We start from the raw sequence: 57671 nt of genomic DNA on the forward strand, positions 1-57671 counted from the left end.
TAACGATAAATGACTGCAATGCTGAGATCCCGCCGGAGCCTATCGAAACTAATAGCGCCGCCACAACCCCCATCATCACACCCCAGAATACGCGCACCGAACTCTGCGGATGATCTGTACCAGTCATCACCATCGATACGGCATAGGTCATTGAGTCACCGGTGGTCGCAACAAAAATAGTGGTCAACACCAGAAACAGCACCGAGATCATAAAGCCCATGGGTAACTGATCGGTAATTGCCAACAGCGCCGCCGGTAGGTTAAAGCCGGTGAAAGGCTCAGAGATCACCCCAGGATTGGCCAGTTCATAGGCCAGCCCACTGCCACCAACAATGGTGAACCAGAAGCAGGTAATAATCGGTGCCACAACCGAGATCAGTAGGATCATTTCACGAATAGTGCGTCCCTTAGAGATACGCGCGACAAACATCGCCATCAACGGACCGTAACCTAAAAACCAACCCCAGAAGAACACCGTCCACCAATCCAACCAGCCTGTATCAGCGCGGAACGTCGCCATCGGGATAAACTGGTTCAGATAGATTCCGAAGGACTGCAAATAACCGTCGATAATAAAAGCGGTCGGGCCAAACAGGAGAATAAAGGCCATGAGAATCACCGCGAGAATCACATTCGCTCGGCTCAGCATTTGTATCCCCTTCGTGACGCCTGTTACTGCCGAGAGCGTATAGATGCAGATTAAGGCGACCAAGATCATCACCTGAGTGGCATAAGTATCAGGAATGCCGAAGAGTTTTTCTAAACCAAAGCTAACCTGTAACCCTAGAAAGCCGATCGGCCCAACGGTGCCGGCCACCACGGCTAACACACAACTGGAATCAACTATCGCCCCAAAAGGACCGGTCATCACCTTATCGCCAAACACCGGATAGAGCAGTGTGCGCGGCTTTAACGGCAAACCTTTTTCATAATGCAGATACATGTACACAATGCCTGTCAGGCTGCCGAGAATCGCCCATGCAAGGAATCCCCAGTGCATAAAGCTCTGCGCTAATGCATTATAAGCCGCGCCAACCGTACCCGCTTCAGTCGCCGCAAACAGAGGTGGCGGCGAAGTAAAATGAGCCATTGGCTCTGCGGCGGCCCAAAACACACCACCACCCGCTAAGAGCGTACACATAATCACCGAAATCCACTGAAATCGTGGCATTTCTGGGGTTTTAACGCCGCCTAAAACAACCGAGCCCGTCCGCCCTATCGTCAACATCAGGCCGATGACGAAGGTGAGCAGCAACAGCACCTGCCAATAAGCGCCAAAATATTGAGTCGATATCGCAAACCCCGTATTGACCCAACCACTCATCATATCAATGTCGTACAAGGCTAATGCCACAAACAGTACTAACACGCCCCCACTAATCAAAAAAACTGGCAGATCAACACCGGCCAATAATTTCTTACCTGCCATCTCTGGCTCATCATTCAAAACCTGTTGTCCGGTAACAACAGCTTGCGTTGCGTTACTCATAGTCGTCTCCTGACGGATCTTTATATTTATTAATTATCAGGTAAATCTATGATCCAGACAGGACTCTCAGTTGGCTGAATCATAAACAGCATTAAACTATCTATCCTGCCTTGGATTATTGCGGCTTAAGCCCTTCATCCAGAAAGTTAAGCCAGTTCAGCCCCATAATTTTGCCTACTTCCGTGGTGCTAAACCCTCGAGTCAACAGCCCCTGTGTTAGATTCGGGAAGTCTCGACTGTCACGAAACCAGGACAACGGCCGGGGCCAGTCCGCATTGGCTTTTGAGCCTTCGCCATAATCCATCGCTTTTGACCAGCGACCATTTCGCATCCATTCCAGAACAGACAACGGCTGCTCCTGACACAGATCGGTACCGATGCCAATATGATCAATCCCCATCAGATCAGCAGTGCTAGCGACCATGTCGCAGAATTCATTGAGGCTACAATCCGGGCCATTTTTTAGATGGAACGGATAAAGGCTAAAGCCCAATAGTCCTCCCGACTCCGCCAGCGCTTTCAGCACCTGATCGGATTTATTGCGTTTAGCCGCATGAAAGCTCGAAGGGTTAGCATGGGAGATCACGATGGGCCGTTCAGAAATCTCGATTGCATCCAGCGTGCTGCGTTCGCCACTGTGACTCATATCCACAATCATGCCGACCCGGTTCATCTCTTTAATCGCCTGATGACCAAACCGTGTGACGCCACTGTCATGCGCTTCATAGCAACCACAAGCCAGTAAACTCTGATTGTTATAGGTCAGTTGCATAATCATCAGGTTCAGCTCACGCATCACCTCGACCATGCCGATATCATCTTCAATCGGTGAGCAGTTTTGCGCACCAAACATGACGCCAACCTTACCTAACTGTTTCGCTAAGCGGATATCTGCAGCGCTTCTCACCGGCATAATCAGATCGCTGTTCATCTCAAAATGACGATTCCACTCAGCGATTCGCAGCAGGGTTTCACGAATCTGTTCGTGATACACAATGGTCGCATGGACCATCGTCACACCACCGTCACGTAGCTGTTCGAAGATATCGCGGCTCCAGTTTGAATACTGTAAGCCATCAACCACAATCAGATCGTTATGCAACGCCATGTGCGCCGGTTGTTTTTGTAAATCATGCATGATTAGCCTCCGTTAGCCACGGATGTATGTCGTTTTAACGATGGTGTAAAACTCTTTAGCATAGCTACCTTGCTCACGTGGACCGAAGCTGGAATCCTTGCGACCACCAAAGGGCACATGGTAGTCGGTGCCTGCTGTTGGCAAATTCACCATCACACAACCTGTTTTGGCATTGCGTTTGAAGTGAGTCGCGTATTTCAGTGATTCAGTACAGATACCGCCGGTCAAACCGAAGTTCGTATCATTCAGGGTCGCCAAGGCTTCGTCATAATCCTTCACTTTGATAATGCAGCCGATGGGAGCGAACGCTTCTTCACGGTTAATCGTCATCGCGTTAGTCGTGTTCGTGAATAACGCCGGTTGCATATAATAGCCTTCGGTCTCTTCGGTCAGCACCTCACCACCGTAGACCAGCGTGCCACCCTCAGCCTTGGCAATCGCCAGGTAATTCAGGTTTTGCTCCATCTGACGAGCATCAGCGACGGCACCAATATGAACACCCGCTTTCAGCGGATGACCAACCACCAATTGCTTCATCCGCTCCACCATCGCAGCGACAAAGCGATCATGAATACCTTCCGTCACGATTAAACGGGAAGACGCAGTACACTTCTGACCCGTACCACCAAACGCGCCTCCGACGGCACACTCAACCGCGTTATCAAGATCCGCATCATCGAGCACCACCAGCGCATTCTTACTGCCCATCTCGAGTTGACACTTGACCAGATTAACCGCCGTTGCTGCAGCTACTTTACGCCCGGTTTCCAATGATCCGGTAAAGGTAAGTGCGTTAATACCACGGGAGTTAATCAAGGTATCACCGACCTCAGCCCCCGGCCCCATAACGAGGTTAAAAGTGCCAGCCGGAAGCCCCTGACGGGCGATGATCTCGGTCAGTGCCCATGCCGATGCCGGCACCTGATTGGCAGGCTTCCAGACCACCGCATTACCAAAGGCTAAAGCAGGTGCTATCTTCCACGCACCGGTCGCCGTCGGGAAATTCCATGGGGTGATAATACCAACCACACCCACCGGCTCACGTCGGGTTTCAATCTCAATGCCTGGGCGAACAGAATCAGCTGTTTCACCCATCTGGCGTAACACTTCAGCGGCATAGTAATGGAAGAATTGCCCCGAGCGGTAGGTTTCACCGACACCTTCAGCCAGCGTTTTACCCTCTTCTCGGGCCAGCAACTCACCCAGTTCATCTTTACGGGCGATCAACTCATCACCGATCGCCATGAGCACTGAATAACGCTGTTCTAGACCACTCTTTTGCCATTCAAGCTGGCCAACCGCAGCCGCTGCAATAGCCGCGTCTGTCTGAGCCTTATCGGCCTGCGCATACAGACCGATCACATCACGGGTATCCGCTGGGCTGATATTGGCCACATGGCCGCTATTACCCTCAACCCACTCACCTGCAATGTAATTACGAAAAATTGAATCAGACATATTGACCTCCTGAATGTTGATAGATCCATCATAGATTCTGTGATTCAATAAGAATAATTAATAAATAATATTCATTGATAAGGTTTCCTTATTTAGAATCCCTTCCTGATCACATGCCTGGAGTCGACGATGCTACCGGAACTGAAGATTACTCAACTGCGTCATTTTGTCTGGGTGGCCGAACTTAAAGGTTTTCATGCCGCGGCAGAGAAAGCCCACCGTACTCAACCGGCTATCTCGCTATCGATTCGCGATCTCGAAAATAAGCTAAGTGAATCGTTATTTGAAAAGCGCAATGCGAAAACCGCTAAGACTGAACTGACCCCCTTTGGCAAATACTTTCTACCGAAAGCCAAAGAACTGATTGAGCATCACGATCGAATTGCCGAAGACATGACCCTACTCGCCGAGCATAAAACCGGTCACCTGCGGCTTGCATCCGTGCCATCGATTGCCAGTCAGGTCTTGCCTGAACTACTATTCGAATTTATTAAAGATACACCGGACTTGCATATCAGCTTTTTCGATGACAACTCTGCAGCGGTTTATCGTATGGTGGAGAACCAGCAGGTCGATTTCGGCATTGCCCACCTATTTCATGAAGAGGAACACAGTGACAAAAGTTTTATTCCTATCTGGGAAGATCAAATCGGCGTTGTCTGCCCGATCAATCACCCGCTGACTGAATATAAAGAACTGCACTGGCAGGCACTGCGTCATCATCGACTAATCAGTAACGGCACATCTCGCCTGTTTGAAGGCAGTGAAGCTGAGTCCTTGATTCATGACTCACAGATCTACGTCTCGAGTATGATCTCACTCATCGCCATGTTGGAAGCCGGCTTTGGTGTCACCACCCTGCCCCGCTATGCCGTACCCAAAGACAGTCAAACCCTATGCTTCATTCCTCTGAGCGCCCCCGTCGTCGTGCGCCGAATAGGGATCGTCAAACTGACGAATAAATCGCTGACACCATCGGCACAGGCTCTAGTCGACTTTATTCTCGCCAGTAATCATGCGGTGTAAATCAGCAGCGACGGAAAATGTTTACCCTTGAGTGACAAAGAGCGATGGAAATTTATAGGAAAAATAATAGTTTGAAGGGTTTTGATAAGTTTTGCTTATTAAGCGATATAACCTTCTGATTTGTATGTGATCCTCGGTATAGCCCATGATAACCCTCATACGAACAGGATGCTCAAGATGGCTTTCAAATGAAACCATAAGATGAGACAACATCATCGATAGGTTTCGTCTTGCCGTCTAACTCCCTGTTCCGCTACGCGCTGCTACTAAACCCTAGCTTGCTGCTCAGCGAACAGAACAAACCCTGTTTAAGGTTTTGGACACATCGACAGGTTCAATGATAAAAAACGATGTGCGGCTATTTATGAGGAGAATAACAATGACCATGCCCGCTGCTATACAGGCTGCTCTACGAGGGGAAAATGCACTCCCCTTACGTCCAGCAGACCAGGTTATGAACTTAGAAAGGCTCGGCGCGCTACATCAGAGCCGGTTAAGTTTCATGCGCACCTTGGTACGACGTATTATGCGCGAGCGCTGGCAGATCGCCCCCAGCCGCTTTGAGCTCGATGAGCAGGGCTACGGCAGCGTTATCTATAGCATCAAAACACCCCACAAATGCTATAGCTTTGTGCTGTTTTCCGACTACCTCTCTGCCGAAGACCGCAATGACCGGGTGATTGCCACTCAGTGGGATCTAACCATGGCGCTGGTCGAAGGGGAAATAGACGACCTTTATCTGTCCAAACTGCGCCAGAATGTACCTAAACAGGAAGCGGGCCGTGTCGACGCCCGCGTATTTGTTCTCTCCCGCGCCAACCGCAGTGCCCGTAATTTCGACTATGTTGTCGATCAGCTCGCCAAGGGTGAACAGCCGGACATCGCTCAGATTGCCCGGGTAGGCTATCTATATCGCACCACCGCCGTCTACGGTAGTGGCAAACTCGGCATGGCCGATTGGGAAAAGGTCGCCACTCGTCATGCTGATTTTGCCCGTCCATTCGCTGCCGAAATGTTTGTTTGTCTAATGTTGCGCAACTTCAGCCTGCTGCAGGCTGAACATATCGCCCAGCATCGTAGCCCCGACAGTTACACCCCAATGCAGGCCGATATTAAGCGCTTCTTCGGCATCGGCAACTCCACCGGCTTAGGTATGGCTCCCTATCTGATCAACCACCCACAGCTAATCAACCAGTGGATCGAGATGCGTGAGTTGGCATTGGCCAGAATCCGAGTACTGGGCAACATCAACCAGCGTGTTCTGCAACAGTTTCCACAGCTATTGCAACGTTGCACCGTCCATACCGAACAGACCGTCACTGAAGATGCATGGCAAACAGTACATAACCGCCAGGTGTTGGTTGACCTGCAGGCGATTGAGCAACACTGCGCCCAAGGGATCGAAAGCTGGGATGCACTGCTCGACTGGAGCGAGAAAAACTGTTCGCTTCAGGGTCAAGAGATGCTGATATCGGTGATGTTGGAGCTCTATCCAGAACTGGTCGACGACCTCGAAGGCCATTACAGTGTCGAAGAGTTTCTGGATCTTGATCCGGTGATGCCGCTGCAACAACTGAAGCAGGTCATTGAACAGCGTTATCAGTGGGCGTTAAAACTGGATTTTGCCGCAGACGGCGCAAAAGATACGTTCTGGTATCGTTCAGAAGAAAAAATGGAGCCTCGTTTGGGAGACACCCGGGAAGACGAAGGCAAGGATAAACAGATGGCGTTAGGCGTCGGCTATGCAGTGCGCAAATGCTATGACCAACTGTGCGATTATATGCTCGAATATCCACAGCATTCCACCGCCCGATTTATGGTTGCACAACCTAAATTACGTGGCATCGTGCGCCGTATTCAAAGCATGAACCGTTGTCTTTACGGAGATATTCAGGCCAATTTACTGGATCGCGAGATTATGCCCATGCATCTGCTACGCGCTAAGCTCGCCTGCTTTGGCGTCGGTAAATTTGATCCGCGCTCTAAGCTTTGGGTGCGCAATACCATGTTTCAAGGCGCGCCACTGCTGGAAGATATTGGTAAAACATTTAATGACGACTGGTTTATGCCACTGGCCCCCGACGCACAAGGAGCACGCTAATGCATATTTCAATGACTGAGTTGAAAGCGGCGTTGCGACGCTGCTTTGAAGCTACGGGTTACTATGTTGGCAATTATGAAGATGCCGCCAATATGATTCTTTGGTTAGAAAAACATGGTCTAGATGGCCTTAAAGAGTTACAAAGCGCGCTGCCCTATATCGGTGACGATAGCAGCAAACCGCTCAGCACGGTGATCTATGAAGACAGTACGGCTGCCGTTATCGACAGCCATGACCGTAGCGCCTTGAACTGTATCGCCGCCTCCGTTGATCTCGCCCATGCCAAAGCACTGGAAAACGGTATCGCAACCGTTACCGTACATAACTGTCACAACCGTATGTTTATCCTCAAGGCACTGACCGACTGTGGTCGCCGAGGTATCAGCGTCACCGCTTATTGGCAAAACGGCAGTCAAACCATTACCGAACACACCGCCGCTATTAAAGCCGGCGAGCGTTACCCGAGTTACAGTGAAGCGGTGACAAACCTAGCAACACATATCGATGACAAACAAGCGCTTACGATTATTTGTAGTTCACGGGTCAATCTAGCCTCATCACTGCAGCAATCACAGGGTAATTATAAAGCTCGGCATATCAGCGCAGAACAGATTCAGCTGAATAAAGAACAGAGCGTAGATGACGGTATCGCTATCGATACCGAACTCTGGGCTGAGATTAACCGTATTGGCGACGGTGTTTTAGTCGCCAATACCGAACGCTCCCGTCAGGGTGCAGGCGGACGCTAACTCGTTCATTATCGTGCGTATGGCCTGTTGGATACCTCATCCCGCAGGCCACCCCATGACCCGGCAGCTGACTGCACTTCCGTTGCCGGGTCATTTTTTCATCCAACCATACCCGTCCGCCCTATCCACAGGCATACTGTCACCTCACTCGTGAATAGCTGGAAACCATGTTATATACCCTGCCGGAACTACTGGCCGTCTTGATCGTCACCTGTGGCATTGCCCTACAAACTGTCGTAGGCATCGGTTATGGCTTACTGGCTGCACCCTTACTTTATCTGATCAATCCCGCTTATGTACCCGGCCCGGTCTTGCTCGTCGGCTTTGGTTTAGCCTTAATGATGGTCATACGGGAACCTAATGCCCTGCGCTGGCGACGGGTCATGCCCGCTATCATCGCTAGAATCCCCGGTGCTTGGTGCGGTGCAGCGTTGTTAGTCGCGCTACCACAATATGCCCTCAGCCTCTTTTTTGGTTTTTCCGTACTGACCGCCGTGTTGCTCAGCCTATGGCGGTTTAATATTTCGGCCACCCCCGTCAATCTAATCATCGGCGGCTTCTTTTCCGGTGTGGGGGGCACAGCCACCTCCGTAGGCGGGCCACCGATAGCACTGGTTTATCAGCAACAGGATAGGATTACCGCACGTAGCGAGATCGCCGCCTTTCTGTTGATCGGCACACCGATATCCCTGTTAATGCTGATCTATAAAGGCAGCCTCGACTGGCACAGCGCCCAACTGAGTCTAAAAATAGTTCCAGGGCTGTTTCTCGGTTTCTTTTTAGCCCGAAAAATTGATGGCAAGTTATCCACAACCTCAGCAAAACCGATGTTATTAGCCGTTTCCGGCGCCTCTGCGCTGTTAGTCAGCATCAAAGGTCTACTCGGCTGGTTGGCGCTCTAATCCGCATAAATATTAGGGGCCACCGCATTCTTGAAATATAATCCCTACTTTTTAAAGGATAGGACTCTCCTCATGGCTCATATCGGTACACCGTTCTCATCGTCGGCAACTAAAATTTTACTCTGTGGTTCTGGCGAACTGGGCAAAGAGGTGGTGATTGAACTGCAGCGCTATGGTTGTGAAGTCATCGCCTGTGACCGTTATGAAAATGCCCCCGCCATGCAGGTTGCCGATCGTTCTTACACCTTTTCAATGCTCGATGGTGCCGAACTGCGGCGGGTGATTGAACTGGAGAAGCCTGATTATATCGTGCCGGAAATCGAAGCGATCTCAACCGATACCCTGGTTGCCTTGGAACAGGAAGGTTTCAATGTGGTGCCGACAGCCAATGCTGCGCGACTCACTATGAACCGTGAAGGGATTCGTCGTCTTGCCGCAGAAGAACTTGGTATTCCAACCTCAAACTACCAGTTTGTCGATAACCGCACCGATTTTGAAAACGCCGTAACTGAGATCGGTATGCCCTGCGTCGTTAAGCCGATTATGAGTTCTTCTGGCAAAGGCCAGAGCACCATCAAAACAGTGGCCGATATCGACAGCAGTTGGACTTATGCTCAAGAAGGCGGCCGAGCTGGCGCGGGACGGGTGATCGTCGAAGGCTTTGTCAATTTTGATTATGAAATTACCCTGCTGACCATCCGTCATATTCAGGGCACGAGTTTCTGCCTACCGATCGGACACCGTCAAGAAGATGGTGATTATCGCGAATCTTGGCAGCCACAAGCGATGAGTGACAAGGCCCTCGAACGAGCCAAAGAGATCGCCGAAAAAGTCACTGGCGCACTGGGTGGTCGTGGCATTTTCGGTGTCGAACTGTTTATCAAAGGCGATGAGGTTTACTTCAGTGAAGTCTCACCTCGCCCCCATGATACCGGTATGGTAACTATGATCTCTCAGGATCTATCGCAGTTCGCTCTGCACGCACGGGCGATCTTAGGCTTGCCGATTCCGAACATCGTGCAACATGGCCCATCGGCATCGGCTGTCGTCTTAGTCGAGGCCGAATCAAACCAGCTAAGCTTTGCGAACCTCGAAGTCGCACTCGCCGCCCCCGATACTCAGCTACGTTTATTTGGCAAACCTAACATCAACGGCAAACGCCGTATGGGCGTGGCACTCGCTCGGGGAACCGATATCGATAATGCGGTAGAGAAGGCGCTAACCGCCGCCGCGGCAGTGACCGTTAACGTCGAATAAAGTCGCCTCGAAACTACAAGGCAGCTACACCTGGTGTAGTTGCCAACACATCACTTAAACAGCATGTTTACCTCTATAGCCACTCGTAGAGGGTGACTGCCAATCCGCTAAGGCATCATTGGTCGGTTTATAAATTTCAACCAACAGTGGATAACAGGCGGTGCTGTCATCGGAATGGCTGCTGCCGCAATCGCCACCAGGACAGGCGGATAACGCCCCTAATAGGTCGATCTCAGCAAAAAACTCAATGAAGTCGCCCGGGCGCACAGGGCTCGCTTTCATAAAATATTGATGCGTGTCCTTCGTAAATCCAGTACACATAAATACATTCAGCACATCGTGCACATGTGGTTCAGCGATCTCAGGGCTCACCCCTTCAGCATGCGCCAACGCGCGGGTCAGATTTGAATGGCAGCAATGGTTGTAATCGACACCTTTAAGCATATGGTTGGTATAGGGATCACAGCGCGTACCGATCACATCATGCACACCCGCTCCATCTTCATCCCAGCCGTACCAATCCAGAGTATCATGGGTAATGGTTGCCATTGGACGCAGTGTCGAAAGAGTGCTCCATAAACGATCACCAGTGCTTACATGACTGGCATGTAACTGACGTGTTTTACCACTATAAAATCGTTCAGATAGATCATTCGCATTCCATAAATTCAGATCGCCAACCTGAGGGCCTTCGATGCTGACAATACGAAAGAAATGCCCCGCCGGCACCGTAAAAGAAGCGCCGTCTCGGGGAGGCACGACAACCTGAGACACTTTTTCCATACCTTGCCTAGCTTGCTGGTAGAGGCTCGCGTCATAGGCAGGCAAACACTCAACGTCATAACAGATAACCGGTTTAGCTGAATGTTGATGACGGCGCTCAACAGCGGGTTTTTCTTTATTAACTTTCGATGTATTCATGTTCGATTCCTCTTTGCGTTAATGGATTCAATCACATTGATATAAATCTTAGAAATGATATAAATGAAAGACATTGTTTCATTTTCACCATATATCAAGAGATGACTGCCCATGAACCTTGGACTGTTGCGCACTTTCATTGCGGTTGCCGAAGGCGAAAGTTTTACCGCAGCAACCAAGAGCAGACATTTAACTCAATCGACCGTAAGCCATCAGATCAAACGTCTTGAAGAATCTTTAGAGCAGCAGCTATTTCATCGAACAACGCGAAGCTGCCGGCTGACCGATGATGGCGATGTGCTGTATCAATATGCGAAGAAAATTATTCAGTTGTGCGACGAGGTAGAAGCGCGATTCAAAGAAAAACCATTACAGGGGCATATTAACTTTGCCGCCCCGGAAGATTATCTATCACTGCCCTTCTCCCGTGTACTGGCGCGCTTTGCTCGCATTCAAAAAGATGTAGAGATCGAAATCACCGTGGGTTTAAGTAATAACATCCGGCCAGAGGTTGATACCGGCGCGATTGATCTTGCTATCCTTACCCAGATCCCCCCAACAGGCGAGGGCACCCCACTCTATCGAGACCCATTAGTCTGGCTGGCCAGTAAAGACTTTCAAGTACCGACAAATGGCCCGATACCACTGGCACTGGTTCCTTCTCCCTGCCTCTACCGAAAAACAGCGCTAACAGCCTTAGAAGAAGCGGGTATGGCTTGGCAAATAGCACTGAGCTGCCATAGTCACGAGGCCATAAAAGCCGCCGTAGAATCTGGGCTCGCAGTGACCGTGCTGACTCAAAAAGACTTACGACCCGGTATGAGGATACTGGATGAGAAAGAGGGTTTCCCGCGTTTGGGTGAATCTGAGATTTCATTACACCAAGCCCCTAACCTAGCAAATGAGGCTGCCCAACAACTGATTCAACAGATTCTCGAACAGAGAGATACCCCGCTATTTTAAATCCTTTTATACCGTCGACTCACTGCGAAGAACGCTTTTGCCCCGTCTCAGGGGTGACTCACGCCCTCCCCCTTAACAGCGACTTTTAAGCTCTCGCTAATGAGTGCGCCCAACCAGCGGCGCAGACTTAACACAAGAAAACATCGGAACCCTATATGCAAAATAAACATTAATTTATTTCAGTTATATCATTTAAACAATGAAAGCGATTGTGCTTAAATCCATTTAGACAAGCACCTCTGATACAGCCAGTCAGATGAGTCAGGTGAATGTCACCAAGCCGATACTAGGGTTGTTGTCTTGAGCGCTTACCGCCACTTTTCTAATATCGATAGTGTCGTTATTCCATCGTTGAATCTCCAACAGAGAAATCCCCCTTCGACGCGATCACCCGACAATTGGCGCATAATACAGTGCGATAATTAAAAAGAGATGAGATACATAGCGATGACAAAAATGGAAGAAGTTGGCTTTAAGCATGCTGAAAGCGAATATTTTCCCGGCGGGAAAATAGGCCTTATCGCCCTACGGACAGACCATTTAGTTGAAGATGCCATGCGCTCATTGCTCTGCGACGCTGAGGTTTCAATCATCACCAATCGAATCGCCTTCAATGACCCCGTGAATACAAAAAATCTTCAAGCAATGGCGCAGGATTTAAACCGTGCTACTGCGGACTTACTACCGGGAAAGCAGGTCGATGTGATTGCTTTTTGTTGCTCTTCCGGCACCGTCGCGATTGGCGAGCAGAAGCTGAAAGAACAAATACAGAAAATTAAACCGCAATCTCAAGTCACCAACCCCGTCACGGCAGCGACCTCGGCTTTCTTAGCCTTGGGCGTCAAAAAACTCACTATCATCACCCCTTATATCACTGAAGTTAACAGAGAGGTGGCCAAGTTTTTTTCCGATAAAGGGCTTAACATCCTCAATATCGTCGGTTTTAATGTGATGGCCGACGCAGATATCACCCGAATAGACCCCGAAGCAATCAAGCAAGCCGCGTTAGCACAGGTTCATCCAGACGCTGAAGCCTTATTCATATCCTGTACCGCACTGCGCTCCATCGAGGTCATTGCAACCCTAGAAGAACTGTTGGGTATTCCCGTAATCACCAGTAACCAAGTGATGGCCTGGCATGTATTACAACTGCTGGGCAAACCTCACTCAGTCAGTAAAGGCGGGCGTATCTTCGCCTTAGGGGGCGCCAATACTCAATAAAGTTAACCTCGCTACTGACTTTAGCTGCCAAGCGTCAGCCACAAAAAAGGCCGACGCGTTAAGCATCAGCCTTTTGAAAGATTAACCAAGAGGCTAGCTCTTTTTCTGCTCTTCCGATGTATCCTCATTACCCAACACTTCGGCCAATGTCTGACGGGATAACTGCCCTGTCATTTGGCCCTCTTCATCGATGACCGGTAGAGAGTACTCCGCATTCAAAGTCTCGGGAATAACGGTTTCTAGCACCGCATCCTGCGAAATAGCGTCCAAGTCTTCATACTGAAGAGAATCAAGGTCTGCTTTTTTATCATCTTCAAAAGCAGCCTGTAAGGTCTCTTCCGTCAGAACACCCTGATAACCCTCATCATTGATGTGATAACCATAATCCTGTTTGAAACCTTTCATCTGTTTCAAAGCGTCTTCGATGGTATCAGCGGTGATACGTGAAGCAGGTGCCTTCATCACGGTTTCGACGGTTAGTGCACGAGCACGGTTTACATCGCGTACAAAGGCTTCAACATAATCATTAGCGGGATTGAGCAAAATATCTTCAGGCTCACCCTGCTGTACCATTTCACCATCTTTCAAGATCGCAATACGGTCACCGATACGCAGTGCTTCATCGAGATCGTGGGTGATAAAGATAATGGTTTTGTGCAGTTTTTCCTGCAGTTCAATCAGCTGATCCTGCATCTCGGAACGGATCAATGGATCGAGTGCGGAGAACGCTTCATCCATCAATAGAATTTCAGCATCGGTACACAATGCCCGAGCCAACCCAACCCGCTGCTGTTGACCACCTGAGAGCTGCGCCGGATACTGTTCTTCATAGCCGGCCAAGCCAACCGTGGCTAACCATTCGGTTGCTTTCGCTTTACTCTCAGCCTTACTGACACCCTGTATAGAGAGCCCATAAGCAACATTATCGACGACGGATTTATGCGGTAGCAATCCAAAGCGCTGAAACACCATCGACATCTTGTGCCGACGGAATTGCTCCAACTCTTTAGGCCCGAGTTTCATGACGTCGGTGCCTTCGACTTCAATGACACCTTCAGTCGGATCGATCAGCCGGTTAAAATGACGAATCAACGTGGATTTACCGGAGCCTGATAGCCCCATAATCACGAAAATCTCGCCTTTATTGATGGTCAGATTAATATCTTTAAGACCGAGTGTATGACCCGTTTCCGCCAGAATTTCATCCTTGCTTTTACCCTCATGCACCAGCGGCATGTATTTCTTAGGATTATTCCCGAAAAGCTTATACAGCCCTTCGATCTTAATCAGTGTTGTCGCGGCAGCTTTTTTACCCGATTCACCCATTATCCATACCCCCTAGGTATCGCTGACTCCGTTTAGCATATGCCTGAGAGACTCGGTCAAAAATAATCGCCAATGCTACAATCGCTAAGCCGTTCAATAAGCCCAGCGTAAAGTACTGGTTAGTAATGGATTTCAATACTGGCTGGCCTAACCCTTTAACACCGATCATCGAGGCGATAACCACCATCGACAGCGCCATCATAATGGTTTGGTTGATACCCGCCATAATCGTTGGCATAGCCAAAGGCAGTTGCACCCCGACTAAGCGCTGCATCGAGCTGGCACCATAAGCTGTTGCTGCTTCCAGCACATCTTTATCCACCAGCCGAATACCGAGATTGGTCAAACGAATCACCGGCGGTATTGCATAGATAATAACGGCAATCACACCCGGAATTTTTCCGATACCCAAGAGCATCACCACGGGAATCAAATACACAAATGCTGGCATGGTTTGCATAATATCCAATAGCGGTGTCACCACTGACTGCACCCTATCTGAGCGCGCCATGGCGATCCCTATGGGCACCCCTAAGGCGATGGCCATGAAGGTACACACCAAAATAATACTCATGGTGCGCATGGTATTATCCCACATGCCGAAATAACCGATCATAAAGAACGATATCACTACACCTAGGCTAAGCTTCCATGAACGACTGGATAGGTAAGCAAGAACGGCGATAATGGCAATCACCAACCACCACGGCGTTGCTAATAGCAGTTTTTCAAACCAAACTAAAAATGTTAACAAAGGGTCAAAAAAACCCTCAATCATCTCACCGTACTCACGGGAAAAGTCGCGATACGCAGTATCTAAAAACTTCCGGATATCCCTGAGATCCCCTCTGCTTAGTTGGGGTACCTCACTCAACCAACTTGCATCAGCCATATATAACCTCTTTCAGAAACAACACTGCCCGATTACTGTGGGCAATCAGGCAGTGATTTTTTAGCACTCAACCGCAACGATTATTGCAGAGCTTGCTTCACTTTTGCAGCAACGTCTGCCGAAACCCACGGCATCCAAAGCTCTTCATGCTCAGTAAGGAAATACTCAGCAGCAACCTCACCATCAGCCTGATTATCTTCCATCCAAGCCAACAGCGTGTTGAGCTGATTATTCGTCAATGAACGCTTAGACGCATACTCATAAGCCGCGGGAACACGGGTAGCAAACTCTTCGGTGGTGACCGTTTGTACCGCTGAAGGCGGATACATGGTTACTTTAGGGTTCTCACATTCGTTAGATGAGGTACAGTTAACGAACTCATCTTTATCAATACCCGAACCGAAATCAACTTTCACCATTTTGTATTTACCCAACACAGCAGTTGGCGCCCAGTAATAACCGAACCAAGGCTCTTCACGGGCAAACGCCTTAGCGATAGAACCTGACAGACCAGCACCTGAACCGGGATCGATCAAATCAAAACCTGCATCAGCCAGATTCAATGCTTTAAACAGATTGCTGGCACTGATCTGACAGTTCCAGCCCGCTGGACAACCATAAAAGGCGTACTTGCTATCATCTTCTGGATGCTCAAACAGTGCAGCGTGTTTCTTTACACCATCAATGGTTGCTAGCTCAGGGTATTGTTTAACCAGATATTCTGGTATCCAAAAACCCTCTTCACCACCATCAGACAATGAATTACCGGCATACCGCAGACGTTTTTCAGCCACACCTTTATCCAGCGCTTCACGCATGGAGTTGCTCCACATTTCTGGAGCAATATCAGGTTCACCTTTTTCGATCATCGAGGTACCCGTCGGCATGGTATCCCCTGGCACGAGTTCAGCTTCGCAGCCATAACCGTGTTCAAGGATAAATCTATCCACATTGGCAATCAGTGTTGCCGAGCTCCAGTTCATATCCGCAATGGTGACTTTTCCGCACTCGTCTGCCGCCTGTACTTGCGTAACGGCCAACAGCATTGCCGATGCAGCAATCAATTTTCTCATGACGTCTCCACGTTTATTTTGAACTATTATAGTTTGATGTGATTATATTAGTCCTGTAATAATTAGAACTCAAACTATTTTTCTGTTTATAATGGTTTGATTGGGCGCACTGTTATTTGTGCTGCAAGCCTGCCTAGCTATACATTCGCTCGGCTTTTCAATGAGTTAAGAGGTCTTCAGAGACAATGATTGATAATATGCCCTGCTGGCAGGATGTTCTGATTGAACTGAGAAAAATCATTCGGGCGACCGATCTTCAATCAAAACGGGTGGTAAAAGCTTGTGGTCTGACGATTCCACAGGTGATGGTGCTACGCGCCATCAAAGATTTGGGGGATGTTACCGTTAAGCGGATTTCAGATGATGTTTCGTTAAGCCAAGCGACCGTCAGCACCATTATGAATCGTTTAGAAGAGCGCCAACTGGTCGAACGGGTACGCAGCAATACTGATCGCCGCATAGTGAATGCTCGGCTGACAACAACCGGTGACGAAATTTTTCAAACCGTGCCGACGTTGTTACATGAGTCCTTTATCACTCGCTTTGAAAGTTTAGGTAATGCAGAGCAGCTGCATATACTCGCCGCTCTGCAACAGGTATCTGGGATGATGGATGCCGAAGCACTCGATGCAGCACCTTTGCTGGATATCGCCGCCCCAAACCGTGATGGAGAGGCCTAGCAACGCACCGCCATCGCCAGTAACTGCTGTTCGAGTTCGGCCCATTGGCCGGGCTCCTCATCAATCACTTCAATTCGGCTATCCATCACTTCATCAAGCGCCTGCACTTTCAAAACGGAATCGACCTGATTAAACGCAAAAATCCCTTCATCGGTAATAAACACCGCTTTCAAGCGTTCGGATTCTATACCCATCAACAACGGTTCTAACGCGGCATAAGAAAACTCAAATTCAGGGCTGAAAATCCAACCACTGCTATGATAACCCTCCCCCTGATTATCTTTACGCAGATAACCACATGCAGGGATCTCATCATCGACCTGATAATGATCGTGGTGTTGATGGGATGACTCAGCCGGTGCTTTATCCGCAATGTGCTTAGAGGCCGCTTCCAACCACGACAGATCAAACAAACCATTCGAACTGCCGACAACCGGTGCCTGACTCTCAAGCTGGGACAGATAATCGGTCAGTTGGGCCATTTCCGTCCCGCTATAAAGATCCTCTTTATGTGCAATCACTAAGTCGGCAACCTGTAGCTGCTGATTAAAGATTTCATGCTCGGTATATCGAGCATCCACCAGCTTACGTGCATCCACCAGCGTTATCACCGTGTGCAGATCCAAGACCTCTCGATAATGAGGCTGCTGCAATACCCGGATGACTTCTAAAGGATGACCCAACCCCGTCGGTTCAATCAGAATACGATCAGGTTTTGCCTGACGAATTAATTGACTAAGTGCAACCTGCATAGGAATACCCGCAGCACAACACATACATCCACCGGGCACCTCTTTCATAAATACGCCGGTTGACTGCTGTTCGTTGGCTAATAGACTGGCATCAATACCGATTTCCCCAAACTCATTGACCAGCACCGCCCAACGCTCACCGGCCGGCTTATCTTTTAATAGCTGTTGAATAGCGGTAGTTTTACCCACGCCGAGAAAGCCGGTAATAATATTGGTAGGTATCTGTGTAAACATGATCAACTCTGCAAGGTAATATTTGTTATAATATAACAAAAAAGCCAGTAACATCATAACACTCAAAACAAAATCGCTGGCGGGCAAAGTATGCAGCCAAATAACGCTTCAACTTAAACAAGACATAAAAAAACCTCCCGTAGGAGGTTTCATATCGATCATAACGGCCTCAGAGGTTATCCAACCCTTGCTCAACCATCGCGACGGCCTTAAAGATTGCTCGGCCTTTGTTCATCGTTTCATCCCATTCGGAATCAGGCACCGAATCAGCGACGATACCAGCTCCGGCTTGAATATGCAGCTCACCATCCTTAATCACCGCCGTACGAATAGCGATCGCGGTATCCATATTGCCATTCCAAGACAGATAGCCCACAGCTCCGCCGTAAATACCTCGTTTAACCGGCTCTAACTCATCAATAATCTCCATCGCCCGCACCTTGGGCGCACCACTGAGAGTACCCGCCGGCAAGGTCGCGCGCAGCACATCCATCACCGATACCTCAGGTTTTAAATGGCCAATCACATTCGAGACGATATGCATCACATGAGAATAACGTTCAACCGCCATCTGAGCGGTTAATTCCACCTGACCTATTTGCGACACCCGGCCAACATCATTACGGCCAAGATCGATCAACATCAGATGTTCTGCCAACTCTTTCGGATCGGCTAACAGATCTTTCTCTAGTGCTAAATCTTCAGCCTCGGTTTCGCCCCGAGGACGAGTTCCGGCAATCGGTCGCACCGTGACAACACGATCTTCAACCCGGGCGAGAATTTCGGGAGAGGAGCCCACCACATGGTGATCACCTAAATTCAGCACATACATGTAAGGTGAAGGGTTAAGACAACGTAACGCCCGATAAAGATCCAACGGACTACTAGTAAAAGGGATCGTCATTCGCTGCGAGATAACGGTTTGCATCACATCCCCTGAGAGGATGTACTCTTTAATCCGATCGACGGCATCTTTAAATTGCTGCTCGCCAAAACTGGATTTAAATTCCGATTCAAACACCTCACGTCGCTCGCTCGGTGCAGTTTCCTGATGGGGTACAGAAAAGCGCAAGCGTGTGACTAACTCATCCAAGCGTAACTGCGCTTGCCCCAGGGCATCCTCATCGGCCGGGTCAGCATGGCTAATCAATACCAACTTACCGCTGAGGTTATCAAATACCACCACCTCATCGGACACCATCAACAGAATGTCCGGCGTGCCGATAACATCATCAGGAACGCTATCCGCCAACCGTTGTTCCACATAGCGGACGCTATCATAGCCAAAATAACCCACTAACCCACCGTTAAAACGAGGTAGATCAGGCAACTCTGCAGCACGATAACGCGCCTGAAATTGTTCTACAAAATCCAGCGGATCTTCAACTTCAGCTTGTTCTACCACCTCACCGTCCGTTTCCACCCGAACGCTATGGCCAAAGACTTTCAACACGGTCCGGCTAGGCAAACCGATAATCGAATACCGCCCCCACTTTTCGCCGCCTTCAACGGATTCCAGTAGATAGGTGTATGGCTGATTGGCCAACTTCATATAAGTGGATAATGGTGTATCCAAATCCGCTAATACTTCGCGAACCACTGGAATACGATTGAAGTTTTGAGCCGCTAGCTCGGCAAATTGTTCAGGGATCATGGTGTATTCTCATAACGACTCTGTCATTTATAGCGCAGAGTTTTGAAATCTATTTGGCTAAATCGATAACCGATTCAGCCAGCGTAATAACTGATAAGCAGGGCTCAGTTACGCCATCGCCAGCGATCCCCGACATAGTGGGCACACAACTTAATTTCAATAGGGGATAGCAAATCTGACACAGTGATTCCAGGCAATCGTTAATTCAGAGATCCAACCTTATAGCAGCCCCCTCTTTGAATCAACCGAGTCGTTATTTACAGACTATATTTTTCAGCCTAAAGGCTTTTCGATGGCCTTCTCAAGTGTATATTCTCGTTCCCCTGAAATGATATCAGGCACCACAATGTGCGCTTCCAGGATCATGGCTAATTTTTAGACAAAAAAAACCCGGCCTTGGGCGCCGGGTGAATGATTGGATGAGAGTCCACTTACTTAAGACTAGAGAGCCTTACAACATGCTTTCATAACAGCCTAACTTTGTAACAACTTAACTGTGTAACACTTACTACAACCTTGTAACAACCTGTCTAACAACTCGGTAAGCATAAGTCTGAGGGGGAACCTGAGAACTCATGACAAAGCCGATAAGTCACAGTATAGTCAACGAAATTATAAATAAAATACGAATTTACTATGTAAATAGTAAGATTTATTCGAGCATTATTCCAATTCAGGTACCACCATGAACTTTAAACACCTGCGCTATTTCCTCGTTGTTGCCCAGGAAGGCAGCATTAATAGAGCCAGTGAGAAGCTCCACCTGACACCTCAAACCATTAGTGGCCAGCTAAAACTGCTGGAGCATGAACTGGGCACTTCGCTGTTTAAAAAACGCGGCCGCAATCTCATATTAACGAAGGCTGGACAACACGCCCTCAACTACGCCGAAGACATTTTCCAGCTAGGGGATGAACTGCAACAGAGCATTCATAATCCGGTACCCCATAAGCAGCAGCGTTTTAATATTGGCATCGCCGATGTGTTGCCCAAATTGATCACCTATCACCTGCTAGAACCGGCACTTAAACTCAATGATGCGAGCCGACTGATCTGTGAAGAGGGCCCGCTGCCTAGCTTACTGGCGGATCTTGCCACCCAAAAACTCGATCTGGTACTGGCTGACCGCCCACTTGACGCAAGCTTTCATATTCGCGGATATAACCATCTATTGGGGGAGTGCGGCCTTAGCTTTTTCGCCACCACCGCCGTAGCCGCCACTTACCGAGCTAACTTTCCCGCCTCACTGGAAGGCGCACCCATGCTGATGCCTTCCGCCGAAACAGAGCGCGGTATGGGTCTGAAACGCTGGTTCGAACGGTATAAGATTCGCCCAGATATCCGGGTGGAGTGTGCCGATACCGCATTAATCGAAGCCTTTGGCCTCTCGGGGGCCGGAATATTTTGCGCGCCAACCGTCATCGAACAACAGATGACTCGGCAATACGGTGTGGAAGTGATCGGCAGGATGGATGATATTCGGGAGCGTTTTTATGCGATTTCATTGGAACGCCGAGTGAGCCACCCCGGTGTACTAGCGGTCTGCAATGCCGCCAGAATGGCTTTCTTTGATGAGATTGAGCCGTCAGACAAAACCTTAATCAGAGAGTCAACTGCATCAGATCATCGACAATAATATCCGGCTGATATAACGCAACCGGCTCGCCATGGTTATAGCCGTACGTGACCGCAACCACGCGACAACCGGCGGCTTGAGCCGCTTTAATATCACTGCGTGAATCGCCCACCATCAGAGTTTGTTCGGCCGCGACACTTCGCGTAGTCATCGCATGGTGCAGCGGTAACGGATGTGGCTTTTTCTCCGCCAAACTATCACCACCCAAGACAACCGAAAAATAGCGCCGCAGATCAAACTCATCCAGTAAGGTCTCGGTGAAGCTGATCGGTTTGTTGGTCACCAAACCCATATCAACATCATGCTCGAACAAAAAATTCAGATATTCTCGTACCCCAGGATAGAGCTGACTTTGCTCCGCACAACACTGGCCGTAATGCTGCAAAAACAGAGCAAATGCCTGCTCAAACAGCGCTTCGTCCGGCTCATTATTCCCATCACCGAAGGCTAATGCCCGCTTGACCAACATCTGGGCGCCATTACCGACCCAATCACGTACCGTAGTTTCACCGGCTAATGGCCGTGCCAACGCAGCCAACATTCGATCAACCGCTAGGGCTAAGTCGGGCACACTATCCAGCAAAGTGCCGTCCAGATCGAACAGCACCAGTTGGGGAAGTTGAGCATCATAATGGGTGGTCATAAGCATTGCGACGGGCCAACCTTTTCAATTAATCATAATGCTAAGTAAACGCGCTGGCGTGTTACTTAAACCTTTGCCAATTCGGCCCGCATCTTATCAATGGTGGCTTTGTAGTCGTCGGTGTTAAAGATCGCCGAGCCCGCCACAAAGGTATCCGCTCCGGCCGCGGCAATCTCAGCAATATTGGCAACACCAACGCCACCATCCACTTCGAGACGAATATCGTAGCCACTTTGTTCAATAATCGCACGGGCCTGCTTCAGCTTATTCAACGTACCCGGAATAAATTTCTGACCACCAAACCCTGGGTTAACCGACATCAGTAGAATCATATCCACCTTATCGAGCACATAGTCTAAATAGCTCAACGGGGTCGCGGGATTAAACACTAGGCCGGATTTACAACCGCCGTCACGGATCATCTGTAATGAACGGTCGATATGTTCAGAACCTTCTGGGTGAAAGGTAATAATGCTAGCACCGGCATCGATAAAATCACCGATCAAACGATCCACCGGCTTAACCATCAAATGCACATCAATCGGCGCTTCAATACCGTGTTTACGCAGCGCTTTACAGACCATAGGGCCGATGGTCAAATTAGGCACATAGTGATTATCCATCACATCGAAATGGACATAATCAGCGCCCGCAGCGAGCACATTGTCAACCTCTTCACCTAGGCGGGCGAAGTCTGCAGACAGAATGGATGGAGCAATCTTATAATCAGCCATGAACGTAACTCGGAAAGTAAAAGGTGGAGGATTCGGCTATTGTACTTTGCACGCATTGAAACTCAACCAGCTTTCGCCCTTGCTAATATCGCGTCGCTCTTGAATAATCGAAGCATGAAACTTAAACCCCTGTTTTTTACACTGTTTTTAAGCCTTGCTAGCCTTGTTTCGGCAGCCGAGAATGATACGACTGAAAACAATGACAGCAGCAACACCGGCACCGAAGACACAACAGAAACCGACGGCGCAATCGCCAGCCGTGTCATGCCCAACCCTTCCCGGCAACGACAGGCAGACCTAGCGCTGGCACAAACCCCAGAAACCGAAGTGGTTTGGCTAGCACTTGATAATGAAAAACAATTAGCGCTGCTGCAACAAGCGACAACCGCAACGCCAACCGGCAGCATTCTCATTTTCACCGATCCCACCACGGGAGCAGACTGGCCCGACCTGATTCACCCTCTGAGAACCCAACTGACTGAATATGGCTGGAACACCCTCAGCCTATCACTACCAACCCCCCTCGGTCGCCGTTCCCGAACGCACACTACCGAGCCTACAAAATCGCAATCAGATCCAGACACCTGAAACAGCCCCAGAGAGCAATGCGGCACCTAACGCGGAAACAAATCCCGACGCTAATACCAAAACCGCGGCTGTGGACAGCCAAACAGCGGCCGATACTACCGAAACAGCAACGCCAGAAGAACTTATCAACAACTATCAACAACAGGTCGTGACGCTGGGTAATTTAGCCGCTAATCGTTTAGCCGAAGTACCGGGGGAGATAACCGTCATTTTAGGGGTGGGAGAAGGTGCGGTTTGGGCGATGCACTATTTCGCACAAGATGAGCTGCAAGAAAACCGATTTTTAGTCTTGCTCGACCCGATGCAACCCAAAGGAATTAACGCCCCAGAACTGCTACAGATGCTCAAAGACAGCCAGGCAGCGATATTAGATCTTTGGTTCAATAACAACCGCTATCAACAGCAACAAGCCATTCTACGTAAACATACAGCCCTAAGAAGCGGCAACCCAGGTTATCGGCAGATCCGCCTAAACCAACGCAGTAACGATCCGAGAAAGGAACCTCTGTGGCTTACTCGTCAGGTTAGAGGCATTCTTAAAAACCACTTGATAACAATTCAACCTACCCAGAAAAATTCAAACCCAGCGCCCGCAGGAGAGCTTACGCCGGGAAGTTAAACGTTGGGAAGTTGATCGCTATGCCCAATCGGCCTGTCCATTAAAGCACAGCGGTATCTGTCAGCTATTTTTTCGCGCGGTACGTACTCGATCGTACGCTGCCTGAATTTCCTGAGTTTTTTCCTTCGCCAGCTGCATCATATCTTCAGGTAAACCTTTGGCCACCAGCTTATCGGGATGGTGTTGACTCATCAAACGACGGTAAGCTTTTTTCAGCTCGGCATCCGACACCGATGCCTCAACACCCAGCACGCCATAAGACTCTTTCAGCAGTTCCTGTTCCGATACATAACCGCCCTGATGGGACTGATAACTATGCTGTTGATAAGAGAACTGAGACTGCATCCGAGCGATCAGCGCGGCCATCTCCGCTTGAGACATCTGCAGCAGACCGCAGACCTCGCGAATAATAATGGTTTCGGCTTCGCTAACCTGACCATCAGCCATCGCCGCCTGCAATTGTATTTCGACAAACATCAATTTCAACGGAATACGAAACCGAATCAGCGCACTCAGTGGGCGCATCACCTCAGCGATATCAAAGTCGCTCTCTTTACCCTGCGAAAATAGCGCCATCGCTTCCAGACGACGCTCTTCACTCAACCCCATCCGGCTCATGACTTCCCGCGCGTATTGAATCTCTGCTTCGCTGACATGACCGTCTGCTTTAGCTAACTTACCCATCACCGTGAAGGTGGCCTTAAAGAAGGCATCTTGCGGGTTCAAAGCGTTACCTAAGGCATTTTTCAACGCGGCTGACAGCGCCACACCGATACCCGCACCCAATAACAGACCAAATAAGCCACCGCTCATCAGGCCAATAAAACCACCAATAATCAAAGCGGTGCGGTTTCTGCGGACCAACTGACCCAGACTAAACCCTGCCTTCTCACTTCTAAATGCCATCTACCCGACCTTTGTTAATATCTTCACTGACGTCCTGAAGTCGCTCAGGCGTCCCTATATCTCGCCAATACCCCGAAAAAGTTCCCCCGTCACGCGATGTGACTGCATCGCATCGCGTAACAGTGGTGCCAGCGGAAATTTACCCGGCTGACAGCCCTTAAACAGTTGTGGGGAAAGCAGACTAATTCCGCTAAACGTTGTTTTTTCATCGCCCTGCTCAACGATGCGGCCCTGCCGTAATTGGAAATCACCGGCGGGATTATGCGTGGGATTCTCCGTCATCACCAGATGGGCCAGATCATCAGAGCCAAATGAGTGGGACAACAAGGAAGCAAAGGGGTAGTTCGTAAAGACATCCCCATTCACCAAGAGAAAGGGTTCCCCCATATCACTCAAAAAAGGCAGTGCTCGAAAGATCCCCCCACCCGTTTCTAATAGTTCGGACTCCGGCGACCAGTGCACCTTGGCTCCCCAACCCCGGCCATCACCCACAAAGGCTTCGAGTTGCTCACCCAGCCAAGCATGGTTAATCACTATCTCCGTGACTCCAGCCGCGACCAGTCGTTCAATATGGTATTCAATCAACGGTTTCCCCGCCACCGGCAGTAGCGGTTTTGGCGTTGTCAAAGTCAAAGGACGCATCCGAGTGCCTAACCCAGCGGCCAGTATCATCGCCCGCATCAGCTAAACCACTTATCCAGAGGCGTCGGCTCAAATTGCTCACAGGCATACATCGCGGGTACCACAACCTCCTGCAACCAAGCCGAAAAGGTCAGCAGCTCATCATAACGTCCGGCAACCCGGATAATGTAATTCAGGGTGCGGGGAATATCTTCAAGGTAACCTGCCTTACCGTCTCGCAGCCACAACCGAGCAAAAATACCTGCCGCCTTCAAATGGCGCTGCGCGCCCATCAGATCAAACCAACGATAAAAAGTTTCCCGCTCGTAATGGGCGAGTAACCCCTCGGCCACTAGCAACTCACCAAACTCATCGACCCAGCCATACACCCGCTTATCCGGCCATTCAATATAACAATCCCGCAACAGTGACACTAAATCATAAGTCACCGGACCAATTACCGCATCCTGAAAGTCGATCACCCCCGGCGTATTGTCACCATCCACTAGCAAATTACGCGAGTGATAATCACGATGAACACAGACAGTCGGCTGTTCCAGTGCTGCTTGAATAAGATACTCAGACACCTCAGCAAACAGATGCTTAACCCCCGGCCCTAGGTCGATCCCCAGTAAATCAGCCACGAACCAATCACGAAAAAGATCCATCTCTCGCTGCAACAGCGCGCGATCATAGACCGGTAGATCATGACCCTCAATCGTCTGACAGGGCTGTAACTGAGTCAAGGTGATAAAAGCCTGTCGATAAAGCGCATCGGCACTGTCGTCATTTAACTGACCTAGATATAGATCATCCCCCAAATCCGACAGCAGCATATAACCCTGATCAAAATCCACCGCATGCACCACCGGCGCATTAATCTTTAGCGGCTGCCAAGCGTTGGCAATAGCGACAAAGGGGTGGCTGTTCTCTTTTTCCGGCGGAGCATCCATAAGAATCCAGCTATGATCGCCGCTGATAACGCGAAAATAACGTCTAAAACTCGCGTCTCCCGACACCGGCACACACTGCCAATCCGCAGTCAAATCGATCTTCAGCTCGGCAAAAACCTGCTCTATCCACTGCCTGAGTCCGGCCAGCCTTTGTCCCATATCTATCAATCCCCTAGCCTTGTTATAGCTGAATGTTTTATCATGCCATGCTCAATGGGCTATGTTACTCGAATCAAGGTTTAGCGATAAGAGAAAAGACACTTTTTCTGCGCTTCCTAATGGACAATCTGAATGCCGTTCTCAAGACGTTCTTCCTACACACTCACACTGGCTATAGTTGCTGCAACGCCTGCAGCACTCCAAGGCGCTGAAATGGATACCGATATCCGTGATGCCCTTTGGACCTGCACCATGGAAAATGGTCAAAACTGGCAATGCGATGAACCCGAACGGTCTGATCTTTTGTATCAAGCGGATACAGGCGATACCCTGGTGCAGCCAGTAGCTGATGACAAACAAAACGTTAAAGCCGTTCCTGCAACTGCTCCCATAGCTGTCGCTAAACAACAGGTGAATGGTGCTTGGCTATGCGAAGCCAATGCCGCAGGCGGCTGGTCATGTCTAGAAAACAAGCCCTCCACGTCGGCATTAACCAAACCGAAACGAACGATTGCAGCAGCCACCGCGGTGCCACCACCAGCAGCGAAGCAGTCTAATACGACAAGCACGGCAACCCAAACTACCGAGGCGATACCGGCAGCTAAAGCGGCAACGCAAACCACGACAAAAACAAAGCGAAGCCTCTCCAAACGCAAAAAGGCAAACCAACAAAGTCAAGCAGAAGCGGTAGCCCAAGCCGACTTGACCGATATCCGCTACGCTAGCCAAGACTGGTATCCCATCACCGGCGCATCAAAAGCATGCTATGGCGTTTATATTGAACCGACATCCGAAACAGTAACCGACTTTGACGAGAAGCTCACCGTCGATGCCGACAGCTCTAAAACAGAACTAGGCGGTCTGACACAGTTAGAAGGTAATGTTGAGCTTCGCCAACGGGGGCATTTCTTACGCGGCGATTCTGCCGAAGTAGATCAGGTCTCCAATCAGATAACTTTAAGCGGCGATATCCGTTACCGCGAACCCGGCCTGCTGCTCCGAGGCGCTAAGGCGCAAACCAATGCTCTCACCGGCGAAACCGTTATAAGCGATGCCGATTATATCGTCCATGAACAATCGCTACGCGGCGAAGCCAAACGGATTATCCGCCTGAAAGACAACCGGATACGGATGGAAGAGAGTAGCTATACCACCTGTCCTCCGGTCGATGAAAGCTGGAAAATTGCCTCTGATTCACTGGTTTTAGATCCCAATCGAGGTTTCGGTACTGCCCGCCATGCAACCTTGAAAATAGCGGACACCCCGATATTCTATTTCCCCTATCTAGAATTTCCGATTGACGACCTGCGCCACTCAGGCTTTTTATTCCCGTCATTAGGCTATTCTGACGATGATGGACTTGAGGTCTCAGCCCCTTATTATTTCAATCTCGCACCAAATTACGATGATACGCTGACGCCCACTATCTTTAGCGAACGCGGTTTATTGCTAGAAAACGAATTTCGCCACATGAATAGCTATGGCCAGCAATCCCTTAGTACAGGTCTGATTGTTGATGATAGCAAAGCTAACCGTGATCGCTGGGTGCTCGGCGTTGATCACACCGGTTACAAAGGCGCTTGGAGTAGCCTAGTCGATTTCAACGCGGTCAGTGATGATGACTATTTCGATGACCTAGGCTCAAGTTTAGAAGTCGACCGGTCTAACCACCTAAACCGGCTGGCAGAGGCGACCTATAGCCAGCAGAATTGGTCTGCTACACTGCGGGCTCATAGCTATCAAACAATCAGTGATAACGACACACCGTATCAACAGATGCCTCAACTGCAAGTCAAAGGCAGCTATAGCTACGATTTAGGCCAAGAGGTGGTACTCAGCTACCTCACTGACACAACCCAATTCGACCGCGATATCGATGGTCTAACCGGCATTGATCGTGTCACCGGTAGCCGCCTACATGTTCAACCTGCGATCAGCGTACCGATGCGTTCATCTTGGGGTTTCTTAACACCAAAACTGAGCTATTGGTTAAGCCAATATGACCTAAACGATCAGATTGCCGGTGAAGATGACAGCATTAGCCGTTCAGCAGCCGTCGCCAGTATTGATTCCGGTCTGTTATTTGAGCGTCAAACCGGCCGCTATACCCAAACCCTAGAACCTCGTTTATTTGCACTCTATAGCCAAGAAGAGGATCAACAGGGCATTCCAGACTTTGATACCGCCGAAGCGGATTTTAGTTATGACGGCTTATTCAGAGAGAACCGTTTTACCGGTCTCGATAAGATTGGCGATGCACAGCAGGTAACGGCGGGGATTGGTTCCGGTTTTTACCGTGACGACGGCAGTGAAATGGCGCACCTAGGATTGGCACAAGCCTATTATTTTGCCGACCGCACGGTGCAACTTAATGGCGATACCAGTGTCGATACTGAAGAGCAATCCAACTTTGCTGCTGAAGCCTATTGGAATCCTTACTCCAAACTTCGCTTCTCAATCGATACCGAACTGGATAAAGGCGACTTAACCCCATTAGAGAGTAACTTCAAAGTACGCTACACTCCGGCGCTCAATAAAGTGATCAACTTTAGCTACCGCTACCGGGAAGATGTCCGTAGCCAAGCTGAAGTTTCATTTATCTGGCCACTCTCACCCGAATGGACGGCGTTGGGACTGTGGCAAGAAGATATGGAAAACAACCAAACACCTGAAGCGATGCTCGGATTGGAGTACGCTAGCTGTTGTTGGAAAGTACGGGTTGCTGCACGCCAGTGGATAGAGGATGATAGCGGTGGTCAGGAAGACACCGCCCTATTACTGCAATTTGTCCTGAAAGGATTAGGCTCAATTGGTAACGGCAGTAAAGCGTTGCAAGATATTGATGGCTTTAATGAACGTGAAGAGAATGATGACTACTAAGCTCATAAAAAAACTAAAGCCATCTATGGCTGCCCTGATATTAGGCCTCAGCGTCTCGGCCAGCGCCGCAGATACCCCACTCGACCGGATCGTCGCGATTGTTAACGATGATATCGTCTTGCAAAGCGAACTCAGTGAACGGGAGACACTCATCAAGGGTCGCCTGAATGCTCAAGGACGTAGTTTGCCAGATGAACAAACCCTACAGAGCCAGGTACTGGATCGTCTAATCCTAGATAATATACAGCTGCAGATCGGTAAAGAACGTGGTATTCGCATCAGTGATAGCGAACTCAACGCTTCTCTCGAACGTATTGCGGCCAGCTCCAAGCTGACACTGGATCAGTTCCGTGAAGCATTAGTGGCCGAAGGACAAGACTACGCCCAAGTGCGTCAGCAAATTCGCAATGAGATGCTGATTCAACGAATTCAGCAACGGGTGGTCAATAGCCGCATCAATGTCTCGCAGCAGGAGATTGATAATTTTCTTAGCTCGCACAAGGGTGAACAGCTAGGTGACGCAAGCTACAATCTGTCACAGATACTCATTGCTGTACCTTTGCAAGCCACCTCTCAAATGCTGCAATCCGCTCAAAAACAAGCGACAAAAATTGCCGCCGAACTAGCCAATGGTGCTGACTTTGCAGAAACAGCCATTGCCCAATCGAAAGGCCCTAACGCACTTAAAGGTGGCGAAATTGGCTGGCGCAAACTCAACGAGATGCCTGAAGAGTTCTCTGCGGTGGTACAGAAATTAAACCCCGGCGAATTCAGCGCCCCTCTGCGTAGCCCTAGTGGTTTCCACATTTTGAAGGTAAACGACAAACAGGGTGGTTCGGTTCAGTTAGTGAACCAGGTTAAAGTACAACACATCTTGCTTAGCCCTAATGAAATTCGCTCGCCTGCACAAACCCGCCGCGAGATAGATGCTATTTATCAAAAGCTACAACAAGGCGTACCCTTTGAAGAACTCGCTAAGCAGTACAGTGACGACCCTGCCAGTGGTTCTCTCGGCGGTTCCCTCGGCTGGGCACAACCAGGCCAAATGGTGCCGGAATTTGAAGAGGTGATGTTTAATACTGCCCAAGGCGAAATTAGCGCGCCCTTCGAATCTCGTTTTGGCTGGCACATACTCAAAGTTGAAGATCGTCGCCAGCAAGATATGGGCGAAGAGATGAAAACCAACCAAGCACGCGCTACCATTCGCCAGCGTAAGTTCAATGAAGAACTACAAAACTGGCTACGTGAAATCCGTTCTCAGGCGTATATCGAGCTTAAATAATACTGATGCAAACATACAGACTGGCCCTGACCCCGGGCGAACCTGCCGGAATAGGGCCGGATCTATGTATCCAGATCGCCCAGCAGGGACATAATCACCAATTAATTATTATTGCGGATCCATTGATGTTGCAGGCGCGAGCACGCCAGCTAAACCTGCCCATCAAACTGCTACCCTACAAGGCGGATGACGCGATCTTACCGACGGCCCCCGGCACACTCTGGATTGAACCGATTAGCCTCGTTAAAACCGCTGTGCCAGGACAACTAAATCCGGCAAATGCCCGCTATATTCTTGACACCTTGAGCCGTGCAACTCAAGGCTGCTTAAGCGGTGAATTTGCTGCGCTGGTGACGGCCCCGGTACATAAAGCGGTTATTAATGATGCGGGTATTCCATTCAGCGGTCACACCGAGTTTCTTGAACAGCTAACCGATACTCGCAAAGTCGTCATGATGTTAGCGACTGAAGGATTACGAGTCGCATTAGCGACCACTCATCTCCCTTTAGCCGAAGTACCCGCCGCCATCACCCAGCCGCTACTAGAGCAAGTGCTGGAGGTCTTACACCAAGATCTGCAGCAAAGCTTCGGCCTGCCCAACCCCAGAATTCTGATTGCCGGCTTAAACCCTCATGCGGGTGAAGGTGGCCATATGGGACGGGAAGAGATCGACGTTATCCAACCCGTTATCGATCGCCTGCGAGCCCAAGGGTATAATCTTAGCGACCCATTGCCCGCAGACACTCTCTTTACCGACAAGCTACTTAAAACCGCCGATGCGGTTCTGGCGATGTATCATGATCAGGGGCTACCGGTGCTAAAATATAAAGGCTTTGGCCGCGCGGTGAATATCACCCTCGGAATGCCGATTATCCGTACCTCTGTCGATCACGGCACCGCGCTCGATCTCGCCGGCAGCGGTAACGCAGATTGCGGCAGTCTACTAACCGCCATCAATTACGCTGCCGAGATGGCAGCTAACCGTCATACCGGAACAGTGAATGAGTAATAAGCCTGCAGGTCATAAAGCACGTAAACGCTTTGGCCAGAATTTCCTACAAGATCAGGGCGTTATTCGCCGTATTATCCGCGCCATTGCACCGGGTGAGCAGCAACACCTGATAGAGATCGGCCCTGGTCTCGGCGCCATCACTGAAGAGCTACTGGATCTGTGTCAGCGCCTTGATGTGGTCGAACTCGACCGTGACCTGATTCCAATATTGCGTACCAAGTTTTTCAGCTATGCCGATAAATTCACTATCCATGAAGGTGATGCGCTGAAGTTTGATTTCAGCACACTGCAACAGCAGGATGAGCAGCTTCGTGTTGTTGGCAATTTGCCTTATAACATATCCACGCCGTTGATTTTCCATCTACTCACCTTTGCTGATCAGATCGAAGATATGCACTTTATGCTACAGAAAGAGGTTGTCGACCGGCTCGCAGCGCAACCGGGTGATAGCGCCTATGGCCGACTCGGCATCATGGCTCAGTATTACTGCCAAATCGAACCGCTGTTCCTGGTACCGCCCCACGCATTCGATCCTGCACCCAAGGTTGATTCCTCCATTGTGCGTCTCATCCCTTACAAAGAGCTGCCTCATAAGGCGCAGGACATCAGTAAACTCGAAACCGTGGTTCGTACCGCTTTTGGGCAACGCAGAAAAACCCTGCGTAACAACCTCAAACCGTTACTCGCCGTCGATGAAATCGAATCACTGGGTATCGACCCAGGCCTTCGTCCTGAACGACTAGCACTGACTGACTTTATCCGGATAAGTGATTATCTGAGCAGTAAATAACAACTGATAACGAAACTATATGATCTACTCAGACACCGCTCATAATATCGACATCAATGTGGAAACAGCCTATCTTCCGGAGCAATCCGACCCGGAGAAAAAGCGCTATGTTTTTTCCTATCACATCACCATCACTAACCTTGAGCCCCAGCCGGTGCAGTTGCTGCGCCGCCGCTGGCTGATTGTCGATGGCGACGAACAGGTTCAGGAAGTAGAAGGCGAAGGCGTCATTGGTGAACAACCCGTCATCGAACCCCAAGAAAGCTATAGCTATACTAGTGGCACCGTACTGGCCACCCGCGTTGGCAGTATGCAGGGGCACTATCAGATGAAAACCAACGACGGCCAGACGTTCAATGCTGACATAGAGCCGTTCACCCTGGCTCTGCCAAACGCGCTGCATTGAGGTAATTAAATGGCAACCTATGCAATGGGTGACATCCAAGGCTGCTATGACGAGCTACAAGCCTTACTGCAGCATATCAATTTTAGCGATCGCGACCGACTTTGGCTGGCTGGCGATCTAGTCAACCGCGGCCCTAAATCACTCGAAACTCTGCGCTTCCTGTATCGCATTCGGGACCGGGTCGTCGTCACACTCGGCAACCACGACCTACATCTCCTGGCGGTCTACAGCGGCACAATCAAGAGCAAACGCTCAGATACCTTTGAGGATATCTTACAAGCGGAGGATGCCGACAAGCTAATGAAATGGCTACGCTCCCAACCGTTACTGGTAACCGATGAACAACTTGGATTTACCATGGTGCATGCCGGCATCCCTCCCCAGTGGTCGCTGAAAAAAGCACATAAACGGGCCAGAGAAGTTGAAACTGTTTTACAAAGCACACTGGCAAGTGAGTTTTTTAAGCGGATGTATGGCAATCAGCCTACCTGTTGGTCGCCCAGCCTAGAAGGCTTTGATCGCCTGCGAACCATTACCAATTATTTTACCCGTATGCGCTTTTGCGATAGCAAAGGGCAGATGGAATTTTCTGCCAAAGGCTCTCTATCCAGTCAACCCACAGGTTTCTTACCCTGGTTCAAACATCAAGGCAAAATACTCGATCAAAGCCGCATCGTCTTTGGTCATTGGGCTGCACTGGAAGGCAAAGCCGACCGGGCGAACGTTTATGCGCTGGATACCGGCTGCGTCTGGGGTGGCAAACTCACTGCCCTACGGCTCGAAGATCAGCAAATCTTTTCTGTTAATAGTAATCAAAGGTATGGCAACTGATGGACAACTTTGAATGTATCGATATCGTCCGCGCGGAAACATTGATCGCCGAGGGCGCCGTTATTGCGGATATCCGTGATCCACAAAGCTATCAACAAAACCATATCAAAAATGCGGTACACCTGAGCAACGAAACCCTGCATGACTTTATCCAAGCCGCCGATATGGACACCCCTGTGATCGTTTGCTGTTACCACGGTTTTAGCAGTCAATCGGCCGCGGGCTTTCTCATCCAGCAGGGCTTTGATGCAGTTTATAGCCTCGATGGTGGCTTCGAATTCTGGCAAGCAAGTCGTCCCGAACAATGCGCGAACAGCTAAACCATGCAGATCTATCTGGTAGGCGGTGCGGTTCGAGACGGTTTACTTAATTACCCCGTCTACGATAAAGACTGGGTAGTTGTTGGCGCAACGCCCGAACAGATGCAACAGCAGGGCTTTCGCCCCGTTGGCAAAGACTTTCCGGTCTTTATCCATCCGGAGAGCGGCGAAGAATATGCACTGGCCCGTACTGAACGAAAATCAGGTAAAGGCTATACCGGATTTCTCTATCATGCCAGTCCTGAAGTCACACTCGAAGAGGATCTAGTCCGCCGCGATCTGACCATTAACGCCATGGCGATGGATGACCATGGCAATATTATCGACCCCTATCAAGGCCAGCTTGATCTGCAACGCAAACAGCTTCGCCATGTTTCACCGGCCTTTGCTGAAGATCCACTTCGAGTGCTTAGAGTGGCGCGCTTTCAGGCTCGCTATGCGCCACTGGGCTTTACCGTTGCTCCTGAAACACTCCAACTAATGCAGCAACTGGCCGCCAGCGATGAACTCGAACACCTCACTGCTGAACGGGTATGGCAGGAATTCCAACGTGCTTTAGGAGAGACAGCACCGCAGCAATTTTTGTTGACGTTAAAACAAGCGAATGCTCTCTCAATACTGTTCCCTGAGCTACTGCCTGCGGTGAACAACCCACAGACACTCAGCGCCATTAGCCAACCCGCAGACGCACGGGTACGCTTTGCCATACTGCTGCGCAGCGCATTTGCTAGTACCTCTAAAGCGGAATCTATTCAACTGATCAAAACATTTTGTGATGTTCACCGCGCCCCTAATGCATACCGGGATCTAGCTTTACAGTTTAGCGCTCAAGCAGACCAGCTGTGCCACTTTACGGAGCTCGACGCTCAACAGCGACTCGAATTAGTCAAAGATCTCGACCTATTGCGTCGCAGTGAGCATCTCGACTTACTCATACAAGGCTGTGCACTGATCTGTGCTGATGATTTGAGCGTAACAACACTTCTACCCGAGCTACTGCAATCGCTACAGCAGGTCGAGCCCAAGCAACTCATGCAACAAGGTTTTAAGGGCAAGGCACTGGGTAAAGCGATTCAACAGGCACAACTGCAGCTCTGCCAACAACAAATCGATGGCCAAAAATAATGAGTCAACCTGTCGCCCTGATTACCGGCGCTGCACGCAGAATTGGTGCAGCCATTACCCGCCAACTCTGGCAACAGGGCTATCGGGTGATCATCCATTGTCACCACTCGCTGACTGAAGCAGAACAGCTCGCACAAGAACTCAACAGCACCAAGACCGATAGTGCCTGCGTCGTTCAAGCAGATCTAAACAACACAACACAGGTATCACAGCTAGCCAACAAAGCACTTAAACGCTGGGGCCAACTCGATCTACTAGTCAACAATGCATCCTCGTTTTATCCCACGCCACTGGAGCAGAGCAGTGATCAACAGTGGGACGACCTGATTAACAGCAACCTAAAAGCCGCCTACTTCCTCTCGGCACAATTAGCCGCTTCGCTAACACAACAACAGGGCTGCATAATCAATCTGATCGACATCCACGCCCAACGGGCCCTACCAGGCTATCCGATCTACTCAATCGCCAAAGCGGGCCTACAAATGATGACGCTTAGCCTAGCCAAAGAGCTAGCACCGGCAGTACGGGTGAATGGCGTAGCGCCCGGCCCTATTCTCTGGCCGGAGCAAGCCGCGGCCATTAGCCCAGACGAGCAGGCCGCGATTGTCGATAAAACCCTGTTAAAGCGTGCTGGCGCGCCTGAAGATATTGCTGAGACGGTATTATTTCTGGCTCAACAGCGCTTTATTACCGGCCAGATCATTGCGGTAGACGGCGGCAAGTCCCTTTATAGTCATTAGCCTTCAATACCTTCATCGAGCCCAGTTAATGGGCTTTCCATCACTGCGGCAATCGCGGTCATTAATTCCCGCTCAAGCGGCATAATCAGACCATCATGGCGCACAACCTGCACCATCCCTTTAAGCATCCGCTGACGTAAAAAGGGAGTAGCAGCGGCTAACTCAACCACCGCGGCGGAAAAAAGCTCACGGGTACAATCGGATCGAGAAACGATATTGAGCGTATACAACCCGACCACCCCGGCACCTCGATTGAAGGCTTTGAGCGTCATCTCCTCCGAGGTTTCACCATGATAGGCCAGCATCGAAATAACGACCGCATACTCATCGGCTAATGAATCAATCTGTTTATGCCGATTTTGCCGCGACCGAACCGCCCCAAAGTGCGCATCACAATAGCGACTCACCAACTGATACAGAACCCATTCAAATAGATCTATCTGCTGATCAGCCTGTACCACTTGCAGCAGCAAGCGCTTAAACGCTTTATATTGACTGGCAGACTGCACCTTCAACGCCGGCAGTGTTAGCTCGATTAACGCCAAATATTCCGCGCGAGGCAAGCGTTCAAACTGTTCAAAACAGCCCAACAGCCTATCAACCAGCGCCTGTTCTTCTGCCGCTATCAGCTTCAACTGCTGTTGCCGAATAGCCTGATCACCATCGATCAGCAACCCCAATAACACTACGCGGGCATCATAAGGGTCTCTGGCCAACTGATACAGTGAATCCTCCTGCTGCCCAGCAGCAACCTCCGAGGCGTGATAGTCCTTCATCAACTCAGCTCCAGCTAAGGTCCCTAACAACCCCTCTATCACCCGGGTCTCAGGACGATTAGCCTTGATCGCTTCATCAGCATTCGCGTCGGTTTCGGTTAATGTGGCTTGAGGTTGCAGGTAGCGACCATCCCAATGAGGATCAACCTTTCTAATACGTACATCTAGCGGTGGATGTGTCGACCAAAGCCAACTCGGCATCACCGCCGAAAAAAACAGATGGCCGGCTTCCTGACACTCCGGATGTTCTAAGTGCCCCTGAACGTGGCTACCACCAATTACTTTCAGCGCGCCTCCAATACCTTCAGGATTGCGAGTAAATTGCACCGCAGAGGCATCCGCCAGAAACTCACGCTGCCGACTAATGGCCGCTTTGATCATGTTACCGGCCATCACGCCACACCAGCCAACCACCATCAAACCAACCCCTAACAAGACTAAGTAACCGCGATTAGAGCTACGAGATTTAGTCGAATCAACCCACCAACTGCTGCGACTACTGGCAAACACCCGCCCAAGTTCGGCGAAAAACACCATACCGTGCAACATCACCAGCAAACGCATATTCAGACGCATATCGCCATTCAGGATATGACTAAACTCGTGCGCAATAACGCCCTGCAATTGATCCCGGTCCAGACTATCTAAAGTCCCACGAGTAACACAGATGGCCGCATCACTAATGCCTAACCCAGCCGCAAAGGCATTAATACCCTGCTCTCGACGCATCACATAAACCGGCGGCACAGGAACCCCCGCCGCCAAGGCCATCTCTTCAACCACATTGACCAAACGACGCTCTGCAGTATCGGCTGTTAACGGCAACACCTGCTCACCACCAAGTTGCTCAGCGACCGCGCCACCGCCCTGTTTAACATCCAACCATTTTAGCCAAGCAGCAAATATTAATAACAGCGCTATCGCACTGGCCACCCAGAAGATGCGTTGCCAACTCAGATAATCAAGAAATACCCTATCGGGCAGTGTGAGAGGATCGTCATTCACCCAGAGATACCAAGCGAACAACAGATTAATCAGGCAAACCAGGCCTATATTGAGTAGCACAAACAGCACTAATAGCAGTCGGCTACGCTGACGGGCCTGGTCTTGTGCCTTATAGAAATTCATAGACTTTGTGGCGCTCTAACCCTAAACACGCGCGCTTCAGAAGCTCACTTTAGGTGCAGCTTGTAGCTGCTCTCGATCTGCAAATTCGAGCAGTGAAGCATCTTGTACATGGCCAAAGGTGCCCGCTAAAATCACTGGCGGAAAACTCTGCTTGTAACTATTGTATTCCGTTACCGCATCGTTAAAGGCCTGCCGTGAAAAAGCAACACGGTTTTCGGTCGAAGTCAGTTCTTCACTGAGCTGACGCATATTGGTATCGGCTTTTAGCTCTGGATACGCCTCAACCACAATACTCAGTTTGCCCATCGCTCCCTGCAAGCCGCCCTCAGCTTGCGCCAGTTGCGCTAAAGCCTCAGCACTACCGGGATTAGCCGCAGCCGCCTTAAGCCCCGCCAGCGCCTCATTACGCGCAGCAATAACCGCTTCTAGCGTTCCTCGCTCATGTTCAAGATAGGCTTTCGCTGTCTCAACTAAGTTCGGAATCAGATCGTAGCGCCGTTTCAGTTGCACATCGATTTGCGAAAAACTGTTTTGAAAACGATTTTTTAATGTCACTAGTCGGTTGTAAATCGCCACTACGTAAAGCACCAACGCAACAACGATGACTAAAAACACAAGCGTGCCCATTTCCATAGTTTACCCCTGTCTATTTCACTGCTGGCTTGCACATCAGGCAGAGAGGTCTTTATCTCGCCAGACAAACGACACCGGATTCAGTGATTGTTTTTCTTTATCGTAATCCAACCATAGCTGCTGGTAAGTTTCTGCCAACACAGGGTGACGAGACTTTGGTGCAAGCTCGGCTAACGGCCACAACACAAAAGCATTTTCAGTAATTTCATCACGGGGCAATGTGACACCGTCAATCTTACCGATCAGCGCGTCGTAGGTCAGAATATCCACATCCAACGTTCGGCCGCTAAACTTCTCTGAAGTACGGCACCGGTCATTGTCATCTTCAATTTTCTTTAACGCTTTGCTTAACTCACCAACCGATAATTCGGTCTTAAAAGACGCGACAAGATTATAGAAATTATCGCCATCAAAACCCACCGCTTCACTTTCATAAACCGGCGACAGCTCAAGCTTTTCAAACTGAGCGTCCAGTGCCTCAAGACAGCGTTCTATATAGACTTCACGGTCGGTATTACTACCGATACTTACAAACACCTCAGCCATCAGAAGCGCTCTCCTCGTTCAATAATTACACCAACATCTTGGGCCATTGGCACAGCGCCGGGCTTACCCAGCTTCAGTTTTAACCAACGTACACCAAACTCATCCATCACAATCTGCGCAATCTCCTCCGCCATGGTCTCAACCAACAAAAACTCACTGGTTTCAATAAAGCTGATTAAGCGATCAGAGACTGTCTTATAATTAAGGGTGCTTTCAATATCTTCAGCGGCCGCAGCCTGTTGAATATCCGTCGCCATCTTAATATCTAAACAGACGGTCTGACGAATTTCGCGTTCCCAATCGTAGATTCCGATCACGGTTTCTACCTTTAAGCCCTCAATGTACACAATATCCAAGACAAAACCCTTACAATCCTGAAATTGATCTCAGATTCTTCACTAAGCATTTAAAGCGGAGCTTTAAGCGCTCGCTTTGAACGAGTCCAACTTGTTTTAATAATCATCCGCCCCGCCACCTGCACCAGTATATAACGGCCATTACGCCACCAAATAAGCCGCCGGGTTGAGCAATATGTTCGCTTTAACTTAATGATGTGATTACAGGTTTCTTCACTAATAAGTCGATGATCTTCTTTTCCCCACTGAGAATAGATAAGACCAATATTATCACCAGCCCTGATCAAACTACCATCTTCCATTCGCAATCCTGCGGAACAGTAGTTTGCCAGTAACAACAGCCCAAACACTATGAGTTTCTTCATCCCTGAACTCCTTCACGCACCTTTACTGCTTTCATCCTGTGCATAAGTACGCTATAAAAAATAGTTTAACCCTTAAAGAACAGCGGACCAGAACTATGATCGAAGCAGATGCTGCAACAACGCTGTGCGTAATGGTCGTCGCTTATCTGCTAGGTTCTATTTCTAATGCTGTGCTTGTTTGCCACTTTATGGGGATCGGCGACCCTCGTCAACTCGGCTCTGGCAACCCAGGTGCAACCAATGTATTGCGGACAGGCAACAGAGCTGCAGCATTACTAACTCTGACCGGCGATATCAGTAAGGGAATGCTAGCCGTATCCATTGCACAATGGCTTGAATTGACACTATTTGACCAAGCATTAGTGGGAATATGCGCCCTAATCGGTCATGTTTGGTCTATTTTTCTGCGTTTCAGAGGTGGCAAGGGTGTGGCCACCATGCTGGGCTGCTGCCTTTTCCTAGACTACCGACTGGCACTTTTTCAAATAGCTGTCTGGCTGTTATTATTGGCGATTCGGCGAATCTCATCACTGGCCGCGGTGGGGATGGCCTTAATGAGCCCGGCCTTCTGCTGGTTAGTCATTCCAGAACTGCTATTGCCACTTATCATCATGAGCAGTCTTATATTGGCGACTCACCACCAAAACATCCGTAAACTACTAAATTGTCAAGAAAATCCGCTATAACGACAAGCGAACAACAACTGCAGAGTACCGGCAAAGCACAGATCGCACGGCCGCTGTGGCGCCACGCCTGTTATGCTACAGAAGAATAGACACCTCACCAGCACGCTTATTTAACTCAAACGTTCGCGATAGGTTCAAGGGTATCCATCGGCCAACGAGGCTGACACTGAATCGACAGATCACTGCTCTGCCCCGCCATAAGACGCTGACATCCCGCATAAGCGATCATCGCGCCATTGTCGGTACAAAAACGAGGACGAGCATAGAATAGCGAAGCTCGTTCTTTCTTAACCATCTCTTCTAGACGATCTCGCAAGCGCTGATTGGCACTCACGCCACCGGCAATAATTAACTGTTTAAAACCGGTTTGCTGTAACGCTCGACGGCATTTAATCGCCAAAGTATCAACCACCGCATCCTCAAAGGCCGCGGCAATATCGCATCGATCTTTGTCGGACAACTCGCCATCCACCCGCAGATCATTAGCAGTATTCAGCGTAAATGTTTTCAATCCACTAAAGCTGAAATCCAAGCCTGGGCGATCGGTCATCGGCCGCGGAAAACGAAACCGACTATGATCTCCCTGCTCAGCCAGACGAGCCACTTCTGGCCCACCCGGATAATGAAGACCAATCATTTTCGCGGCTTTATCGAAGGCTTCACCGGCGGCATCATCGAGGGATTCGCCTAGCAATCTGTATTCACCGATGCCATCAACCTGCACCAACTGCGTATGCCCACCAGACACCAACAGTGCGACAAATGGAAACGCCGGTGGATGTTCCTCCAGCATCGGCGCTAATAAGTGCCCCTCCATATGATGCACACCAATGGCCGGAATATCCCACGCCAGCGCCATAGCCCGCCCCGTCGAAGCCCCGACCATCAATGCACCAATAAGGCCTGGGCCTGCTGTATAGGCAACCGCATCCAGCTCACTGCCGGTCATATTGGCCTGCTGCAATACCTCTTTGACTAACGGCAACAGTTTGCGCACGTGATCTCGGGATGCCAGCTCAGGCACAACACCGCCATATTCAGCGTGCACCGCAATCTGACTGTAGAGAGCATCACCCAACAAGCCAGCCTCACTATCATAGATAGCCACACCGGTTTCATCACAGGAGGTTTCGATTCCTAACACACGCATTGTTAACTGTTCTCGCTCATAAACATGGATAAATGCCTGCCCTAAAACCGCAGGACAGTTGAGATCGGGCTATTATCATCCATTTTAACAATCATTTCATCGTATTTAGGCTTTACACTGTCGATCCATAAGAATAAAATACCGGCCCTTATTGGCCAGCTGTGTCTAATACTCAGCGGAACAGACATTAAATTTCTACAGGAAAGGTAAGGTATTATATGCCAGCAGTTAAAGTTAAAGAAAACGAGCCATTTGACGTAGCTCTGCGTCGTTTCAAACGTTCTTGCGAAAAAGCCGGTGTTCTGGCTGAAGTGCGTCGTCGTGAATTCTACGAAAAGCCAACTTCAATCCGTAAGCGTAAGGCTGCTGCTGCTGTTAAGCGTCACCTGAAGAAAGTTCAGCGCGAAAACCAGCGCCGCGTACGTCTGTACTAAGATCTTCACCACGCATTAACTAGCCCAATACAGACAGGAGACCGGTATGTCCGAACTGAAGCAACGCATCAGTATCGAGATGAAAGCAGCCATGCGCGCGAAAGCAAAAGAGCGCCTGGGTACTATCCGGATGATCCTGTCTGAGCTCAAACGCATCGAAGTTGATGAACGTATTGAGTTAGATGATGCACGCGTACTCGCGACGCTCGATAAAATGCAAAAACAGCGCCGCGACTCGATTGAGCAGTTTAATACTGCCGGTCGTGATGATCTGGCCGATATTGAGCAACAGGAGCTTCTTGTTATTAAGGAGTTCCTGCCTCAACCTCTGACAGAGTCAGAACTTGCCACCATTGTTGAGCAAGCCGTAGCAGATTCCGGCGCGCAAAATATGCAAGAGATGGGCAAGGTCATGACACTGGTCAAACCTCAGGTTCAAGGTCGCGCAGATATGGGCGCTATCAGCCAACTCGTCAAAAACGCATTAAATAGTTAATACAACTGCTGACCCCATCCTCTAATCAGCAGGTAGTCTGACATTATGGCCGGACGTATACCGCAATCTTTCATTGATGACCTTCTTGCACGCGTCAACGTTCTCGATATCGTTGAAGCCCGCGTAAAGCTTAAGCGCAGCGGCAAAAACTACTCTGGCCTCTGCCCATTCCATAAAGAAAAATCACCTTCATTTACCGTCAACAATGAAAAACAGTTCTATTACTGCTTTGGTTGTGGTGCCGGTGGTAACTCGCTTAGCTTTCTAATGGAACATGACCGTCTTAGCTTCCCTGAAGCCGTAGAAGAACTCGCCAAGCTAGCGGGCGTTGAGATGCCAAAAGCTGACGGCCCCGTTGATCATCAACGAGAGCAACGCATCAAGGATATCTATGCCCTACTAGAAGAGGCCTCCGCCTTTTACCAGCGACAGCTTAGAGAGCACTCCAACAAAGAGATCGCAGTTAGCTATCTTAAAGACCGCGGCCTGACCGGGCAATTTGCCGCCCGTTTCGGTATTGGGTACGCACCACCGGGCTGGGACAACCTGCTTAAAAAACTCGCCAAAGACGAAGCGACCAAAGTTAGGCTTGAACAAGCCGGCATGCTGATCAAAAAAGAGGAAACCGAGCGCTATTACGACCGCTTCAGGGAACGCATTATGTTTCCAATACGGGATATGCGTGGTCGGGTGATCGCCTTTGGTGGCCGAGTACTCGGCGATGAAAAACCCAAATACCTTAACTCCCCGGAAACCGACACCTTCCATAAAAGCCGCGAACTCTACGGCCTATATGAAGCACGTAAGTTTAACCAAACACTGGATCGCCTGATTATCGTTGAAGGCTATATGGATGTCGTCGGCTTAGCGCAATACGGCATCGGCTATGCCGTCGCTACCCTAGGTACCGCCACCACCGCACAGCACCTCGAGCGATTACTCAAGATGGTGCCTGAAGTCATATTTTGCTTTGATGGTGATGAAGCCGGGCGAAAAGCAGCCAAACGCGCGCTAGATACAACTTTACCCGTCATTACCGATGGCAAACAAGCGCGCTTTCTATTCCTCCCCGAAGGCGAAGATCCCGATAGCTTGGTACGCCAAGAAGGCTGCGATAAATTTGAACAGCGCATCAGTGAATCATTACCGCTATCTGATTTTTTCTTTAAAACACTGGAAGACGGGGCCGACATGCTCTCACTCGATGGCCGTGCTCGATTTAGCAACCAAGCACTACCCCTGATTGATCAGATGCAGCCGGGCATTCTTAAACAGATGATGCAGGAAAAAATCTCTGAACTCACCGGATTGAGCCTTGAACAACTAGTGAGTGTTAACAACCTGCAAGAAACCACTGTCAGCCACGCGGCACCAGAACCTGACTACCCTTACGAAACGGCCGATTATCAAGACGATGGCTATTTTGATCAACCACCCGATTTCAATAGCTTTGAGCAAGGCAGCTTTAGCCAAAACAGCCAGAATCGTAAGTCAAAAAAAGAGTTTGGCAAAGGCAATAAGAAATCGCGCCCTGCACCACCGGGCGGTTCAGCCGTGCATTTCAACCCTAGCAGTACCGCGGTCTCCATACTACTCCACTTGCCGGCGTTAGCGACGTTGTGCAGCAATCTTGAGATGCTTGCCAGCTCCGATGACAGTGCTGAAATCCTACTCTACCAACTCGCCTCTTATTTACAGGAAAACCCCGGTGTCACCCCCGGCATCCTCGCAATCGACTGGCAGGAACATGAGCACCTCAAACCGCTGATCCGCCAGCTCAACGAAATCGCTCACCAAACACCGATTATTGACGCAAGCAATGCACAGCAAGTATTAAGCGATTGCCTTAACCGATTACAAGAGCGCCACCTCGATCGAGAGATACTACAACTCAAGTCTCAACCCCATTTGAGTACCGAGGATAAACAACGCCTGAACCAATTAATCATGAAGCAAGCCGGCAGCCGGCTAAGAAAGACACCTGAAAAATAACCATCCGCCTTGAAATTCGGCAAACTACCCCCATAATTGAGCTACAGAGAAAACTCAGACTTATTTTCACCTTTCTGCCCCAGCGCATTGAAAATAGTCTATTTTTATAAGGGATTTATCCCTATAAGCTTAGACCGTCTGTAGAATTCCCCCCCGAAATCGCTATAATGTCGGGCTAATTTTTTTCACTTTTGTCATCACTGAAGGGCAATTATGTCAGATACCTCAAAGCAGCAGTCACGCCTCAAGGAATTGATCGCAAGGGGTAAGGAACAAGGCTACCTTACCTATGCTGAAGTTAATGACCATCTGCCAGAAGATATTGCTGATCCGGACCAGGTCGAAGATATAATCCGTATGATCAACGATATGGGTATCTCGGTCACCGAAGAAGCACCGGATGCAGAAACCCTTCTGATGACCGAAGGCGACTCCGCTGAAGAAGCAGATGAAGAAGCTGTCGCCGCGCTGGCGGCCGTTGAATCAGACGCAGGCCGCACCACCGACCCAGTACGTATGTATATGCGTGAAATGGGCACGGTTGAACTTCTAACCCGTCAGGGTGAGATCGAAATCGCCAAGCGGATTGAAGAAGGTCTACGTGAAGTCATGGCCGGCTTAGCCGCCTTCCCAGGCTCGGTTGACGCTATTCTTGCCGCTTATGATATGACGGTTGAAGAAGAAACTCGCCTGAGCGACATCTTCAGTGGCTATATCGATCCTGATGACGGCGTTGAAATCCCCTCCGCAGCACAGCAAGCAGAAGCTGCTGACGACGATGACGATGACGAAGAAAAAGAGCGTGGTCCTGACCCAGAGGAAGCCAAACGTCGTTTTAACCTGCTACGCAGCACCTTCGACACCTACAAGAAAGCCGTAGAGAAAGAAGGCCGTAACAGCAAAACCGCCGCAAAAGCATTCGAAGAACTGGCCGACGCCTTCTCGCCGATCAAACTTTCGCCTCGCTATTACGACATGCTGGTCACCAATGTCCGCAGCTCCATTGATAAAATTCGTAAGCAAGAACGTACGATCATGCAGATTTGTACCCAGCGTGCAAAAATGCCACGTCGTCAATTTATCAAAGAGTTTCCTGGCAATGAAACCAACAGCGAATGGCTAGATAACCTGCTGAACTCTGATACGGATTACGCCAAAATACTCAGACGTCATGAGATTGAGCTGCGCCGTGCACAGAAGAAACTGGTTCAATCTGAACAAGATATCCACCTGACACTCAACGAAATGAAAGAGGTTAACCGTCGCATGTCGATCGGTGAAGCCCGCGCTCGTCGAGCCAAGAAGGAAATGGTTGAAGCCAACCTTCGTCTGGTTATCTCCATTGCTAAGAAATATACAAACCGGGGCTTGCAGTTCCTTGATTTGATTCAAGAAGGCAACATCGGCTTGATGAAAGCGGTTGATAAGTTCGAATACCGTCGCGGCTATAAGTTCTCCACCTATGCAACTTGGTGGATTCGTCAGGCCATTACCCGTTCGATTGCCGACCAAGCACGGACTATTCGTATTCCGGTGCATATGATCGAAACGATCAACAAGCTGAATCGTATCTCCCGTCAAATGCTTCAGGAAATGGGTCGTGAACCCTCTCCAGAAGAGCTGGCTGAACGTATGGATATGCCGGAAGACAAGATTCGCAAGGTACTGAAAATCGCTAAAGAACCTATCTCTATGGAAACCCCCATCGGCGACGATGAAGATTCCAGCTTGGGTGACTTTATCGAAGACATCACCATCGACTCTCCGGTCGACTCTGCCACCGGTGAAGGCCTACGTGAAGCGACTAAAGAAGTGCTAGCCGGCTTAACCGCCCGTGAAGCCAAAGTGTTGCGTATGCGTTTCGGTATTAACATGAACACTGACCACACCCTTGAAGAGGTGGGTAAACAGTTCGATGTCACCCGTGAGCGAATTCGCCAGATCGAAGCAAAAGCGCTTCGCAAGCTACGTCATCCAAGCCGTTCAGACCATCTGCGCAGTTTCCTAGACGAACATTAAAATCTTTTAAATCAGACCGTTGCGCCCATAATATCCTGTGGTATTATGGGCGTCCTCTCCCAGAGAGCGGCTTTAACTCAGTTGATCTATAGCCCTAGCGCTTAACATCCACACTGATTTAGTCATAAGCCAAACCCTATGGGGGCCTTTAGCTCAGTTGGTTAGAGCGCTCGACTCATAATCAATGAGTCTAAAGAAAAAAAGAAAATGGGCCTTTAGCTCAGTTGGTCAGAGCGCTCGACTCATAATCGATCGGTCGCAGGTTCAAGTCCTGCAAGGCCCACCATTTTCCTAATATAAATCAACAAGTTAAAAAATTTATTCACCCTAAAACTTATCTCCCTTGGGTTCACAGCCACGTATCCCTCAACCTCAACTTATTCACACCCTACACCAAATAAAAACTCCATCAATACCTGGGTTACACTCGGGTTACATTGACTAAAAATAGCCTCGCCTATTCTGGTGAGCAATAAGCTCGCCTTGCTAGTATTTGAACTAGCACATCGATAAATCAAAGCTAATCACATATAATTCAAATAAATTTTCGAAAAGAAGAGGGGGATGCATGAAGCTAAACGACAAAAGAATTAGAGCCGCACTAAAAGTAAAATTACAAAACCAATCTTCGAAGCCAAAAGCCATTATCGATGAACTCCATGTATGCAATGGCAACGCCATTGCTGACGTAGTAGCTCTTTACAATGAAGCTCACTGCTTTGAGATTAAAGGCAGCACAGATAAAGTAGAACGTATACTTACGCAAGGCAGATACTACAACTCATCATTTCGAAAAATCACTCTTGTAACAACCACAAACCACTTAGACAAAGCGTTAAATATTTGCCCTGACTTCTGGGGAATTATGATTACTACTGAAGACAGCAAATCGAACTTAAGGTTCAGACATATACGTGGAGCAAAAGTGAACCCAGAGTTCTGCAAGGAAATGGCTTTACTAACGCTTTGGAAGAGTGAAATGCTCTCCATACTCGACGAACAGAAACATAAAAGAAAGCCACGAGATTTCTTAGCGCAACTAATTTCCAGTAATAAGAAAAAAACCGAGCTAAGCATTAATATCTGTGACTTGCTAGTAACTCGGGAACTAGAGAAAGCAGTCTGCTAGAAAATTTTTAACAGTATATGATATATGCGCATCAATGGAGGGCTTAATGACCGTATTTACCCAACACTGATCACCATCTCTACAGCTTTTTTGATAGAAATAAGCATCACCCTTGGAATATTCGGGCCCTCGAAAAAAAGCTTTGGAACAAAGAACTTCTGCAAGGTCGTAGTATTGATCTCGCCCTTTTGTCTTTAACGATCCACCTCGGATAAAGTAATGCTGCCCTTCAAATGAATAAATGAATTTTGCCGTAATCCGCCCCTGCATCTGATCTCTTGGGATATCAGCTTCAGAATAATCTGGGCTTATCGTAGTATAATCGCCAAACACATACTCTGCTGCTCCCATACTTAAAGCAGCGCCAAAAACATTGACTTCAACCCTTTCGACATACTCCTCACTGTTTGAAGAGAGAACCTCTGCTACCGAAGCAGGGATGGAGGAACCTGAAACAACAATTCTTCTAACAGGGTAGGACGATACGAACCTCCTGGTGAAAGCATCTATCTGCTTAGACAATTTATCAGAATCTAAATTTGAACAAACCCTACAATCAAAAATCAAATCCACCATCTCAAAAAGGGAGAACACTGGATTCAGCATATTCTCTATATCTTCAACTACAGCATCAAAATTCTGAAAATCCTCAGGTGTTACCCTAAAAGCCACATAACTTGACGACACAACACCTTCCCCTTTCCCCTTAATCACACTGGCCTGGTGATCGTCGCTTCGATCTATAGATACTACAGGAACAAGCGGGAAACTTGAAAACGCCTCTAAAAGAAAAGAATATAAATGCTCACCTTCAACCTCTAACCCATCATTAAGGTCATATATATCAAAGTAAAATTCCTCAAGCCCACCTAGATACCTTTTGAACTTTTTTGCGAGACGAATAACAGCAGGCCCAATCTCTTCAGCCTTATCGCCACCCTGCTTTTTAGGGTAATCAAAAAAAGGAACTAGCTTCTCCGTAATGCTTTCATCCAATTCAGCAAGGGCATGAACCTCATTTTGTTTACTTTTTAGAAATGGCACATACTTAACTTCCATGAAAAACGATCTCCCTTACATCATACTCATTTACAATCTTGCTATATGCCGTGTAATTACCGAACTCTTTTCGTAACATGCCAGCTATGATGGCTTTATGCACACCCATTTCATTTGCAAATTTTTCAATAACCCCAAAGCTTTTGTTATATTTTGGCTCACAGTTCCGCCATATTCTGCGCTCTACAAAAGTATTCTTCGCCAACCTATTAGCAGACACTTCTATTTCACTGTCAGACTCATAATCGAAATCTTCAAGAATAGCGGTATCTAAAGTATCCATATGCAGATGCAGATGTGATAATTCATGCAATAACGTAAACCAGAAGTTATCAAGACGCGGATACCTAAGGCTCATTCCAACAACCGGATTTCCTGATGCCACCTTGAAAACTGCCCCATCAAGTTTCATAGACGGAAGAGTTTCCATATAAATCAGTATAATGCCGAGATCTGAAAGAATTTCGGGGAGCTGAGGCAAGACTCTCACATCGACGCTTAAACGAGATATTTCTCGTAATTTATCTTTACTCAAACCATCAAACTTGGGAACACCTTTAAGTAGAACCTCCATTTCCCCTTGTGACTTAACTTTCGATAACCAAAGTGAAATCAAAGACGCATTGGCAGTATCAGATTTTCGGTATAAAGCAGAGCCGCGTTCTCCATGAACATCTCGAAAATAATCTACTAGTGATGTGGAGTCCCCTTTAGCACTAATCCAACCGCGCCTAATCAACTCTTTTTGAGGTAGAGCATTTAATCTCTCTTTATATATTATGTAGCTGCTATATAGATCCGAAGCCGTGGATCCCAGAGCGTCACCTGCCACCGAAAAGTCAGCCCATTCGTGAAAGCCAGTTTTTTCATCATCCTGATTCATGCTACCCCCAACAATTTGCTAGCCTCAATTCCAGGCAGTTCAAAGTAGAGCAAACTATCCTTATTTTTTTCTGCCACATTCACCATTTTCAATTTTGAGTAATATTCACTGGCCTGCGGTAAAGAATGCAATGAGAAGCCAGGAGACAAGCCTAGCTTATTAACAGAAAAATCGAGAACAGCCCTAAGTAATACAGAGCCAACCCCTAGAAACGCTCTATCACGAACTAAGCAGCTTCTATTCCAGGGAGCCACTGCCAGAAACTCAACATAAAAGATATTAGAATCCTCAAGCGCACTATCCTTAGGATGGTAAATCAAACAGGCTGCCTGAGGCAGGCCCTCAGCGTACAGGTAAAACCACTCATATTCGTCTCCCGTAGTGCCAACTGACTTTTTAAACCAACTCCAGTGATGATCTTCTGTTTGAATACTATCTAAGACTTCAGTAAGTTTATTATCATCAAAGTCCTGCCTTTCGATATATTCAAAAAGCTCAAGGTTAGATCGCCCCCAACTCTCATCACACTGAAATGACGAAGCGATGTTCCAACCATGACAAACCTTGTAAGGGAATACATCTCCAGAAATATGCGTTAATTCCCCTTCACCTACAACCTCTGATTTGGTTTCAATTTGACCACTTTTTATTAACTCTTTTATGTCATCCAAATTCACAACGGCCTCTTCCTCCATGAGTTGCGGGTTACAGTAAAAAATAGCACTAGGTATTTTACCCTAGATAGCGAACATCACAAAAAAAGGAGGCATATTATGAATTCAAGACATACTATCGGCGATAACAATTCTTAAAACCGTTCATAACTCAATCAAACACAACACTTCCCTGCGAATAAAAAATATTAAGGATTCTCCTTAGAATTCTGGCGTAACTGATACTGCGACCAACAACAATATCAACAAAGTTTGATTTAAGAGCATCACGCTGATTTTGTTAAGGGCAATATCGCTTCTTACCACAAGCCTCCTAGAAAAGACTTCCTTTATTTACCTTCATAGAACCCTCTCCCTCAATTCAACAACGCTTGCACGTAAGCGCTTGTTAAAATGAGCACCACTACGAAACTTTTGGCTCGCATTGACTCTGAATATACTGTTACTTTCCTGTTTTTAAGCTGTTGTTATCTTAGTTATCCACGCATAAGCGTACACGCTCATTCATAGATTTCCACGCATAAACGTACACGATTTGTAAGCGTCGACTGCTCACACGTTGCTTGAAAATAAGTGAGATGCGAAGTTCCCATTTAAAAATAGATGGGAACGTAACATGCATAAATCCACACTACCGCCACGACGTCGATATCCCCCCGAACTGAAACTCAAGATAGTTCATGAAGCGATTACAGGCCCTGAGTCTAAGGCGGCGATTGCGCGTGAATATGACATCAACGCAAATATGTTGTCGAACTGGATTAGAGAGTTTCGGAACGAGGCTCGCTGGGTTAAGAAAGCAAACTCGCCCATGATACCTATGATTGTTGTTGATGATTCAACTGATCAGCACGCGCCAAATCACCAACCATGTGCGCAGACACCAGAGTCGACACGGCCCTCTATGTCAGTTATGAGTATCCGGTTTAACTCAGGCCATCAGCTCAATTTGAGTAATCCGACGGATACCCAGCTCGGTCAGATCTTGAGGGCACTGGTATGATGGGGTTACCTTCAGGTACACGTGTTTGGCTGATCGCCGGTCATACGGATATGCGCAAAGGCTTTGATGGTCTTGCTGGTGTTGTCCAATATCAGATTGATAAAAATCCCTTTTCAGGGCAGCTCTTTGTGTTCCGAGGAAGGCGTGGTGACCGGATCAAAGTGCTATGGTGGGACGGTCAAGGACTCTGCCTGTTTTATAAGCGTCTTGAACAGGGCCGATTCGTTTGGCCTCAGGCGAAAAATGGCGTTATTCATCTATCGACTGCGCAGCTCTCTATGCTGCTCGAAGGGATAGACTGGAGAGCTCCCAAACGTACTAATCGACCACATTTGTCTGCTTGAAAACCTAATAAATACGGGGATTTCAGAGGGTGTTCTGATAAAATATACCTCATGAAAATGACCGCTGATTCCCTGCCCAATGATCCTGAACTGCTCAAGCAGATAGTGCTTTCTATGCAGCAGAATCTGACGGTGGAGCGGACCCGAAATGAGCATCTTGAGCTACGTCTTGCTGCGCTGCTTCGGAACCGTTTTGGCCGTTCCAGTGAACGCACAGATAGTACTGATCAGCTTGATCTTCTGATCGAAGATACCGAAACAGCGATCGCTCAGATATCTCCAAACTCCACAGTGTCTGCGCGGTCATCTTCCACCTCGCGCGGCCGTAAACGCTTTAGCGAATCACTCCCGCGTGAAGAGCACCGCCATGAACCCGCAAGCTGTCACTGTCCTGACTGTGGAGGGAAGATGAAACTAATCGGGGAAGACCTCTCTGAGATGCTGCACGTGGTGCCGGAACAGTATGTGGTTCTGCAACAGGTTCGCCCTAAGTATGGCTGTAGTGCTTGCGATCAGATCGCTCAAGCACCTGCGCAAGAACGCGTCATTGATAAAGGGATCGCCTCGGCTGCACTGATCGCTCAGGTCATCGTTGATAAATACGCAGATCACTTGCCACTCTATCGTCAGGAAGGACGCTTCAAGCGTTCAGATATCGAACTGGATCGTTCGACGTTAGCGGGTTGGGTTGGCCGTGCCGGTGCGCTGTTAGAGCCCTTGGTGCAGGCCATCCGCACGCATGTGATGTCAGCACACAAACTCCATGCGGATGATACAACGGCACCAACGCTCAAGCCCGGAAATAACAAAACCCTAACGGGGCGCTACTGGAACTACGTACGAGATGATCGTCCCTGGGGAGGCGATGCAGCGCCTGCTGTTTGGTTCCAGTACAGTACCACCCGGTCAGGAAAAGAACCTGCCGCTCACTTGAAGGGTTATCGCGGGATCATCCAGACTGATGCTTATGCGGGTTATAACCTTGCCGTTCAGTCCGGCATCACGCGAGCGGGTTGCTGGGCTCATGTCCGCAGAAAGTTCTTCGAGCTTGCTGAATCGACAAAAAGCCCTGTTGCGCTGGAAGCCGTTGAACGAATAAACGCGTTGTATCAGGTTGAAAAACAGATCAAGGGTAAGCCGCCGGATGAACGGCAATATGATAGGCAGAAAAATGCCAAACCTTTGATGGATGATCTGTATACCTGGTTAGATCAGACCCTTCGACAATGCTCTAAAGGCTCGGCTTTGGGACGAGCGATCAACTATGCTCGCAAACAATGGGATAGCCTGACGCGGTACCTTGATGATGGCCGTATAGAAATAGACAACAACGCCGCTGAGCGGGCTATCCGCCCACTAGCGCTGGGGCGGAAGAATCACCTATTCGCCGGTTCTGAGGATGGAGGGCATTATGGTGCTGCGCTTTATAGCATCATGGGCACAGCGAAGCTCAACGGTATCGACCCAAAGGCCTACCTGACAGCCGTGCTAAAACGGATCAACAATACCAAGACCACAGATATTGAAAGTCTGCTGCCTTGGAATATCAATCTCAATGACTCTCAGGTAACCGAAGCGATTTAAGGTGTGAGCAGTCTACGCTTACCACGATTTTACGCATAAATATACACAAATCTACGCATAAACGTACACGCCAGCACCAATCTACACCTTACATTTCAATAAGTTAACCCACCCCCTATATACACCTTTAATAACCATATATAGATATGATCCTGTAGTTATTAAGTAGTTCATAAAATTTCGCATGCGAAAAAACCGGGGCCAATCAGACTACAGAAAGGCCCTTATTTCTTTTAAAGAATAGCCACACCGCCCGATCCACGAATGGTAAACACTCCTAACTCGCCAAACTACTTTAGCCATAACCTCATCAGTATCTATACCGGATGACTGAAACGGCCAATCAATTTGTTCAAAAGGCCAATTATAGATTAACCATTCTTCTGACAGGTCCTGGCTAAAAAGTATCTCAGAAAGCGCTAGTATTAACTGCCCAAAGCCAGATGAACGGTAAAGCATCAAATCCCCTGACAGGCTACTTTGTATAAACCTAAAACAAAGTGTCGCCGTCGCGAAGTCTAAGGCAAGCCTTTCAAATTCATCTTCATCAAAGAGGTAAAGCGGCGAAATAGATACCAGCCACATTAGCAGGCAAGATAGACTATATGGATCATAGAATTTCAAAAACGAGTCATCAATACGCGGCCCTGGATAAAGCCCCTGCTTATTCCAGCCCATCCTTGCATAGTGCCCCTTGAGTTCATCTGATGATACCAGCAGACCAAAGCAATCGCTATAAAGGTCTTCTTCAAACTCAAACCGCTTAATAGTCGCCAATCGCCCAAAACATGGGCTCCACTCTGAATTCAGCTTGGAAAGAATAGTATGAACTACCTCTGCAGAAGCCCTATTTTCTTGAGATATATTAAGTTCAGACCAGGCATCTAGGATAGAGAAATGCCTACTCGCACCGCAACACAATGACTTCCCGGCATACAAGTAATTACGCTTAAAGCCCTTATTCTCAAGCTGTTTTACCGTTGTTACAGAAGGGTCTTGAGATCCTTTCCACCAATAAAAGAATTGTGTCGCTGAGATGCTTACACCCAGCTTACCTTGGACTTCATTTTCAACCTTCTCTCCTTGCGGTCTATGCATATCTGCATCATCAATAACAGCACTCTTTAATTCCCTTGCCCATAACATTGTCCTGAGCTTTTGAGTAGGACGATTTCGCTCCTCCTTTCTCGGCCGACCAACTTTCCTTCCCATAGAAATTCCATTCGGATTAATTAATAAAATAATACAATTTTACAAAATTAATAACAGAATAACCCTATGTAATTATGTATATCAATTCATAACTCATTTATTCGGATTAATTAAAATGAATTTCTATACAATTGACCAAATTGCAGAACAATTACATATGACTGTCGGTACCATTAGGAACCGTATCTGTAGAGGAGAGCCGATGCCTCCTTCAGTCAAAGTTGGACGTAGACGCTTATTTCCTGAAGAAGATTTCAAGATTTGGATTGAGCAGAGAAAGCACAGCCAAAATCATCAAAATTTGCACTCTCAGTAAAGGTTTAAGAAACCACATGAGACCGTGCGATCGAAAGTTAATTAAGGCAAGCGTGTACATCCAGGAACGAGACCCGTGGATGAGTGGAGAAGTGTGCTTTATGCCTAGAGAGTTGATTATGACAACTCTTCCTCATAGACAAATCGCTGGTTCAGAATACAAGCGAATCAACGGGAATCACATACTATCGATTCTTACCCCCTCTGAGATAGGTTTACCTTGGGGAAGTATTCCTCGCCTAATTATCTGTTGGATAACAACAGAGGCAAAGAAAACAGGTAGCCGGGAAATACAACTCGGCCGCAGCTTTAACAACTTCATGCAACAAGCTGGGTTAGGCAAAGCAACTGGCGGAACTAACGGCAGCCTGCCTCGTATCCGCAAACACGCCCAACAACTGTTCAGTTCTACAGTATCATTCCATTCAAGTAACAAGGAAAAATCAACGGAGCGCGGATATAGGTTTGCAGATGAGCATTCGGTGTGGTGGGAACAATCTACTGACAGATTAAACGCCCCTATAACTGTCACCTTATCCGCGGCATTCTTTCATGAAGCTGTAAAAAATGCCGTACCGTTAGACTTGACCGCAGTTAGAACATTAAAGCAATCCCCGCTAGCCCTAGACATATACTGCTGGCTAACTCATAGGTATTTCAAAATGAAACACTCAACGCGCATTCCTTGGAGTTCAATAGCCGAACAATTTGGAACAGGCCATATGGAGCTTCGACAACTTCGCCGTCACTTCCTACGAAGAATACGAGAAGTAGCTGTTTTGTATCCTGAAGCAAGATTTGAAGTAACTGGTGAACACCTCATTCTGCATCCCAGCAAGACTCATGTACCTGTGAAAAGAAATCCTCAAAAGTGGCTGTTAGATGCTAAGCCTCTCTACGATCAGTAGGGCTCTATCTGTTTCTATCCATACATTTCCCTAAAATATCTGAGAAGGGCCGCTAAGCAGCTCTCAAACACCGAATATTGACCGCTACCAAAAGTGGACCAAGAGTAGAAAGTTAGCTCCAGCCCCCTTTCCTCCCACATCTAAAAGTGGACAAATAGTAGAATCAGCGCACTCTCTTGGTATGAAGTGGGCCCTAGCTGCTTAATTAAATAAAATTAACCAGATTTAAGTAAAATTAACCAGATTTAACCAAATTCTACCGGATTCCCCCTTCTCTCCCTCGCTAACCTGCTGAATTAAGTAAAATTCACTAGATTACAGTTACAGTGGATGGCAGGATGTGTGAATGCATATGCAAAACGAGTTTTACATATGCATTCACTTGGCTTATTCGCTCTACCGAGCTCAACAGGTCCTGGTCTTCGACGATGAATGGCTACCGCCATTAGAAGCAAATAACGAGGTTCAAATGGAATTTGATACCATTACTAAATTTATTTTTGGTTTAGTTTCAACACTAGGAACATTTGCAGTCATTTTCTTAAGCTCTCACCAAGCAGCTCAAGCAAAAGCAGAACTATTGGCTAAGTTTGAAAATGCCTTAAAGAAAGAGCAGAAGCACTCAGCAACTGAGCTATTCAGGCTTTTACATGGCCTACGTATGAATTACTCGGACATTGTAGAACTAGTACAGCACGATGATTGCATCAAGATTATTTACGCAATCAAAAAAACACCTGGACTAGTTAGATACGAACAAGGGAACTTCAAATACACCAAAATTGCTAAAAATCCGATATTCAAATTTATTGATCTCTGGATAGCTAGAATCGGAATTACTGTATTTGGACTACTTACAGCAGCGTCCTTATTAATGCTTTCCTTGGGCGATGGAGGCACTGCTTTAGCAGGATTCATTTTTATGCTTTTTGGAGCTTCTATGCTGGGCATCCAAATAAGGCAAAGTCGACATGATCAAATGGTTGCCAACATCATTCAATACGATAAAAATAACGTAACAAGCCATAGCGAAACGCCCAATACAGAAACTAAAGAATACCAACAGCCGTAAGAATCAGCCATGGAAAAAAATGAACTCATCATTGAACTACTATCCTTAGCTTCAAGCAACAACATAGCCGCAGGGCTAATCGTCGCTTTAGTGGCTCCATTGATCATAACGTTCTTCAACTTCTTCACCAATGAAACCGCTCGGAGGAAAATTAATGACGTTAAGCTATTAGCCGAAGTAGATGCGCTGACTGGCGGCAACAAGTCTAAACACTATAACCAGCAACTTAGAAATGAGATCGATAGCTCAAAATACTTTTCTAAAATTTCTTCAGGAAAAAGAGAAGAAACATCAAAGCCAATGAGTCTTGCCGAGTTGTTCTTTACACTACTCATTCCCGTTCTTTTAGCTATCCTAGCTATTCTTAAGCCCGGAATTCATAGCGCTGTCATATTTTTAGCTTCAACACTATCGATCTTTCCAACAATCTACGTTTCACGATTCTTAATGAAGCAACTACCTGATACTTATTGGCGTTTCTTAATATTAATAGTTATTAGTGCGTATTTCGGTGATTGCGAACGCTTGTTTCGGTTTATTCCGAACACCTGAACCAGCACTTTTTCTCTTTCCCTATTTTTACTCTAAGTGTTCGGATTGCGCCAGTTTTCTCATTGACTCTCCTCCCAATTCTATTCGATGACTATTGTGAACTAGACGATCCATTAGAGCGTCTGCGACGGTGGCGTTGCCGATCATGTTGTGCCACTCCTTGACAGGTAACTGACTGATGACGATTGTGCTGCTGTTTTGGTAGCGGTCTTCAAGCACTTCTAACAAGTGACCAGCATGCTCTTGAGTCAGTTTTTCCATCCCCCAGTCGTC

The 57671-nt window shown here is 48.4% G+C and carries 58 protein-coding genes and 1 tRNA gene (2 of these 59 running past the window's edge); 34 read left to right on the forward strand and 25 right to left on the reverse strand.

The window, feature by feature from the left end:
• The 3 genes from AC0L4K_RS15410 to AC0L4K_RS15420 all read right to left on the reverse strand — a co-directional run.
• Window positions 1–1489, reverse strand: partial view of a BCCT family transporter gene (locus AC0L4K_RS15410; RefSeq protein WP_473267030.1) — the 5' portion only. It extends 92 nt beyond the left edge of the window; the window shows 1489 of its 1581 coding nt (coding positions 1–1489); it begins with the start codon at window positions 1487–1489; its stop codon lies beyond the left edge, outside the window.
• A 115-nt stretch (window positions 1490–1604) separates the two neighbouring features.
• Window positions 1605–2591 (reverse strand): dipeptidase, encoded by a 987-nt coding sequence (locus AC0L4K_RS15415; protein WP_473269233.1) that lies wholly within the window; start codon window positions 2589–2591, stop codon window positions 1605–1607.
• 48 nt (window positions 2592–2639) lie between these two features.
• Complete coding sequence (locus tag AC0L4K_RS15420; protein WP_473267032.1) at window positions 2640–4085, reverse strand: aldehyde dehydrogenase family protein; 1446 nt, start codon at window positions 4083–4085, stop codon at window positions 2640–2642.
• 129 nt (window positions 4086–4214) lie between these two features.
• Between AC0L4K_RS15420 and AC0L4K_RS15425 the strand changes: the two genes are divergently transcribed.
• The 5 genes from AC0L4K_RS15425 to purT all read left to right on the forward strand — a co-directional run bounded on the left by AC0L4K_RS15425 (window position 4215) and on the right by purT (window position 10120).
• On the forward strand, window positions 4215–5111 hold the full coding sequence (locus AC0L4K_RS15425) for a LysR family transcriptional regulator (RefSeq protein WP_417223923.1): 897 nt from the start codon (window positions 4215–4217) through the stop codon (window positions 5109–5111).
• Window positions 5112–5490: 379 nt separating this feature from the next.
• A complete protein-coding gene (locus tag AC0L4K_RS15430; RefSeq protein ID WP_473267034.1) occupies window positions 5491–7212 on the forward strand; it encodes a hypothetical protein in 1722 nt (573 codons plus the stop codon).
• A complete protein-coding gene (locus AC0L4K_RS15435; protein ID WP_473267036.1) occupies window positions 7212–7961 on the forward strand; it encodes a DUF3726 domain-containing protein in 750 nt (249 codons plus the stop codon). Before AC0L4K_RS15430 ends, AC0L4K_RS15435 begins: the two co-directional genes overlap by 1 nt.
• Window positions 7962–8128: 167 nt before the next feature.
• Window positions 8129–8863 carry a TSUP family transporter gene (locus AC0L4K_RS15440; protein WP_473267037.1) on the forward strand — a complete coding sequence of 245 codons (735 nt, stop codon included), beginning with the start codon at window positions 8129–8131 and terminating at the stop codon, window positions 8861–8863.
• Window positions 8864–8935: 72 nt separating this feature from the next.
• The gene (gene purT, locus AC0L4K_RS15445) at window positions 8936–10120 is read left to right on the forward strand and encodes a formate-dependent phosphoribosylglycinamide formyltransferase (RefSeq protein ID WP_473267039.1); all 1185 of its coding nucleotides are present in this window, start codon (window positions 8936–8938) and stop codon (window positions 10118–10120) included.
• A gap of 54 nt (window positions 10121–10174) precedes the next feature.
• Here purT and AC0L4K_RS15450 read toward each other — a convergent pair whose 3' ends face one another.
• Window positions 10175–11041 (reverse strand): urea carboxylase-associated family protein, encoded by an 867-nt coding sequence (locus AC0L4K_RS15450; protein WP_473267041.1) that lies wholly within the window; start codon window positions 11039–11041, stop codon window positions 10175–10177.
• 111 nt (window positions 11042–11152) lie between these two features.
• On the opposite strand from AC0L4K_RS15450, the gene AC0L4K_RS15455 reads away from it, so the two are divergent.
• Entirely contained in the window at window positions 11153–12004 is an 852-nt protein-coding gene (locus AC0L4K_RS15455; protein WP_473267043.1) for a LysR substrate-binding domain-containing protein, read from the forward strand.
• 447 nt (window positions 12005–12451) lie between these two features.
• Window positions 12452–13225 (forward strand): maleate cis-trans isomerase family protein, encoded by a 774-nt coding sequence (locus tag AC0L4K_RS15460; RefSeq protein WP_473267045.1) that lies wholly within the window; start codon window positions 12452–12454, stop codon window positions 13223–13225.
• A gap of 93 nt (window positions 13226–13318) precedes the next feature.
• Here the strand turns inward: AC0L4K_RS15460 and AC0L4K_RS15465 are convergent, their stop codons facing one another.
• The 3 genes from AC0L4K_RS15465 to AC0L4K_RS15475 form a co-directional block, all read right to left on the reverse strand.
• A complete protein-coding gene (locus AC0L4K_RS15465; RefSeq protein ID WP_417223910.1) occupies window positions 13319–14551 on the reverse strand; it encodes a quaternary amine ABC transporter ATP-binding protein in 1233 nt (410 codons plus the stop codon).
• Window positions 14544–15443: an ABC transporter permease gene (locus AC0L4K_RS15470; RefSeq protein ID WP_473267047.1), complete on the reverse strand. Its 900-nt coding sequence runs from the start codon at window positions 15441–15443 to the stop codon at window positions 14544–14546. The genes AC0L4K_RS15465 and AC0L4K_RS15470 overlap by 8 nt, the downstream gene beginning before the upstream one ends.
• Before the next feature lie 80 nt (window positions 15444–15523).
• Window positions 15524–16516 carry an ABC transporter substrate-binding protein gene (locus AC0L4K_RS15475; RefSeq protein WP_417223907.1) on the reverse strand — a complete coding sequence of 331 codons (993 nt, stop codon included), beginning with the start codon at window positions 16514–16516 and terminating at the stop codon, window positions 15524–15526.
• 185 nt (window positions 16517–16701) lie between these two features.
• On the opposite strand from AC0L4K_RS15475, the gene AC0L4K_RS15480 reads away from it, so the two are divergent.
• A complete protein-coding gene (locus AC0L4K_RS15480; RefSeq protein WP_473267049.1) occupies window positions 16702–17196 on the forward strand; it encodes a MarR family winged helix-turn-helix transcriptional regulator in 495 nt (164 codons plus the stop codon).
• On the opposite strand, the gene AC0L4K_RS15485 is transcribed toward AC0L4K_RS15480, so the two are convergent.
• Window positions 17193–18182, reverse strand: coding sequence for a CobW family GTP-binding protein (locus tag AC0L4K_RS15485; RefSeq protein ID WP_473267051.1), 990 nt, complete (start codon window positions 18180–18182; stop codon window positions 17193–17195). The genes AC0L4K_RS15480 and AC0L4K_RS15485 overlap by 4 nt on opposite strands.
• Window positions 18183–18351: 169 nt before the next feature.
• Complete coding sequence (gene trpE, locus AC0L4K_RS15490; protein ID WP_473267053.1) at window positions 18352–19836, reverse strand: anthranilate synthase component I; 1485 nt, start codon at window positions 19834–19836, stop codon at window positions 18352–18354.
• 685 nt (window positions 19837–20521) lie between these two features.
• Between trpE and nhaR the strand changes: the two genes are divergently transcribed.
• Window positions 20522–21472, forward strand: coding sequence for a transcriptional activator NhaR (gene nhaR, locus AC0L4K_RS15495; RefSeq protein ID WP_473267054.1), 951 nt, complete (start codon window positions 20522–20524; stop codon window positions 21470–21472).
• Here the strand turns inward: nhaR and AC0L4K_RS15500 are convergent.
• Window positions 21438–22121: a phosphoglycolate phosphatase gene (locus tag AC0L4K_RS15500; protein WP_473267056.1), complete on the reverse strand. Its 684-nt coding sequence runs from the start codon at window positions 22119–22121 to the stop codon at window positions 21438–21440. The genes nhaR and AC0L4K_RS15500 overlap by 35 nt on opposite strands.
• A 59-nt stretch (window positions 22122–22180) precedes the next feature.
• A complete protein-coding gene (gene rpe / locus AC0L4K_RS15505) occupies window positions 22181–22849 on the reverse strand; it encodes a ribulose-phosphate 3-epimerase (RefSeq protein ID WP_473267058.1) in 669 nt (222 codons plus the stop codon).
• Window positions 22850–22963: 114 nt separating this feature from the next.
• Between rpe and AC0L4K_RS15510 the strand changes: the two genes are divergently transcribed.
• Window positions 22964–23437, forward strand: coding sequence for a DUF3530 family protein (locus AC0L4K_RS15510; RefSeq protein ID WP_473267060.1), 474 nt, complete (start codon window positions 22964–22966; stop codon window positions 23435–23437).
• Complete coding sequence (locus AC0L4K_RS15515; protein ID WP_473267062.1) at window positions 23334–24056, forward strand: DUF3530 family protein; 723 nt, start codon at window positions 23334–23336, stop codon at window positions 24054–24056. Before AC0L4K_RS15510 ends, AC0L4K_RS15515 begins: the two co-directional genes overlap by 104 nt.
• Before the next feature lie 60 nt (window positions 24057–24116).
• Here AC0L4K_RS15515 and djlA read toward each other — a convergent pair whose 3' ends face one another.
• The 3 genes from djlA to AC0L4K_RS15530 are packed head-to-tail and all read right to left on the reverse strand — an operon-like array spanning window position 24117 to window position 26695.
• A complete protein-coding gene (gene djlA / locus AC0L4K_RS15520; RefSeq protein ID WP_417223893.1) occupies window positions 24117–24962 on the reverse strand; it encodes a co-chaperone DjlA in 846 nt (281 codons plus the stop codon).
• A gap of 54 nt (window positions 24963–25016) precedes the next feature.
• Window positions 25017–25643, reverse strand: coding sequence for an N-acetylmuramate alpha-1-phosphate uridylyltransferase MurU (gene murU / locus AC0L4K_RS15525; RefSeq protein ID WP_473267063.1), 627 nt, complete (start codon window positions 25641–25643; stop codon window positions 25017–25019).
• Window positions 25643–26695 (reverse strand): aminoglycoside phosphotransferase family protein, encoded by a 1053-nt coding sequence (locus tag AC0L4K_RS15530; protein ID WP_473267065.1) that lies wholly within the window; start codon window positions 26693–26695, stop codon window positions 25643–25645. The genes murU and AC0L4K_RS15530 overlap by 1 nt, the downstream gene beginning before the upstream one ends.
• Window positions 26696–26827: 132 nt before the next feature.
• Here AC0L4K_RS15530 and AC0L4K_RS15535 point away from each other — a divergent pair, with 132 nt between their 5' ends.
• From AC0L4K_RS15535 to AC0L4K_RS15575, 9 genes are read left to right on the forward strand one after another with little or no spacing between them, the layout of a single operon-like run.
• On the forward strand, window positions 26828–29575 hold the full coding sequence (locus AC0L4K_RS15535; RefSeq protein ID WP_473267066.1) for an LPS-assembly protein LptD: 2748 nt from the start codon (window positions 26828–26830) through the stop codon (window positions 29573–29575).
• Window positions 29576–29600: 25 nt separating this feature from the next.
• The gene (locus AC0L4K_RS15540) at window positions 29601–30857 is read left to right on the forward strand and encodes a peptidylprolyl isomerase (protein WP_473267068.1); all 1257 of its coding nucleotides are present in this window, start codon (window positions 29601–29603) and stop codon (window positions 30855–30857) included.
• A gap of 5 nt (window positions 30858–30862) precedes the next feature.
• The gene (gene pdxA, locus AC0L4K_RS15545; protein ID WP_417223884.1) at window positions 30863–31867 is read left to right on the forward strand and encodes a 4-hydroxythreonine-4-phosphate dehydrogenase PdxA; all 1005 of its coding nucleotides are present in this window, start codon (window positions 30863–30865) and stop codon (window positions 31865–31867) included.
• Window positions 31860–32660, forward strand: a complete 801-nt coding sequence (gene rsmA / locus AC0L4K_RS15550) for a 16S rRNA (adenine(1518)-N(6)/adenine(1519)-N(6))-dimethyltransferase RsmA (RefSeq protein WP_473267069.1) — start codon at window positions 31860–31862, stop codon at window positions 32658–32660. Before pdxA ends, rsmA begins: the two co-directional genes overlap by 8 nt.
• Before the next feature lie 19 nt (window positions 32661–32679).
• Window positions 32680–33066 (forward strand): Co2+/Mg2+ efflux protein ApaG, encoded by a 387-nt coding sequence (gene apaG / locus AC0L4K_RS15555; protein WP_417223880.1) that lies wholly within the window; start codon window positions 32680–32682, stop codon window positions 33064–33066.
• A gap of 9 nt (window positions 33067–33075) precedes the next feature.
• Window positions 33076–33897, forward strand: a complete 822-nt coding sequence (locus AC0L4K_RS15560; RefSeq protein ID WP_473267071.1) for a symmetrical bis(5'-nucleosyl)-tetraphosphatase — start codon at window positions 33076–33078, stop codon at window positions 33895–33897.
• On the forward strand, window positions 33897–34217 hold the full coding sequence (glpE, locus tag AC0L4K_RS15565) for a thiosulfate sulfurtransferase GlpE (RefSeq protein ID WP_473267073.1): 321 nt from the start codon (window positions 33897–33899) through the stop codon (window positions 34215–34217). The genes AC0L4K_RS15560 and glpE overlap by 1 nt, the downstream gene beginning before the upstream one ends.
• Before the next feature lie 3 nt (window positions 34218–34220).
• On the forward strand, window positions 34221–35342 hold the full coding sequence (locus AC0L4K_RS15570; RefSeq protein ID WP_473267075.1) for a tRNA nucleotidyltransferase/poly(A) polymerase-related protein: 1122 nt from the start codon (window positions 34221–34223) through the stop codon (window positions 35340–35342).
• Window positions 35342–36082, forward strand: a complete 741-nt coding sequence (locus AC0L4K_RS15575) for a pteridine reductase (RefSeq protein WP_417223874.1) — start codon at window positions 35342–35344, stop codon at window positions 36080–36082. The genes AC0L4K_RS15570 and AC0L4K_RS15575 overlap by 1 nt, the downstream gene beginning before the upstream one ends.
• On the opposite strand, the gene AC0L4K_RS15580 is transcribed toward AC0L4K_RS15575, so the two are convergent.
• The 5 genes from AC0L4K_RS15580 to AC0L4K_RS15600 are packed head-to-tail and all read right to left on the reverse strand — an operon-like array spanning window position 36079 to window position 39886.
• Window positions 36079–37986: a M48 family metallopeptidase gene (locus AC0L4K_RS15580; protein WP_473267077.1), complete on the reverse strand. Its 1908-nt coding sequence runs from the start codon at window positions 37984–37986 to the stop codon at window positions 36079–36081. The genes AC0L4K_RS15575 and AC0L4K_RS15580 overlap by 4 nt on opposite strands.
• A 36-nt stretch (window positions 37987–38022) precedes the next feature.
• A complete protein-coding gene (locus AC0L4K_RS15585; protein ID WP_473267078.1) occupies window positions 38023–38619 on the reverse strand; it encodes a LemA family protein in 597 nt (198 codons plus the stop codon).
• A 36-nt stretch (window positions 38620–38655) separates the two neighbouring features.
• On the reverse strand, window positions 38656–39165 hold the full coding sequence (gene folK / locus AC0L4K_RS15590) for a 2-amino-4-hydroxy-6-hydroxymethyldihydropteridine diphosphokinase (RefSeq protein ID WP_417223870.1): 510 nt from the start codon (window positions 39163–39165) through the stop codon (window positions 38656–38658).
• A complete protein-coding gene (gene folB, locus AC0L4K_RS15595; protein WP_473267080.1) occupies window positions 39165–39521 on the reverse strand; it encodes a dihydroneopterin aldolase in 357 nt (118 codons plus the stop codon). The genes folK and folB overlap by 1 nt, the downstream gene beginning before the upstream one ends.
• A gap of 50 nt (window positions 39522–39571) precedes the next feature.
• Window positions 39572–39886, reverse strand: a complete 315-nt coding sequence (locus tag AC0L4K_RS15600; RefSeq protein ID WP_417223867.1) for a hypothetical protein — start codon at window positions 39884–39886, stop codon at window positions 39572–39574.
• Window positions 39887–39981: 95 nt separating this feature from the next.
• Between AC0L4K_RS15600 and plsY the strand changes: the two genes are divergently transcribed.
• Window positions 39982–40572 carry a glycerol-3-phosphate 1-O-acyltransferase PlsY gene (plsY, locus tag AC0L4K_RS15605; RefSeq protein ID WP_417223865.1) on the forward strand — a complete coding sequence of 197 codons (591 nt, stop codon included), beginning with the start codon at window positions 39982–39984 and terminating at the stop codon, window positions 40570–40572.
• Between the two features lie 115 nt (window positions 40573–40687).
• Here the strand turns inward: plsY and tsaD are convergent, their stop codons facing one another.
• Window positions 40688–41722 (reverse strand): tRNA (adenosine(37)-N6)-threonylcarbamoyltransferase complex transferase subunit TsaD, encoded by a 1035-nt coding sequence (gene tsaD / locus AC0L4K_RS15610; protein ID WP_473267083.1) that lies wholly within the window; start codon window positions 41720–41722, stop codon window positions 40688–40690.
• 218 nt (window positions 41723–41940) lie between these two features.
• Here tsaD and rpsU point away from each other — a divergent pair, with 218 nt between their 5' ends.
• The 6 genes from rpsU (at window position 41941) to AC0L4K_RS15640 (ending at window position 47792) form a co-directional block, all read left to right on the forward strand.
• Entirely contained in the window at window positions 41941–42156 is a 216-nt protein-coding gene (gene rpsU / locus AC0L4K_RS15615; protein ID WP_019622914.1) for a 30S ribosomal protein S21, read from the forward strand.
• Between the two features lie 46 nt (window positions 42157–42202).
• Window positions 42203–42652 (forward strand): GatB/YqeY domain-containing protein, encoded by a 450-nt coding sequence (locus AC0L4K_RS15620; RefSeq protein ID WP_473267085.1) that lies wholly within the window; start codon window positions 42203–42205, stop codon window positions 42650–42652.
• 45 nt (window positions 42653–42697) lie between these two features.
• Entirely contained in the window at window positions 42698–44644 is a 1947-nt protein-coding gene (dnaG, locus tag AC0L4K_RS15625) for a DNA primase (RefSeq protein ID WP_473267086.1), read from the forward strand.
• 213 nt (window positions 44645–44857) lie between these two features.
• A complete protein-coding gene (rpoD, locus tag AC0L4K_RS15630) occupies window positions 44858–46663 on the forward strand; it encodes an RNA polymerase sigma factor RpoD (RefSeq protein WP_417223858.1) in 1806 nt (601 codons plus the stop codon).
• A 209-nt stretch (window positions 46664–46872) separates the two neighbouring features.
• Window positions 46873–46949: transfer RNA gene (locus tag AC0L4K_RS15635), tRNA-Ile, on the forward strand.
• A 282-nt stretch (window positions 46950–47231) separates the two neighbouring features.
• On the forward strand, window positions 47232–47792 hold the full coding sequence (locus tag AC0L4K_RS15640; protein WP_473267088.1) for a sce7726 family protein: 561 nt from the start codon (window positions 47232–47234) through the stop codon (window positions 47790–47792).
• Here AC0L4K_RS15640 and AC0L4K_RS15645 read toward each other — a convergent pair.
• The 3 genes from AC0L4K_RS15645 to AC0L4K_RS15655 are packed head-to-tail and all read right to left on the reverse strand — an operon-like array spanning window position 47772 to window position 50411.
• Window positions 47772–48851 (reverse strand): beta family protein, encoded by a 1080-nt coding sequence (locus tag AC0L4K_RS15645; protein WP_473267089.1) that lies wholly within the window; start codon window positions 48849–48851, stop codon window positions 47772–47774. The genes AC0L4K_RS15640 and AC0L4K_RS15645 overlap by 21 nt on opposite strands.
• Window positions 48841–49734 carry an ImmA/IrrE family metallo-endopeptidase gene (locus AC0L4K_RS15650; protein ID WP_473267091.1) on the reverse strand — a complete coding sequence of 298 codons (894 nt, stop codon included), beginning with the start codon at window positions 49732–49734 and terminating at the stop codon, window positions 48841–48843. The genes AC0L4K_RS15645 and AC0L4K_RS15650 overlap by 11 nt, the downstream gene beginning before the upstream one ends.
• On the reverse strand, window positions 49731–50411 hold the full coding sequence (locus AC0L4K_RS15655) for a hypothetical protein (RefSeq protein ID WP_473267093.1): 681 nt from the start codon (window positions 50409–50411) through the stop codon (window positions 49731–49733). Before AC0L4K_RS15655 ends, AC0L4K_RS15650 begins: the two co-directional genes overlap by 4 nt.
• 613 nt (window positions 50412–51024) lie before the next feature.
• Between AC0L4K_RS15655 and tnpA the strand changes: the two genes are divergently transcribed.
• The 3 genes from tnpA to tnpC are packed head-to-tail and all read left to right on the forward strand — an operon-like array spanning window position 51025 to window position 53339.
• Window positions 51025–51411 carry an IS66-like element accessory protein TnpA gene (tnpA, locus tag AC0L4K_RS15660; RefSeq protein WP_473266831.1) on the forward strand — a complete coding sequence of 129 codons (387 nt, stop codon included), beginning with the start codon at window positions 51025–51027 and terminating at the stop codon, window positions 51409–51411.
• Window positions 51408–51755 (forward strand): IS66 family insertion sequence element accessory protein TnpB, encoded by a 348-nt coding sequence (tnpB, locus tag AC0L4K_RS15665; protein ID WP_473266830.1) that lies wholly within the window; start codon window positions 51408–51410, stop codon window positions 51753–51755. The genes tnpA and tnpB overlap by 4 nt, the downstream gene beginning before the upstream one ends.
• Window positions 51756–51806: 51 nt before the next feature.
• Entirely contained in the window at window positions 51807–53339 is a 1533-nt protein-coding gene (gene tnpC / locus AC0L4K_RS15670) for an IS66 family transposase (protein WP_473266828.1), read from the forward strand.
• A gap of 210 nt (window positions 53340–53549) precedes the next feature.
• Here the strand turns inward: tnpC and AC0L4K_RS15675 are convergent, their stop codons facing one another.
• Window positions 53550–54551: a hypothetical protein gene (locus tag AC0L4K_RS15675; protein WP_473267095.1), complete on the reverse strand. Its 1002-nt coding sequence runs from the start codon at window positions 54549–54551 to the stop codon at window positions 53550–53552.
• 115 nt (window positions 54552–54666) lie between these two features.
• Here AC0L4K_RS15675 and AC0L4K_RS15680 point away from each other — a divergent pair, with 115 nt between their 5' ends.
• The 4 genes from AC0L4K_RS15680 (at window position 54667) to AC0L4K_RS15695 (ending at window position 57398) form a co-directional block, all read left to right on the forward strand.
• On the forward strand, window positions 54667–54867 hold the full coding sequence (locus tag AC0L4K_RS15680; protein ID WP_075107923.1) for a helix-turn-helix domain-containing protein: 201 nt from the start codon (window positions 54667–54669) through the stop codon (window positions 54865–54867).
• A 79-nt stretch (window positions 54868–54946) separates the two neighbouring features.
• Window positions 54947–55774, forward strand: coding sequence for a replication protein RepA (locus AC0L4K_RS15685; RefSeq protein ID WP_473267096.1), 828 nt, complete (start codon window positions 54947–54949; stop codon window positions 55772–55774).
• 346 nt (window positions 55775–56120) lie between these two features.
• Window positions 56121–56846: a hypothetical protein gene (locus AC0L4K_RS15690; protein ID WP_473267098.1), complete on the forward strand. Its 726-nt coding sequence runs from the start codon at window positions 56121–56123 to the stop codon at window positions 56844–56846.
• Window positions 56847–56855: 9 nt separating this feature from the next.
• Window positions 56856–57398: a hypothetical protein gene (locus tag AC0L4K_RS15695; protein ID WP_473267099.1), complete on the forward strand. Its 543-nt coding sequence runs from the start codon at window positions 56856–56858 to the stop codon at window positions 57396–57398.
• Between the two features lie 27 nt (window positions 57399–57425).
• Here AC0L4K_RS15695 and istB read toward each other — a convergent pair whose 3' ends face one another.
• Window positions 57426–57671, reverse strand: the 3' end of a protein-coding gene (istB, locus tag AC0L4K_RS15700) for an IS21-like element ISVch3 family helper ATPase IstB (protein ID WP_473267100.1). It continues 495 nt past the right edge of the window; the window shows 246 of its 741 coding nt (coding positions 496–741); the start codon falls outside the window, past its right edge; it ends in the stop codon at window positions 57426–57428.

This window comes from Amphritea sp. GJ51-11 (assembly GCF_055808735.1).

Coding starts and splice junctions, on each gene's coding strand:
- AC0L4K_RS15420 (WP_473267032.1), bottom strand. CDS start 4,085: ATGTCTGATTCAATTTTTCGTAATTACATTGCAGGTGAGTGGGTTGAG.
- AC0L4K_RS15425 (WP_417223923.1), top strand. CDS start 4,215: ATGCTACCGGAACTGAAGATTACTCAACTGCGTCATTTTGTCTGGGTG.
- AC0L4K_RS15430 (WP_473267034.1), top strand. CDS start 5,491: ATGACCATGCCCGCTGCTATACAGGCTGCTCTACGAGGGGAAAATGCA.
- AC0L4K_RS15435 (WP_473267036.1), top strand. CDS start 7,212: ATGCATATTTCAATGACTGAGTTGAAAGCGGCGTTGCGACGCTGCTTT.
- AC0L4K_RS15440 (WP_473267037.1), top strand. CDS start 8,129: ATGTTATATACCCTGCCGGAACTACTGGCCGTCTTGATCGTCACCTGT.
- purT (WP_473267039.1), top strand. CDS start 8,936: ATGGCTCATATCGGTACACCGTTCTCATCGTCGGCAACTAAAATTTTA.
- AC0L4K_RS15450 (WP_473267041.1), bottom strand. CDS start 11,041: ATGAATACATCGAAAGTTAATAAAGAAAAACCCGCTGTTGAGCGCCGT.
- AC0L4K_RS15455 (WP_473267043.1), top strand. CDS start 11,153: ATGAACCTTGGACTGTTGCGCACTTTCATTGCGGTTGCCGAAGGCGAA.
- AC0L4K_RS15460 (WP_473267045.1), top strand. CDS start 12,452: ATGACAAAAATGGAAGAAGTTGGCTTTAAGCATGCTGAAAGCGAATAT.
- AC0L4K_RS15465 (WP_417223910.1), bottom strand. CDS start 14,551: ATGGGTGAATCGGGTAAAAAAGCTGCCGCGACAACACTGATTAAGATC.
- AC0L4K_RS15470 (WP_473267047.1), bottom strand. CDS start 15,443: ATGGCTGATGCAAGTTGGTTGAGTGAGGTACCCCAACTAAGCAGAGGG.
- AC0L4K_RS15475 (WP_417223907.1), bottom strand. CDS start 16,516: ATGAGAAAATTGATTGCTGCATCGGCAATGCTGTTGGCCGTTACGCAA.
- AC0L4K_RS15480 (WP_473267049.1), top strand. CDS start 16,702: ATGATTGATAATATGCCCTGCTGGCAGGATGTTCTGATTGAACTGAGA.
- AC0L4K_RS15485 (WP_473267051.1), bottom strand. CDS start 18,182: ATGTTTACACAGATACCTACCAATATTATTACCGGCTTTCTCGGCGTG.
- trpE (WP_473267053.1), bottom strand. CDS start 19,836: ATGATCCCTGAACAATTTGCCGAGCTAGCGGCTCAAAACTTCAATCGT.
- nhaR (WP_473267054.1), top strand. CDS start 20,522: ATGAACTTTAAACACCTGCGCTATTTCCTCGTTGTTGCCCAGGAAGGC.
- AC0L4K_RS15500 (WP_473267056.1), bottom strand. CDS start 22,121: ATGCTTATGACCACCCATTATGATGCTCAACTTCCCCAACTGGTGCTG.
- rpe (WP_473267058.1), bottom strand. CDS start 22,849: ATGGCTGATTATAAGATTGCTCCATCCATTCTGTCTGCAGACTTCGCC.
- AC0L4K_RS15510 (WP_473267060.1), top strand. CDS start 22,964: ATGAAACTTAAACCCCTGTTTTTTACACTGTTTTTAAGCCTTGCTAGC.
- AC0L4K_RS15515 (WP_473267062.1), top strand. CDS start 23,334: ATGGCTGGAACACCCTCAGCCTATCACTACCAACCCCCCTCGGTCGCC.
- djlA (WP_417223893.1), bottom strand. CDS start 24,962: ATGGCATTTAGAAGTGAGAAGGCAGGGTTTAGTCTGGGTCAGTTGGTC.
- murU (WP_473267063.1), bottom strand. CDS start 25,643: ATGCGGGCGATGATACTGGCCGCTGGGTTAGGCACTCGGATGCGTCCT.
- AC0L4K_RS15530 (WP_473267065.1), bottom strand. CDS start 26,695: ATGGGACAAAGGCTGGCCGGACTCAGGCAGTGGATAGAGCAGGTTTTT.
- AC0L4K_RS15535 (WP_473267066.1), top strand. CDS start 26,828: ATGCCGTTCTCAAGACGTTCTTCCTACACACTCACACTGGCTATAGTT.
- AC0L4K_RS15540 (WP_473267068.1), top strand. CDS start 29,601: ATGGCTGCCCTGATATTAGGCCTCAGCGTCTCGGCCAGCGCCGCAGAT.
- pdxA (WP_417223884.1), top strand. CDS start 30,863: ATGCAAACATACAGACTGGCCCTGACCCCGGGCGAACCTGCCGGAATA.
- rsmA (WP_473267069.1), top strand. CDS start 31,860: ATGAGTAATAAGCCTGCAGGTCATAAAGCACGTAAACGCTTTGGCCAG.
- apaG (WP_417223880.1), top strand. CDS start 32,680: ATGATCTACTCAGACACCGCTCATAATATCGACATCAATGTGGAAACA.
- AC0L4K_RS15560 (WP_473267071.1), top strand. CDS start 33,076: ATGGCAACCTATGCAATGGGTGACATCCAAGGCTGCTATGACGAGCTA.
- glpE (WP_473267073.1), top strand. CDS start 33,897: ATGGACAACTTTGAATGTATCGATATCGTCCGCGCGGAAACATTGATC.
- AC0L4K_RS15570 (WP_473267075.1), top strand. CDS start 34,221: ATGCAGATCTATCTGGTAGGCGGTGCGGTTCGAGACGGTTTACTTAAT.
- AC0L4K_RS15575 (WP_417223874.1), top strand. CDS start 35,342: ATGAGTCAACCTGTCGCCCTGATTACCGGCGCTGCACGCAGAATTGGT.
- AC0L4K_RS15580 (WP_473267077.1), bottom strand. CDS start 37,986: ATGAATTTCTATAAGGCACAAGACCAGGCCCGTCAGCGTAGCCGACTG.
- AC0L4K_RS15585 (WP_473267078.1), bottom strand. CDS start 38,619: ATGGAAATGGGCACGCTTGTGTTTTTAGTCATCGTTGTTGCGTTGGTG.
- folK (WP_417223870.1), bottom strand. CDS start 39,165: ATGGCTGAGGTGTTTGTAAGTATCGGTAGTAATACCGACCGTGAAGTC.
- AC0L4K_RS15600 (WP_417223867.1), bottom strand. CDS start 39,886: ATGAAGAAACTCATAGTGTTTGGGCTGTTGTTACTGGCAAACTACTGT.
- plsY (WP_417223865.1), top strand. CDS start 39,982: ATGATCGAAGCAGATGCTGCAACAACGCTGTGCGTAATGGTCGTCGCT.
- tsaD (WP_473267083.1), bottom strand. CDS start 41,722: ATGCGTGTGTTAGGAATCGAAACCTCCTGTGATGAAACCGGTGTGGCT.
- rpsU (WP_019622914.1), top strand. CDS start 41,941: ATGCCAGCAGTTAAAGTTAAAGAAAACGAGCCATTTGACGTAGCTCTG.
- AC0L4K_RS15620 (WP_473267085.1), top strand. CDS start 42,203: ATGTCCGAACTGAAGCAACGCATCAGTATCGAGATGAAAGCAGCCATG.
- dnaG (WP_473267086.1), top strand. CDS start 42,698: ATGGCCGGACGTATACCGCAATCTTTCATTGATGACCTTCTTGCACGC.
- rpoD (WP_417223858.1), top strand. CDS start 44,858: ATGTCAGATACCTCAAAGCAGCAGTCACGCCTCAAGGAATTGATCGCA.
- AC0L4K_RS15640 (WP_473267088.1), top strand. CDS start 47,232: ATGAAGCTAAACGACAAAAGAATTAGAGCCGCACTAAAAGTAAAATTA.
- AC0L4K_RS15645 (WP_473267089.1), bottom strand. CDS start 48,851: ATGGAAGTTAAGTATGTGCCATTTCTAAAAAGTAAACAAAATGAGGTT.
- AC0L4K_RS15650 (WP_473267091.1), bottom strand. CDS start 49,734: ATGAATCAGGATGATGAAAAAACTGGCTTTCACGAATGGGCTGACTTT.
- tnpA (WP_473266831.1), top strand. CDS start 51,025: ATGCATAAATCCACACTACCGCCACGACGTCGATATCCCCCCGAACTG.
- tnpB (WP_473266830.1), top strand. CDS start 51,408: ATGATGGGGTTACCTTCAGGTACACGTGTTTGGCTGATCGCCGGTCAT.
- tnpC (WP_473266828.1), top strand. CDS start 51,807: ATGAAAATGACCGCTGATTCCCTGCCCAATGATCCTGAACTGCTCAAG.
- AC0L4K_RS15675 (WP_473267095.1), bottom strand. CDS start 54,551: ATGGGAAGGAAAGTTGGTCGGCCGAGAAAGGAGGAGCGAAATCGTCCT.
- AC0L4K_RS15680 (WP_075107923.1), top strand. CDS start 54,667: ATGAATTTCTATACAATTGACCAAATTGCAGAACAATTACATATGACT.
- AC0L4K_RS15685 (WP_473267096.1), top strand. CDS start 54,947: ATGAGTGGAGAAGTGTGCTTTATGCCTAGAGAGTTGATTATGACAACT.
- AC0L4K_RS15690 (WP_473267098.1), top strand. CDS start 56,121: ATGCATATGCAAAACGAGTTTTACATATGCATTCACTTGGCTTATTCG.
- AC0L4K_RS15695 (WP_473267099.1), top strand. CDS start 56,856: ATGGAAAAAAATGAACTCATCATTGAACTACTATCCTTAGCTTCAAGC.